The sequence below is a fragment of the Sphingobium sp. AS12 genome (assembly GCF_019097845.1).
Classification (GTDB): domain Bacteria; phylum Pseudomonadota; class Alphaproteobacteria; order Sphingomonadales; family Sphingomonadaceae; genus Sphingobium.
Genome location: NZ_JAHRGM010000035.1, coordinates 1 through 55,065 on the forward strand (window position 1 = coordinate 1; position 55,065 = coordinate 55,065).

At 62.9% G+C, this 55,065-nt stretch carries 57 protein-coding genes, 1 tRNA gene and 1 pseudogene (1 of these 59 only partly in view); 24 read left to right on the plus strand and 35 right to left on the minus strand.

What is annotated here, in order from left to right:
• Positions 1-342 precede the first annotated feature (342 nt).
• Positions 343-1,065 (minus strand): hypothetical protein, encoded by a 723-nt coding sequence (locus KRZ98_RS13190; RefSeq protein ID WP_217673958.1) that lies wholly within the window; start codon positions 1,063-1,065, stop codon positions 343-345.
• Positions 1,066-1,307: 242 nt separating this feature from the next.
• On the opposite strand from KRZ98_RS13190, the gene KRZ98_RS13195 reads away from it, so the two are divergent.
• The 9 genes from KRZ98_RS13195 to KRZ98_RS13235 all read left to right on the plus strand — a co-directional run bounded on the left by KRZ98_RS13195 (position 1,308) and on the right by KRZ98_RS13235 (position 11,658).
• Complete coding sequence (locus tag KRZ98_RS13195; protein ID WP_119743511.1) at positions 1,308-1,757, plus strand: DUF3576 domain-containing protein; 450 nt, start codon at positions 1,308-1,310, stop codon at positions 1,755-1,757.
• Positions 1,758-1,859: 102 nt separating this feature from the next.
• Positions 1,860-4,388 (plus strand): leucine--tRNA ligase, encoded by a 2,529-nt coding sequence (leuS, locus tag KRZ98_RS13200; RefSeq protein ID WP_217673959.1) that lies wholly within the window; start codon positions 1,860-1,862, stop codon positions 4,386-4,388.
• Between the two features lie 121 nt (positions 4,389-4,509).
• Positions 4,510-5,013 carry an LPS assembly lipoprotein LptE gene (gene lptE / locus KRZ98_RS13205; RefSeq protein WP_217673960.1) on the plus strand — a complete coding sequence of 168 codons (504 nt, stop codon included), beginning with the start codon at positions 4,510-4,512 and terminating at the stop codon, positions 5,011-5,013.
• Positions 5,010-6,035, plus strand: a complete 1,026-nt coding sequence (gene holA, locus KRZ98_RS13210; protein WP_119743514.1) for a DNA polymerase III subunit delta — start codon at positions 5,010-5,012, stop codon at positions 6,033-6,035. The genes lptE and holA overlap by 4 nt, the downstream gene beginning before the upstream one ends.
• Positions 6,036-6,082: 47 nt before the next feature.
• A complete protein-coding gene (locus tag KRZ98_RS13215; protein ID WP_217673961.1) occupies positions 6,083-7,171 on the plus strand; it encodes a type III polyketide synthase in 1,089 nt (362 codons plus the stop codon).
• A gap of 117 nt (positions 7,172-7,288) precedes the next feature.
• Positions 7,289-7,963: a methyltransferase domain-containing protein gene (locus KRZ98_RS13220; protein WP_217673962.1), complete on the plus strand. Its 675-nt coding sequence runs from the start codon at positions 7,289-7,291 to the stop codon at positions 7,961-7,963.
• The gene (locus KRZ98_RS13225) at positions 7,954-9,024 is read left to right on the plus strand and encodes an NAD(P)/FAD-dependent oxidoreductase (RefSeq protein ID WP_368389828.1); all 1,071 of its coding nucleotides are present in this window, start codon (positions 7,954-7,956) and stop codon (positions 9,022-9,024) included. The genes KRZ98_RS13220 and KRZ98_RS13225 overlap by 10 nt, the downstream gene beginning before the upstream one ends.
• A gap of 31 nt (positions 9,025-9,055) precedes the next feature.
• Positions 9,056-9,457, plus strand: a complete 402-nt coding sequence (msrB, locus tag KRZ98_RS13230; protein WP_119743518.1) for a peptide-methionine (R)-S-oxide reductase MsrB — start codon at positions 9,056-9,058, stop codon at positions 9,455-9,457.
• Between the two features lie 116 nt (positions 9,458-9,573).
• Positions 9,574-11,658, plus strand: coding sequence for a transglycosylase domain-containing protein (locus KRZ98_RS13235; RefSeq protein ID WP_217673964.1), 2,085 nt, complete (start codon positions 9,574-9,576; stop codon positions 11,656-11,658).
• A 185-nt stretch (positions 11,659-11,843) separates the two neighbouring features.
• On the opposite strand, the gene KRZ98_RS13240 is transcribed toward KRZ98_RS13235, so the two are convergent.
• Complete coding sequence (locus KRZ98_RS13240) at positions 11,844-12,830, minus strand: retroviral-like aspartic protease family protein (protein WP_217674383.1); 987 nt, start codon at positions 12,828-12,830, stop codon at positions 11,844-11,846.
• Positions 12,831-13,113: 283 nt separating this feature from the next.
• Here KRZ98_RS13240 and rho point away from each other — a divergent pair, with 283 nt between their 5' ends.
• Entirely contained in the window at positions 13,114-14,370 is a 1,257-nt protein-coding gene (rho, locus tag KRZ98_RS13245) for a transcription termination factor Rho (RefSeq protein WP_217673965.1), read from the plus strand.
• A 16-nt stretch (positions 14,371-14,386) separates the two neighbouring features.
• Entirely contained in the window at positions 14,387-15,109 is a 723-nt protein-coding gene (locus KRZ98_RS13250; protein WP_217673966.1) for a YjbE family putative metal transport protein, read from the plus strand.
• A gap of 258 nt (positions 15,110-15,367) precedes the next feature.
• Here KRZ98_RS13250 and KRZ98_RS13255 read toward each other — a convergent pair whose 3' ends face one another.
• Positions 15,368-16,336, minus strand: a complete 969-nt coding sequence (locus KRZ98_RS13255; RefSeq protein ID WP_217673967.1) for a quinone oxidoreductase — start codon at positions 16,334-16,336, stop codon at positions 15,368-15,370.
• Entirely contained in the window at positions 16,336-17,034 is a 699-nt protein-coding gene (locus KRZ98_RS13260; protein ID WP_217673968.1) for a dienelactone hydrolase family protein, read from the minus strand. The genes KRZ98_RS13255 and KRZ98_RS13260 overlap by 1 nt, the downstream gene beginning before the upstream one ends.
• 148 nt (positions 17,035-17,182) lie before the next feature.
• Here KRZ98_RS13260 and KRZ98_RS13265 point away from each other — a divergent pair, with 148 nt between their 5' ends.
• The 7 genes from KRZ98_RS13265 to pepN all read left to right on the plus strand — a co-directional run bounded on the left by KRZ98_RS13265 (position 17,183) and on the right by pepN (position 25,772).
• Entirely contained in the window at positions 17,183-17,431 is a 249-nt protein-coding gene (locus KRZ98_RS13265) for a DUF6489 family protein (protein WP_217673969.1), read from the plus strand.
• 16 nt (positions 17,432-17,447) lie between these two features.
• Positions 17,448-18,731 carry a tRNA uridine-5-carboxymethylaminomethyl(34) synthesis GTPase MnmE gene (gene mnmE / locus KRZ98_RS13270; protein WP_217673970.1) on the plus strand — a complete coding sequence of 428 codons (1,284 nt, stop codon included), beginning with the start codon at positions 17,448-17,450 and terminating at the stop codon, positions 18,729-18,731.
• Between the two features lie 61 nt (positions 18,732-18,792).
• Complete coding sequence (gene mnmG / locus KRZ98_RS13275; RefSeq protein WP_217673971.1) at positions 18,793-20,643, plus strand: tRNA uridine-5-carboxymethylaminomethyl(34) synthesis enzyme MnmG; 1,851 nt, start codon at positions 18,793-18,795, stop codon at positions 20,641-20,643.
• A complete protein-coding gene (rsmG, locus tag KRZ98_RS13280; RefSeq protein ID WP_217673972.1) occupies positions 20,640-21,284 on the plus strand; it encodes a 16S rRNA (guanine(527)-N(7))-methyltransferase RsmG in 645 nt (214 codons plus the stop codon). The genes mnmG and rsmG overlap by 4 nt, the downstream gene beginning before the upstream one ends.
• Positions 21,281-22,063, plus strand: a complete 783-nt coding sequence (locus KRZ98_RS13285; RefSeq protein ID WP_217673973.1) for a ParA family protein — start codon at positions 21,281-21,283, stop codon at positions 22,061-22,063. Before rsmG ends, KRZ98_RS13285 begins: the two co-directional genes overlap by 4 nt.
• Positions 22,060-22,983 (plus strand): ParB/RepB/Spo0J family partition protein, encoded by a 924-nt coding sequence (locus tag KRZ98_RS13290; protein WP_217673974.1) that lies wholly within the window; start codon positions 22,060-22,062, stop codon positions 22,981-22,983. The genes KRZ98_RS13285 and KRZ98_RS13290 overlap by 4 nt, the downstream gene beginning before the upstream one ends.
• Positions 22,984-23,174: 191 nt before the next feature.
• Positions 23,175-25,772, plus strand: coding sequence for an aminopeptidase N (pepN, locus tag KRZ98_RS13295; RefSeq protein ID WP_217673975.1), 2,598 nt, complete (start codon positions 23,175-23,177; stop codon positions 25,770-25,772).
• A gap of 11 nt (positions 25,773-25,783) precedes the next feature.
• On the opposite strand, the gene KRZ98_RS13300 is transcribed toward pepN, so the two are convergent.
• Positions 25,784-26,299 (minus strand): outer membrane protein assembly factor BamE, encoded by a 516-nt coding sequence (locus KRZ98_RS13300; protein ID WP_006966442.1) that lies wholly within the window; start codon positions 26,297-26,299, stop codon positions 25,784-25,786.
• A 164-nt stretch (positions 26,300-26,463) separates the two neighbouring features.
• Between KRZ98_RS13300 and KRZ98_RS13305 the strand changes: the two genes are divergently transcribed.
• Genes KRZ98_RS13305 through dinB form a run of 3 tightly spaced genes read left to right on the plus strand, consistent with a single transcriptional unit; the run spans position 26,464 to position 28,664 of the window.
• Complete coding sequence (locus KRZ98_RS13305; protein WP_217673976.1) at positions 26,464-26,991, plus strand: ubiquinol-cytochrome C chaperone family protein; 528 nt, start codon at positions 26,464-26,466, stop codon at positions 26,989-26,991.
• On the plus strand, positions 26,988-27,518 hold the full coding sequence (locus KRZ98_RS13310) for a DUF177 domain-containing protein (protein ID WP_217673977.1): 531 nt from the start codon (positions 26,988-26,990) through the stop codon (positions 27,516-27,518). Before KRZ98_RS13305 ends, KRZ98_RS13310 begins: the two co-directional genes overlap by 4 nt.
• A gap of 57 nt (positions 27,519-27,575) precedes the next feature.
• Positions 27,576-28,664, plus strand: coding sequence for a DNA polymerase IV (dinB, locus tag KRZ98_RS13315; protein ID WP_217673978.1), 1,089 nt, complete (start codon positions 27,576-27,578; stop codon positions 28,662-28,664).
• Positions 28,665-28,714: 50 nt separating this feature from the next.
• Here dinB and KRZ98_RS13320 read toward each other — a convergent pair whose 3' ends face one another.
• Positions 28,715-29,500 carry a DUF1134 domain-containing protein gene (locus KRZ98_RS13320; RefSeq protein WP_217673979.1) on the minus strand — a complete coding sequence of 262 codons (786 nt, stop codon included), beginning with the start codon at positions 29,498-29,500 and terminating at the stop codon, positions 28,715-28,717.
• A gap of 235 nt (positions 29,501-29,735) precedes the next feature.
• Between KRZ98_RS13320 and KRZ98_RS13325 the strand changes: the two genes are divergently transcribed.
• Both KRZ98_RS13325 and KRZ98_RS13330 read left to right on the plus strand, forming a co-directional pair.
• Positions 29,736-29,827 (plus strand) — tRNA-Ser (locus tag KRZ98_RS13325).
• 151 nt (positions 29,828-29,978) lie between these two features.
• Entirely contained in the window at positions 29,979-31,325 is a 1,347-nt protein-coding gene (locus tag KRZ98_RS13330) for an integrase arm-type DNA-binding domain-containing protein (protein ID WP_254798408.1), read from the plus strand.
• A 3-nt stretch (positions 31,326-31,328) separates the two neighbouring features.
• On the opposite strand, the gene KRZ98_RS13335 is transcribed toward KRZ98_RS13330, so the two are convergent.
• The 12 genes and pseudogenes from KRZ98_RS13335 to KRZ98_RS13385 form a co-directional block, all read right to left on the minus strand.
• Positions 31,329-31,514 (minus strand): AlpA family transcriptional regulator, encoded by a 186-nt coding sequence (locus KRZ98_RS13335; protein ID WP_217673981.1) that lies wholly within the window; start codon positions 31,512-31,514, stop codon positions 31,329-31,331.
• The gene (locus KRZ98_RS13340; protein ID WP_217673982.1) at positions 31,511-32,206 is read right to left on the minus strand and encodes a hypothetical protein; all 696 of its coding nucleotides are present in this window, start codon (positions 32,204-32,206) and stop codon (positions 31,511-31,513) included. The genes KRZ98_RS13335 and KRZ98_RS13340 overlap by 4 nt, the downstream gene beginning before the upstream one ends.
• Before the next feature lie 342 nt (positions 32,207-32,548).
• The gene (locus KRZ98_RS24130) at positions 32,549-32,800 is read right to left on the minus strand and encodes a DUF2312 domain-containing protein (RefSeq protein WP_368389833.1); all 252 of its coding nucleotides are present in this window, start codon (positions 32,798-32,800) and stop codon (positions 32,549-32,551) included.
• 87 nt (positions 32,801-32,887) lie between these two features.
• Positions 32,888-33,055 (minus strand): annotated as a pseudogene (locus tag KRZ98_RS24425) (DNA translocase FtsK); the annotation flags it as partial.
• Positions 33,056-33,296: 241 nt separating this feature from the next.
• On the minus strand, positions 33,297-33,761 hold the full coding sequence (locus KRZ98_RS13350) for a hypothetical protein (protein WP_217673983.1): 465 nt from the start codon (positions 33,759-33,761) through the stop codon (positions 33,297-33,299).
• 17 nt (positions 33,762-33,778) lie between these two features.
• Complete coding sequence (locus tag KRZ98_RS13355) at positions 33,779-36,505, minus strand: toprim domain-containing protein (RefSeq protein WP_217673984.1); 2,727 nt, start codon at positions 36,503-36,505, stop codon at positions 33,779-33,781.
• A gap of 103 nt (positions 36,506-36,608) precedes the next feature.
• The gene (locus tag KRZ98_RS24430; RefSeq protein WP_302849119.1) at positions 36,609-36,893 is read right to left on the minus strand and encodes an ogr/Delta-like zinc finger family protein; all 285 of its coding nucleotides are present in this window, start codon (positions 36,891-36,893) and stop codon (positions 36,609-36,611) included.
• A gap of 7 nt (positions 36,894-36,900) precedes the next feature.
• The gene (locus KRZ98_RS13365) at positions 36,901-37,395 is read right to left on the minus strand and encodes a hypothetical protein (RefSeq protein WP_217673986.1); all 495 of its coding nucleotides are present in this window, start codon (positions 37,393-37,395) and stop codon (positions 36,901-36,903) included.
• Positions 37,395-37,673, minus strand: a complete 279-nt coding sequence (locus tag KRZ98_RS13370) for a hypothetical protein (RefSeq protein ID WP_217673987.1) — start codon at positions 37,671-37,673, stop codon at positions 37,395-37,397. The genes KRZ98_RS13365 and KRZ98_RS13370 overlap by 1 nt, the downstream gene beginning before the upstream one ends.
• A complete protein-coding gene (locus KRZ98_RS13375) occupies positions 37,670-37,861 on the minus strand; it encodes a hypothetical protein (RefSeq protein WP_217673988.1) in 192 nt (63 codons plus the stop codon). The genes KRZ98_RS13370 and KRZ98_RS13375 overlap by 4 nt, the downstream gene beginning before the upstream one ends.
• 60 nt (positions 37,862-37,921) lie before the next feature.
• Positions 37,922-38,230 (minus strand): hypothetical protein, encoded by a 309-nt coding sequence (locus tag KRZ98_RS13380; RefSeq protein ID WP_217673989.1) that lies wholly within the window; start codon positions 38,228-38,230, stop codon positions 37,922-37,924.
• Positions 38,227-38,556, minus strand: coding sequence for a YdaS family helix-turn-helix protein (locus KRZ98_RS13385; protein ID WP_217673990.1), 330 nt, complete (start codon positions 38,554-38,556; stop codon positions 38,227-38,229). Before KRZ98_RS13385 ends, KRZ98_RS13380 begins: the two co-directional genes overlap by 4 nt.
• 83 nt (positions 38,557-38,639) lie before the next feature.
• On the opposite strand from KRZ98_RS13385, the gene KRZ98_RS13390 reads away from it, so the two are divergent.
• Entirely contained in the window at positions 38,640-39,302 is a 663-nt protein-coding gene (locus KRZ98_RS13390) for a LexA family transcriptional regulator (RefSeq protein ID WP_217673991.1), read from the plus strand.
• A 77-nt stretch (positions 39,303-39,379) separates the two neighbouring features.
• On the opposite strand, the gene KRZ98_RS13395 is transcribed toward KRZ98_RS13390, so the two are convergent.
• The 17 genes from KRZ98_RS13395 to KRZ98_RS13475 all read right to left on the minus strand — a co-directional run.
• A complete protein-coding gene (locus tag KRZ98_RS13395; protein ID WP_217673992.1) occupies positions 39,380-40,246 on the minus strand; it encodes a WcbI family polysaccharide biosynthesis putative acetyltransferase in 867 nt (288 codons plus the stop codon).
• The gene (locus KRZ98_RS13400; RefSeq protein ID WP_217673993.1) at positions 40,243-41,292 is read right to left on the minus strand and encodes a GSCFA domain-containing protein; all 1,050 of its coding nucleotides are present in this window, start codon (positions 41,290-41,292) and stop codon (positions 40,243-40,245) included. The genes KRZ98_RS13395 and KRZ98_RS13400 overlap by 4 nt, the downstream gene beginning before the upstream one ends.
• A gap of 67 nt (positions 41,293-41,359) precedes the next feature.
• Complete coding sequence (locus KRZ98_RS13405; RefSeq protein WP_217673994.1) at positions 41,360-42,370, minus strand: contractile injection system protein, VgrG/Pvc8 family; 1,011 nt, start codon at positions 42,368-42,370, stop codon at positions 41,360-41,362.
• Positions 42,367-42,771 (minus strand): phage tail protein, encoded by a 405-nt coding sequence (locus tag KRZ98_RS13410; protein WP_217673995.1) that lies wholly within the window; start codon positions 42,769-42,771, stop codon positions 42,367-42,369. Before KRZ98_RS13410 ends, KRZ98_RS13405 begins: the two co-directional genes overlap by 4 nt.
• 11 nt (positions 42,772-42,782) lie before the next feature.
• The gene (locus KRZ98_RS13415; RefSeq protein ID WP_217673996.1) at positions 42,783-45,599 is read right to left on the minus strand and encodes a phage tail tape measure protein; all 2,817 of its coding nucleotides are present in this window, start codon (positions 45,597-45,599) and stop codon (positions 42,783-42,785) included.
• Between the two features lie 6 nt (positions 45,600-45,605).
• Positions 45,606-45,734 (minus strand): GpE family phage tail protein, encoded by a 129-nt coding sequence (locus KRZ98_RS13420; RefSeq protein ID WP_217673997.1) that lies wholly within the window; start codon positions 45,732-45,734, stop codon positions 45,606-45,608.
• Between the two features lie 8 nt (positions 45,735-45,742).
• Complete coding sequence (locus KRZ98_RS13425; RefSeq protein ID WP_217673998.1) at positions 45,743-46,051, minus strand: phage tail assembly protein; 309 nt, start codon at positions 46,049-46,051, stop codon at positions 45,743-45,745.
• A gap of 80 nt (positions 46,052-46,131) precedes the next feature.
• The gene (locus tag KRZ98_RS13430; protein ID WP_217673999.1) at positions 46,132-46,644 is read right to left on the minus strand and encodes a phage major tail tube protein; all 513 of its coding nucleotides are present in this window, start codon (positions 46,642-46,644) and stop codon (positions 46,132-46,134) included.
• 53 nt (positions 46,645-46,697) lie between these two features.
• Entirely contained in the window at positions 46,698-47,867 is a 1,170-nt protein-coding gene (locus KRZ98_RS13435) for a phage tail sheath subtilisin-like domain-containing protein (RefSeq protein WP_217674000.1), read from the minus strand.
• Positions 47,868-47,883: 16 nt separating this feature from the next.
• The gene (locus KRZ98_RS13440; RefSeq protein WP_217674001.1) at positions 47,884-48,234 is read right to left on the minus strand and encodes a GPW/gp25 family protein; all 351 of its coding nucleotides are present in this window, start codon (positions 48,232-48,234) and stop codon (positions 47,884-47,886) included.
• Positions 48,234-48,809, minus strand: coding sequence for a phage baseplate assembly protein V (locus tag KRZ98_RS13445; RefSeq protein WP_217674002.1), 576 nt, complete (start codon positions 48,807-48,809; stop codon positions 48,234-48,236). Before KRZ98_RS13445 ends, KRZ98_RS13440 begins: the two co-directional genes overlap by 1 nt.
• An 83-nt stretch (positions 48,810-48,892) precedes the next feature.
• Complete coding sequence (locus tag KRZ98_RS13450; RefSeq protein ID WP_217674003.1) at positions 48,893-49,132, minus strand: hypothetical protein; 240 nt, start codon at positions 49,130-49,132, stop codon at positions 48,893-48,895.
• An 11-nt stretch (positions 49,133-49,143) separates the two neighbouring features.
• Entirely contained in the window at positions 49,144-49,533 is a 390-nt protein-coding gene (locus tag KRZ98_RS13455; RefSeq protein WP_217674004.1) for a tail fiber assembly protein, read from the minus strand.
• 3 nt (positions 49,534-49,536) lie between these two features.
• Entirely contained in the window at positions 49,537-52,104 is a 2,568-nt protein-coding gene (locus KRZ98_RS13460; RefSeq protein WP_217674005.1) for a phage tail protein, read from the minus strand.
• A 70-nt stretch (positions 52,105-52,174) separates the two neighbouring features.
• On the minus strand, positions 52,175-53,530 hold the full coding sequence (locus KRZ98_RS13465; RefSeq protein ID WP_217674006.1) for a hypothetical protein: 1,356 nt from the start codon (positions 53,528-53,530) through the stop codon (positions 52,175-52,177).
• Positions 53,527-54,177, minus strand: a complete 651-nt coding sequence (locus tag KRZ98_RS13470) for a phage tail protein I (protein ID WP_217674007.1) — start codon at positions 54,175-54,177, stop codon at positions 53,527-53,529. The genes KRZ98_RS13465 and KRZ98_RS13470 overlap by 4 nt, the downstream gene beginning before the upstream one ends.
• Positions 54,178-54,181: 4 nt before the next feature.
• Positions 54,182-55,065: the 3' portion of a baseplate J/gp47 family protein gene (locus tag KRZ98_RS13475; protein ID WP_217674008.1), read on the minus strand. 10 nt of this gene lie beyond the right edge of the window; the window shows 884 of its 894 coding nt (coding positions 11-894); its start codon lies off the right edge, out of view — the gene reads right to left on this strand; it ends in the stop codon at positions 54,182-54,184.

A 55,065-nucleotide genomic window follows, 5' to 3' on the forward strand; every position in this document is an offset into this window, starting at 1 on the left:
TCAACATCATGGGAAGCCGTAACCTGCTGAGCGCCATCGCCAGATAAGACAACGCCGTGCAAACTCGGCCGGGCCAATATCTATAGACTATGTCGACGAAGGCGTTTTCACACAGCCTGGGTCGTTACCTGCCGACAACCACGCTCGTCATCCTGACGACCCGAAGGGCAGCGTAGCTAATGTCAGGATCCATTGGCGCAACCTTCATGCATAATCGCAACGCTTGTGTGAATGGATCCCGGATCAAGCCTGTCCTGAGCCTGTCGAAGGGTCCGGGATGACGGCGGGAGGAAGTGCGCAGGCGATACGCCCGTCGCTCCCTCCACCCAGCCTTTCAGCCGATCAGAATTTGAACACAGTGCCCAGATAGACGGCCTGGCTGTCCTGGCGATCGTCGGTCATCGGGGTCAGGCGGCCTGCGACGCTGTTGTTGTAGCGCACGCCCGCGGTGACGTTCAGGTTGCGCGTCAGCGAATAGGAGCTGGCGAGGTCCAGCGAATAATCCTTGTCAGCCGCCGGGTTGCGCGTCGCGGCGATGGCGTCGCGCCGGGTTTCGATCAGCATCTTGGTGCTGAAGCGATCCTTCTTGCTGCTATCCAGCGAGAAATTCTTGGCATCGACCATGGTTTCGACCGGCACCGGATCGAGCGCCTTGCGGCCGACCGCTTCGGGCAGGGCGAACTTGCGCCAGCCATGCGCGCCGTTCAGGCTGAAGGCGACCGGGGCGATATTGACCGGGGTCAGGGTGCTGTTCACCGCAACCCGATCATTGCCGCCCGCGCGCACCATCACGGTGATCGCGCGCTGGCCGCTGAGCGAGCCGCTGGTGGGGGTGAAGCGGAAGCCCTGACGGCTGGCCGATGCTGCGATCTTCGCATAGGCGGCGGCAAGGCGCGGGTCTTTGGTCGTCGGCGTGAAGGAGGAGATGCTGCCCAGCGCGCCCAATGACACGGGCGATTGCGTGCGCACCAGATCGGTCGCTGCGCCGATAGCAGGAGACAGCATGAAGCCAGCCACGGCAACTGCCGCGCCCGCCAATGCCAAATGTCCCCTATTCACGCGCATGACTCGATTCTTTCCCCACCGACTTATAGTCCATAACGCTCTACACGCCCAAAGCCGCCACTGGCTAGTGCCGCGCCTTTTCTCGCGGCCCTTTTTGTCGGACTGTTGCAAGGAACACACAAACATATGTTTCGATCCTGCGCCGGATCGCGCGCGTACCCGCCCGCCGCCCCTTGCTCCTTGGCGCGGGACCACTATAGAAGGCGCGAGCTTTTTTCGTCTTTTCAGCTAGGACATGCCTGATGGCCAGCCGCCTTTTCCGTTCCGTTTCCGCCGCAATGCTGCTGACCGCCCTGTTGCCGCTGGCCGCCTGCGGTGGCGGGTCCAAGGACCGGCCCAAGGCGGATCTGGCCGCGTCGAAGGTCACTACGATCGGGGTCAACGCCTATCTGTGGCGTGCCAGCCTGGATACTTTGTCCTTCATGCCGATGGTGCAGACCGATTCCAATGGCGGCGTGATCGTCACCGACTGGTATGCCAACCCCAACAGCCCCAATGAGCGGATGAAGCTGACCGTGTCGATCCTGGATCAGGATCTGCGCGCCGACGCGCTGCGCGTCGCGGCCAGCCGTCAGGTGAGCCAGGGCGGCCAGTGGATCGACGCGCCGGTGCAGGCCGCGACCGTGCAGAAGCTGGAGGAGGTCATCCTGACCAAGGCCCGCGACCTGCGCCGCACCGCGATTGCGGGCTGATTTTTCTTCGCTTGGGTTTTGCGTGCGCGAAGCCCCGGTTTTTCGACGGTTCGGGGCTGGGCTTGCAAAGGCCCAGCCCCCTCGCATTTGGTAGGACAGGACATGCAAAGGCGCTTCAATCCGCTGGAGGCCGACGCCCGCTGGCAGGCGATCTGGGACGAGAAGCAGAGCTTTCGGGCGGACGATACTTCGCCCAAGCCGCGATCCTATGTGCTGGAGATGTTCCCCTATCCCTCCGGGCGCATCCATATCGGCCATGTCCGCAACTATTCGATGGGGGACGTGCTGGCGCGATTCCGCCGGATGACGGGCCATGAAGTGCTGCATCCGATGGGCTGGGACGCCTTCGGGATGCCGGCCGAAAATGCCGCGATGGAGAAAAAGGTTCATCCGGGCAAATGGACCTATGAGAATATCGCCAACATGAAGGCGCAGCTCAAGAAATTGGGCTTTGCGCTGGACTGGAGCCGGGAGTTGGCGACCTGCCACCCCGATTATTACGGCCATGAACAGGCGCTGTTCCTGGACATGCTGGACGCGGGGCTGGTCTATCGCAAGGAGTCGGCGGTCAATTGGGACCCGGTCGACATGACCGTGCTGGCGAACGAGCAGGTGATCGACGGCAAGGGCTGGCGGTCGGGCGCGACGGTCGAGAAGCGCAAACTGTCCCAGTGGTTCCTGAAAATCACCCAGTTTGCCGACGATCTGCTCGAAGGGCTGGCGAGTCTGGACCAGTGGCCCGACAAGGTGCGCACGATGCAGGAAAACTGGATCGGCAAGTCGGTCGGGCTGCAAATTCATTTCGAGCCGGTCGCGCCGTTTGATACAAGGATCGAAGTCTATTCGACCCGGCCCGACACGATTTTCGGGGCGAGCTTCGTCGCGATCGCGGCGGACCATCCGGTCGCGCAGCGGCTAGCGGCGGACAATCCGCAAGCCCAGGCCTTTATCGACCTGTGCAAGGCGGGCGGCACCACCGCGGCGGAGATGGAAACGGCCGAGAAGCTGGGCTTTGACACGGGCCTGACCGTCACCCATCCGTTCGATCCCGAATGGCAACTGCCGGTGTTCATCGCAAATTTCGTGCTGATGGACTATGGCACCGGCGCGGTGATGGGTGTCCCCGCGCACGACCAGCGCGACCTCGACTTCGCGCGCAAATATATGCTGCCGGTCGAGCGTGTCGTCGCAGCCGAGGGCGATGAGTCGGCACCGATCCATAATGAAGCCTATAGCGCGCCGGGCAAGCTGGTGAACTCCCGCTTCCTCGACGGCATGAGTGTGGACGAGGCGAAGGCCGAAGTGATCCGCCGCGCGCAAAGCGAAGGCTGGGGCGCGGGCAAGACCGTGTTCCGCCTGCGCGACTGGGGCGTGTCGCGCCAGCGTTATTGGGGGACGCCGATCCCGGTGATCCATTGCGATGCGTGCGGCGTGGTGCCGGTGCCAAAGGCGCAATTGCCCGTCGTGCTGCCCGACGATGTGACTTTCGACATTCCGGGCAATCCGCTCGATCGGCATCCGACCTGGAAGCATGTCGACTGCCCCGCGTGCGGCAAGGCGGCGGTGCGGGAAACCGACACGCTGGACACGTTCGCGGATTCAAGCTGGTATTTCATCCGCTTCGCCAGCCAGCCCAAGGACAAGCCTTTCGACCGCGAGACGGTGGAAAAATGGCTGCCGGTCGGCCAATATATTGGCGGGGTCGAACATGCGATCCTGCATCTTCTCTACGCGCGCTTCTGGACGCGCGCGCTTCAGCATATGGGGCAATTGGGCTTTGCCGAGCCGTTCACCGGCCTGTTCACGCAGGGGATGGTAACGCATGAGACCTATAGTCGCGAACAGGGCGATGGTCTGCCGCCGGTCTATTTCGCGCCGGGCGAGATTGAACGCGCGGCCGATGGCGCGACCCTGATCGCGGACAAGGCACCGGTCGAGGTTGGCCGGGTCGTCAAAATGTCCAAGTCCAAGAAGAATGTTGTCGATCCCGATGACATCATCGCCCAATATGGCGCGGACGCGGTGCGCTGGTTCATGCTGTCGGACAGCCCGCCCGAACGCGACCTGCCCTGGACCGAAAGCGGGATCGAGGGATCGTGGCGCTTCGTGAACCGCTTGTGGCGCCTGTTCGGGCAGATCGAGGCGGGGGCGGAAGGCACCGACAAGCCGCTCGACCGCAAGCTGCACCAGACGATCGACGGGATCGCCAAGGATATCGAGGCGCTGTCCTTCAACAAGGCGGTCGCCAAGATTTACGAATTGGCCAATGCGGTGGAGAAGGCCGCGCCTTCCGCGTCGCGCAATGCCGCCATTCGCGCGCTTGCGCTGCTGGTCGCGCCGATGACCCCGCATCTGGCGGAGGAAGCCTGGGCCGATATGGGCGAAACCGGCCTGATCGCGGATGCGGCCTGGCCCGCAGTCGACCCGGCACTGCTGGTGGATGATGAAGTGACGATCGCCTGCCAGGTGATGGGCAAGCTGCGCGACACCATCACCGTGCCCAAGGGGACGGATAAGCAAGAGTTGGAGCGTCTGGCGCTGGCCGCGCCGAACGTGGTCCGCATCCTCGACGGAGCGACGCCCAAGAAGATCATCGTCGTGCCGGATCGTCTGGTGAATCTGGTGATTTAGATGCAACATCCGTTCGCCCCGAGCGAAGTCGAAGGGCTTTGCTGAGCGGAAGCGAAGCAGCTTCGCTCCGCTCAGCAAAGGGCTTCGACAAGCTCAGCCCGAACGGATAAGGGTTCAGGTCATGAAGCGCATCATTCCCCTCCTCGCCGTCCCGCTCCTGCTCACCGCCTGTGGCCTGCGCCCGGTCTATGGCGGGGGCGCGAACGGGACGGTGGCGCAGGCGCTGGGCCATGTCGAGGTGCAGCCGATCGCGGGCAAGAATGGCTGGCTGATGCGCAATGCGCTCAACGACCGGCTGGCCGCGATGCAGCAGGGCGGGTCCGGGCCGCGCTACAAGCTGGTCGTCAAGCTGGACGACCAGATCAGCGGCTTTGGTCTGCGTTCCGACGCTGCCGTCACCCGCGAACGCCGCACATTACGCGCGCGCTATCAGCTGGTGGATGAGGCGACGGGCGCGCAATTGCTGGACGATAGCGCCGGGTCGGACGCGGGCATCGACGTTACCTCCAGCGAATTTGCCACGATCGCGGCGGAAGATACGGCGCTGGAACGCCTGTCGCAGACGGTGGCGGACCAGATCATCGCGCGGCTGGCCCTTTATGCCAGCCGGGACACCGCCCCTTGAAGGCCAATCGCGGCCAGATCGAAAAGGCGCTCGACGCGCCATCGGCGGCGCTGCGTTTCATCCTGCTCTATGGCCCGGACGAAGCGGCCAGCCAGGCGCTGGTCCGGCGGCTGGAGCGGGCGATGGGACCGGGGGCGGAGCGGGTGGACCTGGACGGATCGACCCTGCGCGATGATCCGGCCCGCCTGTCCGATGAAGCCGCATCCTTTTCCATGTTCGGCGACAAGCGCTGGATTCGCGTCCATGGCATGGGCGAGGAATCGCTGCCCGCGCTGACCGCGCTGCTGGAGGCCGAAGCAGCGGGCAATCCGGTTATCGCGGTGGCGGGCGCGCTGAAAGCCACGTCGAAGCTGCTTAAGCTGGCGCTGGATCACAAGGCGACGCTGGCCTTCGTCTCCTACCAGCCCGACGCGCGCGAATCGGAGCAGATCGCGATCGGCATCGCGCGCGAGGGCGGGCTGCGGCTGTCGACCGAACTGGCGCGGCGGATCGTCGATCTGGCCAATGGTGACCGGGCGCTGATGAGCGGCGAGGTCGAGAAGCTGATCCTCTATCTCGACGCCGCGCCGGACCGTCCGCGCGAAGCGACGGCCGAGGCGCTGGATGCGCTGTCGGCGGACAATCCCGATACGGAGGTTGCGCCGCTGGTCAATGCTGTGCTGGGGGGTGACCTGAAAGCCATGCACCGCGAATTGACCAGCCTGTCGGAGGTTGGCGCGAGTATGGCGTCGGTCATCCGCCCGCTGCTGACCCGCGCCATGCTGCTGGCCAATATCCGCGCCGATTTCGACAGTAGCGGTCGGTTGGAGGGCGCGGTCGAGGCCGCGGGCAAGGCGGTGTTCTGGAAGGAAAAGGGCGTGGTGACGCGGCAGGTGCGGCTGTGGGACGCGACCGGCATCGCCCGCGTCATACAGCGGCTGGCGCAGGCTGAGCGCGCCACACGATCGGGCAGGGGGACCGGCGACCTGCTGGTGCGGCACGAACTGCTAACGATCGCGCGGCAGGCGGCGCGGGAACGATAGGCGACGACAGGCGCTTTGACGGCTAAACAGGTCGCGACACGGATGGCATGACCGGCCACCGCGCCAGCGCGCAACAAAGGCAGCGCATCATTTCGTCCACCGCCACCATCCACGCCATCGGCACCGCTGTTCCCATGACTGATGTCCACCCGGCCTTTATCGACTGGGCGGGCGGACGCATCACCGACCGGCGAGAGCGGGCGCTGTTCACGCGCATGGCGCAGCGCAGCGGGATTGAGCATCGCTGGTCGGTGCTGGAATCGCCAACGGCGCAGGACGGTTTTTACGCCGCGCAATGGCCCACGACGGCGCAGCGCATGGCCATCTATGCCGACGAAGCGCCGCTATTGGCCGCGCGGGCGGTGGCGGGATTGGCGGATCAAGTTGCCATCGACGGCATTACCCATCTGGTGGTGGCCAGTTGCACGGGCTTTACTGCACCGGGAATCGACCAGCGGCTGATCACGCTGCTGGGACTGAACCCTTCGGTCGAGCGGCTTATGGTCGGCTATATGGGCTGCTATGCCGCGATCGTCGCGTTGCGCTCCGCCCGGCATATCGTGCGGTCGGAACCGGGCGCGCGGGTGCTGGTGGTGTGCGTGGAGCTGAGCAGCCTGCATTTGCAGGAGGATGCGCGGGTCGAGCCGCTGCTGGCGATGCTGCAATTTGGCGATGGCGCGGCGGCGGCCTTGGTGAGCGGCGGGCCGGGCGGCATAGCGCTGGGCCAGCCCTTTGCCATGACCGTGCCGGATACGGCGAGCCTCATTCGCTGGGATCTGGGCGATCATGGTTTTGCCATGCATTTGTCGGGCGAAGTGCCGGGCGCGATCGCGCAGGCGCTGGCGGGCACCGTGACGCTGCCGGTGCCTTCCGAAAGCGTCGATCTGTGGGCGGTCCATGCCGGGGGACGCTCCATCCTCGACGCGGTGGCGCGGGCGCTGGATCTCGCGCCGGATGCGCTGGACCATAGCCGGGCGGTGCTGCGTGCCTTTGGCAATATGTCGTCGGCGACCTTGATGTTCGTGCTGGCGCGGATATTGGCGGGGGAAGCGACCGGGCAGGGGATCGCGCTCGCCTTCGGGCCGGGGCTGGCGGCGGAGGGGCTGACCTTTCGTCGGGAAGATTGCATTGCGTAACGCGCTATTCTCTCTCCCGTTCGGGCTGAGCTTGTCGAAGCCTCGTCCTTCTTCTCAAGAAGTGCGGCCCTTCGACAGGCTCAGGGCGAACGGAGGTTGTGGTTGTAAGGTGGCACCATGAAGCGGTCGCTGGCCCAGGAACAGATGGACGCAGTCGATCTGCCTGCCGACATTTATGCGCGGGTGCTGGCCGATCTCGACCGGGTCAACCGGGTGACGCTGGCGGCGCGACCGACGCTTGGCTTTCTCGATCGCGCAGTGACCGGGCACTTTCGGCTGCTCGACGTTGGCTATGGCGATGGCGGGATGCTGCGGCAGGTCGCGCATTGGGCGAAACGGCGCGGCATGGCCTGCGAACTGGTGGGTATCGATCTCAATGCACGGAGCGAGGCCGTGGCGCAGGCGCGCACCGCCCCGGCCATGGCGATCGACTATCGCACCGGCGACTATGCGGCGCTGGCGCATGAACCATGGGACATCATTATTTCCAGTCTGGTGACGCACCATATGGATGAGGCGGAGCGGCTGGCGTTCCTGCGCTTCATGGAGGATCAGGCGCGCATGGGCTGGTTCGTCAACGACCTGCACCGCCATGGTTTCGCCTATCATGTCTATCCATTGCTGGCCCGGCTGCTGCGGGTCCATCCGATCGTGCGGCAGGACGGACAACTCTCGATCGCGCGCAGCTTCGTGGCGGACGAATGGCGGGCAATGCTGGCCGCGGCGCATATTAGCGACGCGCGGATTGAGCGCGTCTTTCCCTTCCGGCTGTGCGTATCACGGTGCCGATAATCATCGGCGCAGGCCCTGCCGGCGCGGCGGCAGCGATGCGGCTGGCGCGGGCAGGGGCGGCACCGCTGTTGATCGACCGGCAGCTTGTGCCGGGCGACGCGTTGTGCGGCGGGTTTCTCAGCTGGGCGACGGTCGCGCAGATCGACGCGCTGGGGATTGAGCCGGCAGCGCTGGGTGGCCACAGGATCGACACGCTGGCACTGTTTGCGGGTGGGCAGGAGATCATGCTGCCGCTTCCCGCGCCGGGCATGGGCCTGTCGCGCCACCGGCTCGATACGCTGTTGCGTGGCGCTGCGCAGGATGCAGGGGTGACGTTCCGGCTCGGCCATGCGGTGCGGACGCTGTCGCCAACCACCATCACCATGGATGACGGCGAAGCGATCGACTGGGACAGCCTGTTTCTGGCCACTGGCAAGCATGACCTGCGCGGCGCGGCGCGGCCCCATGGCGGCACGGACCCGGAACTGGGGTTGCGCCTGCGCCTGCCGCCCAGTGCGGCGCGGCATCGGCTGATTGGTGGCCGGATCGAACTCCACTGGGTCGATGGCGGCTATGTCGGCCTGCTGTTGCAGGAGGATGGCAGCGCCAATCTGTGCATGGCGGTGCGCAAGAGCGCCTTGGCAGCGGCGGGCGGGCGTCCGATGGCGCTGATTGCGCAACTGGCCGAACAGTCCCCGGCATTGGCCGACCGGCTGGGGGATGTGCCGGGTGATGCGCCTGTCGATGCGATTGGCGACGTCCCCTATGGCTGGCGCGCGACGACGGGTTGGCCCGGTCTGTACCGGCTGGGCGATCAGGCGGCGGTGATTCCGTCGCTGGCGGGGGAGGGCATCGGTATCGCGCTGGCCAGTGCAGAGGCGGCGGTGGCGCAGTGGCAGGGGGCGGGGCGCGATGGCGCGGCGCGATATCAGCGCGACTTTGCCCGGCGGGCGATGCTGCCGCTACGCGCGGCGGCGGGGTTTCGGGCGTTGGGAGCCAATCCGGGGCTGCTCCGGCTGCTGGCGGCGACGCCGGGTGCGGCGCGTCTCGCCATGCGCCTCACCCGCATCGCAGGCGCTTGATCGGCGCGCTGGCTGCGCCCATATTGCGGTCATGGACAAGCTCAACCTGACCGACGCCGAATGGCGCGACCGCCTTTCCCCCGAACGCTATCATGTACTGCGCGAAGGCGGGACGGAACGGGCCTTTACCGGCAAACTCAACAGCAACAAGGCCGACGGCGTCTATTATTGCGCGGGCTGCGGCGCGGAACTGTTCGACGCGGAAGAAAAATATGACAGCGGGTCGGGCTGGCCCAGCTTTACAGCGCCCGTTGACATCGATGCGGTCGAGGAAATCCGCGACGCCAGCCATGGCATGATCCGCACCGAAGTACGCTGCGCCACCTGCGAAGGGCATCTGGGCCATGTGTTCCCCGATGGTCCGGGCGTCAACGGCCTGCGCTATTGCATGAACAGCGCCTCGCTCGACTTCAAGCCGCGCGAGGAAGAATAACCGTTCATGCCATGTAAAGCGGTGATCGTCATGGAGACGGTCACGGCAATTTTCCGGGCAGGGCGCATGAAACACGCTGGCCGGGGCCGGGATTAGCGGGTATCCGGGGCGCACAGATGGCAGGATCAGGCAAGAGCAAGGGCACGCCGGGCAAGGCGAAGCGATGGCTGGTTCGCGGCCTGAAGATCAGCGTCGCGGCCGGGGTCGCCGGGCTGCTGGCGGTGGTGATCGCCGTCGTCATCGCGATGCAGTCGCTGCCCGACTATGACAGCCTCAAATCCTCCCCCAATGGCCAGATGATCCGCGTCCACGCCGCCGATGGCAGCGTCATCGTGTCGCTGGGGCCAAGCTTCGGGCGCTGGATGGATTATGACCAGATCCCCAAGGTCATGGTCGACGCGATGATCTCGACCGAGGACAAGCGTTTCTACCTCCATCCCGGCGTCGACCCGATCGGCATGGCGCGCGCGGCCTGGGTCGCGGTGGAAAATCGCGGCAAGGGTCGCCGCTGGCAGGGTGCGTCCACCATCACCCAGCAGGTGACGCGCAACATCTTCCTCAACAACAGCTATAGCTGGGGCCGCAAGGTGCGGGAAATGGTACTGGCGATGGCGCTGGAGCGCAAATTCTCCAAGCGCCAGATCCTCGAACTCTACCTCAACAAAGTCTATTTCGGCGGCGGCGCCTATGGCATCGACGCCGCCAGCCGCAAATTTTTCGGCCACCCCGCCACCACACTGGACCTGCCCGAAGCCGCGATCATCGCAGGCCTGGTGAAAGCGCCGTCGAGCTACTCGCCCACCGCCGACGCCGACGCCGCGATTGGCCGTGCGGGCGTGGTGCTGGACCTGATGCGCGACAATGGCGTGATCAGCGCGTCGGAGCGGGCGGCGGCCGACATAGACGGGGTCAAGCTGGCCCCCGAACCGCCGCAGAACAGCGTGCGCTACTTCACCGACTGGGCGCTGCCCCAGCTCGACGTGCTGATGGATGAGCCGAACGAGCCGCTGGAAGTCTATACCACCATCGACCTCAATATGCAGAAGGCGGCGACCGCAGCGATCCAGGCCAATGTGCCTGCGGGGACGCAGGGCGCTTTGGTCAGCCTCGACCGGGACGGCGCTGTGCGGGCGATGGTCGGTGGCCTTGATTATGTGACGTCCAACTATAATCGCGCGACCACGGCGACCCGCCAGCCCGGATCGGCGTGGAAAATCTTTGTCTATATGGCCGCGCTGGAGGCGGGCTATACCCCCGACACCGGCGTCAGTGACGAGCCGGTCGATATTAACGGGTGGAAGCCGCGCAACAGTTCGGGGCGTTTTTCCGGCGACATCGATATTCGCACCGCCTTTGCCTATTCGATCAACACGGTCGCGGCGAAGCTTGGCGTGGAGGTCGGCTTTCCGACCGTCGCCGACATGGCGCGGCGCTTTGGCGTGACCACGCCGATCAACACCCACCCCTCCATGGTACTGGGCACGTCGGACGTGCGCCTGATCGACATGACCCGCGCCTTCGCCTCGATCGCGCGGAAGGGGATTGCGGTGACGCCCTATGGCATCACCAAGGTGACGACTGCGGACGGGCGGCTGCTGTACGAACATCAGGACGATACCAGCCGCGTGCTGGTAGCCCCCTGGGTCGCGGCGGGGATGACAGACCTGATGCAGACCGCCGTATCCACCGGCACCGGCAAGGCGGCGCAGATCGGCCGACCGGTAGCGGGCAAGACCGGCACGACCAGCAGCAACAAGGATGGCTGGTTTCTGGGCTTTTCCAGCGGCGTCACCACCGGCGTATGGATGGGCCGCGACGACGCGCGCGCAGTCGGCGTGTTGCAGGGTGGCCGCGCGCCAGCCCGCGCCTTTGCCGATTATATGAAGGTGGCAGTCGCCAAACGCCCGGTCGAACCGTTCGAGACTGAGGTGACTCTGCCCGAATGGCAATTGGAGCCGGACGCCGAAGCCTATTATGGCAGTCCGGATAATGGCGCGGATGAGGGCATGATGGTGGACGAGAATGGCCTGCCGATCGAGCGCGCCCGCCCGGCCGCCCCGGACCCACGCGATGATCAGGATCTGGAGGTCGATCCCCAGGATCGGCTGTCGTCGCAGCGGATCGACCAGCAATGGATCGACAATGTGCTGGGCCGCGACCGGCAGCGCCAGCCGCCGGCTCGGCCAGCGCCTAGTCCGTAAGGCGTGGTGATCTGTAAAATTACCGTTCGTGCTGAGTAGGGATTGAGCCTGTCGAAGTCCCGTATCGAAGCATCGCGCCCATACGCTTCCTTCGATACGCCATTTGACCTACGGTCGTCTGCGACTCCGACTTCGCTCAATGGCTACTCAGGACGAACGGAGGTTACTTGGTCATAGCGCCCTGATTATTGAACGGGCAGCTTATCCGGCGGCACCACCGCCGCCAGCTGTGCCGGGCTGATCGCACTGGCATCGGGCAGCAGGAAGTCGACCTTGCCCCGGCCAAAGTCGATCGCCACCTTGTCGAAGATACGCAGCGCGCTGATCCCCAGTAGCAGCGCGGGCTTGTCCTTCATCCCCAGTTCGGCAAAGGGGCTTGCTTCGGCGAACAGCACTGGCACCTGGGTCAGGTTGACCCGCCCCATCCGCACCGATTTGATCCGCGCGACTTGGCCCGTCAGCTGCCCGCCGGTCACGCTGGTCAGGACCGCTTCCGCCATGTCCGGCGCGCGTTTTTTGGCGATCAGCCGGTCGCGGAGCGCCAGATTGCCGATACTGAAATGGCTGCCTGTGTCCAGCATGACCGCGACCTTCATGCCGTTCACCTCGGAATCGAGCAGGATCAGCTGGCCGCGCCGTCGCCGCGCCTCCACGACGATTGCATCGGGGTCGATCGCCACGCGGCGGCGCGATCCGCTGGCGCTGATCTCCATCCGTCCGGTGCGGAAATTGAGCAGCAGCCTCTTGGCGTGCAGGCTGTCCAGCCCCAGCAGGCCGGGCGCGCCCAGATGCTCACCCTCCAGCACCGGTGCCTCGATATCGTCGATCGTCCCGCCACCAAAGCCCAGCTTGGGCACAGCGACAGTCCCGGCCTCCGACCGGCCGGTCATGCTCAGGATCGTCACATTGGCGCGGGGCGACAGCGCCAGCTGCTCGGCCAGATCGCGAGCGATGACCGTGCGTTGCGATCCGGTGTCGATGATGAAGTTCCACGGTCCCTTGCCATCGATATGGATGGGGATCGTCACCCGCTCGTCGGGCGAGGGGCCGGTGCGGACGATGGCGGGCGGAATGGCTGGATCGAGCGCGGACATATCCTGCGCGGCCAGCGGCAGCCCCACCGCCGCGAGACCGACGGCCAGCGCCGTCAGCCTGATGGCCCCTGACCCCATGAGCCGGTGCCGTCCCATTGCCGCATCCTTTCCCTATTTTATGGCACTACTATAGCATGAAGCCGGGTGGTCGCACCAGTGCCACCCCTTAACCCGAATCGACGCTGCGCCGCCATTTTCCCTCGTCTTGCGCATAGTCCTGCCTTGACTTGGACCGGCCCGCTTCGCTAAATGCGCCCACTATCGACCCTGCCTGTCCTAGGCAGGCGTCTGGCGGCGTCCTGCTCGCCTGTGTCCCGCCGTTTCCGGCGCTATTCTCCTCTCGTCATCGGACCGACTCGCAATGCATCTCAAGGACCTCAAGAAAACCGCGCCCGCCGACCTCGTGCAGCTTGCAGAGGAACTGGGCGTCGAGGGCGCGTCGACCCTGCGCAAACAGGATCTGATGTTCGCGATCCTGAAAGCCGAGGCTGAGAATGGTGAGCAGATCATGGGCGAGGGCACGATCGAGGTGCTGCCCGACGGGTTCGGCTTTCTGCGCAGCCCGGAAGCCAATTTCCTGGCCGGTCCCGACGACATCTATGTTTCGCCCAATCAGGTGCGCCGCTTTGGCCTGCGCACCGGCGATACGGTGGACGGCGAGATCCGCGCGCCCAAGGATGGCGAGCGCTACTTCGCCCTCGTCAAGCTCAACACCGTCAATTTCGACGATCCCGATGTGGTCCGCCATCGCGTCAATTTCGACAATCTGACGCCGCTCTATCCCGAATCGAAGCTGACGCTCGACCCCTATGATCCGACCCAGAAGGACAAGTCGGCGCGCGTCATCGACATCGTCTCGCCGCAGGGCAAGGGCCAGCGCACGCTGATCGTCGCGCCGCCCCGCGTCGGCAAGACGGTGATGCTCCAGAACATCGCCAAGGCCATCACCGACAATCATCCCGAAGTGTTCCTGATCGTCCTGCTGATCGACGAACGCCCCGAAGAAGTCACCGACATGCAGCGCAGCGTGAAGGGGGAGGTCGTCTCCTCCACCTTCGACGAACCGGCCACCCGCCACGTCCAGGTTGCCGAAATGGTGATCGAAAAGGCCAAGCGCCTGGTGGAACATAAGAAGGATGTGGTGATCCTGCTCGATTCGATCACCCGTCTGGGCCGCGCCTACAACACCGTCGTCCCTTCGTCGGGCAAGGTGCTGACCGGCGGTGTGGACGCCAATGCGCTCCAGCGGCCCAAGCGCTTCTTCGGCGCGGCGCGTAATATCGAGGAGGGCGGTTCGCTCTCGATCATCGCCACCGCCCTGATCGACACGGGCAGCCGCATGGACGAAGTCATTTTCGAAGAATTCAAGGGCACCGGCAACTCGGAAATCGTGCTGGACCGCAAGGTCGCGGACAAGCGCATCTTCCCGGCGCTGGACGTCGGCAAGTCCGGTACCCGCAAGGAAGAATTGCTGGTCGACAAGGCCAAGCTCAGCAAGATGTGGGTGCTGCGCCGCATCCTGATGCAGATGGGCACGATCGACGCGATGGAGTTCCTGCTGGACAAGATGAAGGACAGCAAGACGAACGAAGATTTCTTCGATTCGATGAACCAGTAAGCGGGGCTGCGACACGATGTTTGACCTTTTCACGACCGCCGCCGCTGCCGCTCAGGGGCTGGGTTCGCCCGCCGATATCTGGGGGCATATCGTCAATGATTTCAGCAATATAACTTCGCCCAGCGCGCTGGCCGCCTTTGGCCAGGTGCTGATGATCGACATTTTGCTGGCGGGCGACAATGCCATCGTCGTCGGTGCTCTGGCCGCTGGCCTGCCCGCCGCCCAGCGCAAGAAGGTGATCCTGATCGGGATCATCGCCGCGCTGGTGCTGCGCATCGGCTTCGCGCTGGTGGTCAGCCAGCTGATGCAGATTGTCGGCCTGATCCTGGCCGGTGGCCTGCTGCTGCTGTGGGTCAGCTTCAAAATGTGGCGGGAACTTCACCCCAAGCGGGGCGGGGATACGCCGGGCGACACCAGCGACGACGATATATCGGGCCTGCGCCCCGCCAAGAGCTTTGCGGCTGCCGCCTGGGCCGTGGCCGTTGCCGACGTCAGCATGAGCCTGGACAATGTGCTGGCGGTCGCTGGCGCGGCCAAGGATCATCCGGGCATCCTGATCATCGGGCTGATCCTGTCGGTCGCCCTGATGGGCATCGCGGCCAACATCATCGCCAAATATATCGAACGCTTCCGCTGGATCGCCTATCTGGGCCTCGCAGTCATCGTCTATGTCGCGGTCAAGATGATCTATGACGGCTTTGTCGATCATCAGGTGGGCATATTGACGCTGTTCGGCTGAAGGCCCGACGCAGCGACGAGACAAAAGGGGGCGGAACCACGCAGGTTCCGCCCCGTTTTTGTGGCGGTTACTACCCAATGAAGCCATCGCATGTGTACGATCCCCACCTTACTCGTCACCCTGAACTTGTTTCAGGGTCCATTTCTCGCCCCAAGCGGCAGTTTTGGGGCACGATGGATGCTGAAATAAATTCAGCATGACGAAGTAAAATGAGGCCCGTGTTATACGCGATAGCGGTGCTTCCCCACCGGGGGAGCATTACACCACCAACACCGTCGCCCCAGTCGTCTCCCTCGCCTCCAGCGCGCGATGCGCCTCCGCTGCTTCGCTGAGCGCGAAACGCTGGCCGATCACCGCCTTCACTACGCCGCGCTGCATCCGGTCGAACAGCCGTTCGGCGGTATGGGCCAACTCCTGCGGCGTCGCGATATAGTCGAACAGGGTAGGGCGGGTGACATAGAGCGATCCGCCGCGGCTGAGGTCCAGCAGGCTGACCGGCGGTACCGCGCCGGACGCATTGCCATAGCTGACCATCAGCCCGCGCCGTTTCAGGCTGGCGAGCGAGGCCGCCCAGCTATCCTTGCCCACGCCATCATAGACGACATCGACGCCCTTTTCCCCGGTCAGGTCGCGCACGGTTGTGGCCAGGCCATCGAAGGGTCCGTGCAGGCTATGGTCGGCATCGACCAGCGCCGCTTTTTCCGCCGATCCGCAATGGGCGATGACGATGACACCCTTGTCGCGCAGCCACGGCACCAGCACCGATCCGACCCCGCCTGCCGCCGCATGAACCAGCGCCACCTGACCGGCGGCAAGCTGGATCGTATCTTCGGCCAGATAGCAGGCGGTCATGCCCTTGAGCATCATCGCCGCGGCATCCTCATTGGATACGCCATCGGGGATTTTGACCGCTTTATCGGCAGCGATGATGCGGTGGCTGGCATAGGCGCCCAGCCCGCTGGCGCTACCGACCCGGTCGCCAACGGCAAAGCCGGTGACGCCAGCGCCCACCGCCACGACCTGCCCAGCACCCTCCGACCCCAAAGGGACGGGCAGGGGCGCGGGATAGAGGCCGGTGCGGTAATAGGTGTCGATGAAATTGAGGCCGACCGCGTCCTGCGCGACCAGCAATTCGCCCTCACCCGGTGCGCCGGGATCGAAATCCTCGCGCGCGATCACCTCCGGCCCGCCATGGCTGCGGGCGACCATGCGCCACGCGCCGCTCATCAGGCGAGATGCTCGGCGAAGAAATCCGCCGTCCGCTTGTCCGCCAGTTGCGCGGCATCCTCATCCCGGCGATTGCCCATTTCGGCGGCAAAGCCATGATCCAGCCCGTCATAGTCATGCAGCGTCAGGTGGCGATTATCGTCCAGCCCGGCGTGCATCGCGGCCTGCGCCTCCGCTGGCACGAAGCCATCATTGGTCGGGATATGCAGCAGGGTGGGCTTGCCGATCGCATGTTGCTCGCCCAGCAGCCCGTCTATGCCCACGCCATAATAAGCGACGAACGCATCGCCATCCGTCCGGCACGCCGCCATGAACGCCAGCCGCCCGCCCAGGCAATAGCCCACCAGCCCGACCTTGCCGCCGCCCGCAGCCGCGCGCGCCGCGCGGATCGTCGCTTCGATGTCGCGGATCGCCTGATCCTGATTGAGCTTCTGCATATGGCCCAACGCCGCCTGGAAATCTTCCGGTACGTCCGCGTCCAGTTCGACATGCGGCTTTTCGCGCCAGAACAGGTCGGGCGCATAGGCGACATAGCCAGCCTGCGCCCAACTGTCGCATTTGCGGCGGATGCCTTCATTCACGCCGAAAATTTCCTGGATGACGATGATCGCGGCAGTGGCGTCCTCTGCCGGCTTGGCCACATAAGCGTCGAATGCGCCGTCGCCTTCCAGCGTCGGGACGGAAATAAAGCCTGCCATGGGGAATCCCTTCCAACTATTGTGTAGCCCATATTGGCCTGTTCGCAGGGCAGCGCAACGGGCGCGTCACCCAAAAAATTTGCCATGACCGCCCCATTTGCGGCATGACGGGCGCAACGGAATTTTCCGCGCTGGAAGGGCTTGGAACATGAAGGTGACCGTCGATGTCGATTGCAGCCCGGCCGAAGCCCGCGCCTTTCTGGGCCTGCCCGATGTGACCCCGATTCACGACAAATATATCAAGACGATGCTGGAGGGATTTGAAGGCGTCGGCAATATCGAACAGATGGAAACCCTGTTCAAAAGCTTCTCCCCCATGGGCGATGCCGGGGTGCGGCTGTTCCAGCAGATGATGAATATCGGCCTGTCGGGCATGTCGGGCACCGAGAAGAAATAAGGCCGCGCCACCAACCGTGACCGATACGATTTTCGCCCTGTCGAGCGGTGCGCCGCCCGCAGGGATTGCGGTGATCCGCGTCAGTGGTCCCGCCGCCCGCGCCGCGCTGGAGACACTCGCCCGCCGCGTGCCACCGCCGCGCACCGCCAGCCTGGCGTTGCTGGTCGATCCGCAGGATGATGCGCCGCTCGACCGGGCTTTGACGCTGTGGCTGCCCGGCCCGGCGACCGTGACCGGCGAGGATCTGGTGGAACTGCACTGCCATGGCGGGCGCGCTGTAGTGGCGGCAGTGGAAGCGGCGCTGGGCGCGATGCCGGGACTGCGCCGAGCCGAGGCGGGCGAATTTACCCGCCGCGCCTTCGCCAATGGCCGGATGGACCTGAACGCAGTCGAAGGGCTGGCCGATCTCCTCGCCGCCGAAACCCAGCAGCAACGCCGCGCCGCGCTGATGATGGCGGAGGGGCATTTTTCCCGCCGGATCGAGGGATGGCGCGCGACCCTGCTCGACCTGTCGGCGATGGCCGAAGCGGCGCTCGATTTCTCCGACGAGGATGACGTCCCCGATGCCGCCATCGAAGCGCGGATCGGCGAAGGGATTGCGGCACTGGCGCGTGACGTGACTGCCGTGCTGGCCGCGCCATCGGCCGAGCGGCTGCGCGATGGGGTGCGGGTGGTGCTGGCCGGGCCGCCCAATGCGGGCAAATCGACCTTGCTCAACGCGCTGGTCGGGCGCGATGCCGCGATCGTCTCCGACATTGCCGGGACCACCCGCGACCGGATCGAGGTGCCAGCGGCGATCGGCGGCGTCGCTTTCCTGTTCACCGACACGGCGGGGCTACGCGACAAGACAGGCGACGCAATCGAAGCGATCGGTATAGACCGGGCGCGGTCGGCATTGGCGGCTGCGGACATCATATTGTGGCTGGGTGATGCAACGGACGCGCCGCGCGAGAATGCATTGCTAATCGCGGCGCAATGCGACCGGGACGGAGAGGGGGATCGTGCCGGCCTCCGCCTGTCCGCCCGCACCGGCGAAGGGATGGACGCGCTGGTCGCGCTGCTGCTCGACCGTGCGGCAAAGCTGTTGCCGGGCGAGGGCGACTATGCGCTGCACGCCCGACAGCGACAGCGAGTACGACATATTGCGGCCTTTCTCGCTTCCGCCGCCAGTGCGCGCGATCTTCTGATCTTGGCCGAGGAATTGCGGCAGGCGCGGCGGGAGATTGATGCGCTGACCGGTCAGGCCGGGACGGAGGATATGCTCGACCGGCTGTTTGCGGGCTTCTGCATCGGCAAATGAGCCGCCTGTTCCACGTGGAACGCTTTTGCCCCGACCGCGCCTTTCTGATAAGGGCGGTTCCATGCGAACAAGCTATGATGTGATCGTGGTCGGTGGCGGCCATGCCGGGTGTGAGGCGGCGGCTGCGGCTGCACGTAAAGGTGCAACCGTGGCGCTGCTCACATTCGAGAAGGCGACCGTGGGCGCCATGTCCTGCAACCCCGCGATCGGCGGGCTGGGCAAGGGCCATCTGGTGCGCGAGGTCGATGCGCTGGACGGACTGATCGCCCGCGCTGCCGACGCCGCTGCCATCCATTATCGGATGCTCAACAGCAGCAAGGGCGCAGCGGTGCAGGGACCGCGCGTCCAGGCCGACCGCAAACGCTATCGCGCCGCTATCCATCAGATGCTCGACGCACAGTCGGGCCTGACCATCGTCGAGGGTGAAGCCGACGCGCTGCTGCTCGACGGCGATGCCGTTGCCGGGCTGGCGCTGGCCGATGGCCGCGTCCTGCACGCGCCCTCGGTCGTGCTGGCGACCGGCACCTTTCTGGGCGGCAAGCTGTTTCGGGGTGACGAGCGCGAAACGGGCGGTCGGGTCGGTGAGCGCGCCGCGACCACATTGGGGCTCCAGCTTCGCGCCATCGGCCTGCCGATCGGGCGGCTCAAGACCGGCACGCCCCCGCGCATCGACGGGCGCACGATCGACTGGGCGCTGCTGGAGGCGCAGCCTTCCGACAGTGCGCACTGGACCATGTCGCCGCTATCGGACGGGCGCGTGCTGCCCCAACTCGCCTGCGCCATCACCCGCACCAACGAACGCACCCACCAGATCATCCGTGACGGGCTGGGCCGGTCGCCCTTGTTCAGCGGCGCGATCGAGGGGCGGGGGCCACGCTACTGCCCGTCGATCGAGGACAAGATTCAGCGCTTCGGCGACCGCGACGGCCATCAGATTTTTCTGGAGCCGGAGGGGCTGGACGATCCGCTCGTTTATCCCAACGGTATCAGCACGTCGCTGCCCACCGACGTGCAGGTGGCCATGGTCCGATCTATGCGCGGGTTGGAGCGGGCGGAGATCGTCGTGCCGGGCTATGCCGTCGAATATGATCATGTCGATCCGCGCGCGCTCGATTCCACGCTGGAGGTGCGCGCCATTCCTGGCCTCTTCTGCGCCGGGCAGATTAACGGCACCACCGGCTATGAGGAAGCTGCCGCACAGGGACTGGTCGCCGGGGCCAATGCCGCCGCGCGGGCGCGGGGGGAGGGGGCTTTGGTCCTCGACCGGGCCAGCAGCTATATCGGCGTGATGATCGACGATCTGGTATTGCAGGGCGTGACCGAACCCTATCGGATGCTGACCGCCCGCGCCGAATATCGGCTGCGGTTGCGCGCCGATAATGCGGAGACGCGGCTGGGCGCGATTGGCCTTTCGCACGGGCTGATTGGCCCGGATCGCGCCACACGTCTGGCGGATCGCGCGGCGCAACGTGCTGCCGTGGAGGCTGAACTGGCCCGTCCCATGACTGCCACCGAAATGGCGCGCGCTGGCGCAACCGTGCGGCAGGATGGCGCGCGGCGCAGCCTGTTTGAATGGGCGCGCTTCCCCGAAGTCGATCAATCACTATTGCTGTCCCTTGCTCCCGGCCTGCGCGATGCACCCGACGACCTGCGCGCCGAGATATTCGAGGACGCGCATTACGCCCCCTATCTCGAACGGCAGGATGCGGAAATTGCCGACATGCGCCGCAACGAGCGGGTCATGATCCCGGCCGATTTCGACTTCGCCCTGATCGGTGGCCTGTCCACCGAAATGATCGAGCGGCTCGACGTGGCCCGGCCAGATACGCTGGCGGCGGCCAGCCGGATCAGGGGGATCACCCCCGCCGCGTTGGCCGCGATCCTCGTCCATGTGCGCCGGGTGGCTGCGTGACGGAAGAGGAAGCGCGGGCATGGCTCGATACGCAGTTCGATGTTTCACGTGAAACATGGGACCGGCTGGAACGCTATGTCGCGATCTTGCTGGCGGCGATGGACGAGCAAAATCTGATCGCGGAATCGACCCGTCCCCATATCTGGGCGCGGCATATCGTCGATTCCGCGCAACTGCTGCGCCATGCTGAAAATGCGGGCGAGGGGGAGTGGTATGACCTTGGCTCTGGCGCAGGCTTGCCCGGCATCGTCGTCGCCTGCCTCTCCACCCGCCCGGTCACGATGGTGGAATCGCGGCGCAAGCGGATCGAATTTCTCGACGCAGTGATTGACCAGCTCGACCTCAAGCGCGCGCGCGTGTTCGGCGGGCGTGTCGAGGCTGTCCCGCCCACAGCCGCAGCGGTCATCAGCGCCCGCGCCTACGCGCCGTTGCCCAAACTTCTGTCGTCCGCCGCGCATCTGGCGAATGAAAAAACGCTCTGGGTGTTGCCGAAGGGACGAAATGCGCAAAATGAACTGGAGGCGGTGCGCCCATCGTGGCAAGGTGTCTTTCACATGGAAGCCAGCGTAACGGATGCCGATAGCGCCATCCTGATCGCGCACGCCGTCAAACCCGTCGCCAGGAGGAAAGGCCGCGCATGATCTGCATCGCCATCGCCAATCAGAAGGGCGGCGTGGGCAAGACCACCACCGCAATCAATCTGGCCACAGGATTGGCGGCTACGGGATTGCGGGTGTTGCTGGTCGATCTCGATCCGCAGGGCAATGCCTCGACCGGGCTGGGGGTGATGCAGGCGGATCGCGCGCAGTCCAGCTATGATCTGCTGGTCGGCAATTGCGCGCTGGAGGATGCCATCGTCGCCACCCGCGTGCCAAAGCTCGATCTCGTCCCCGCGACGCAGGATCTGTCAGGCTGCGAAATCGAACTGATCGAATATGAAGAGCGCACCCATCGGCTGGAGCGCGTCTTGGCCGAAGCGCCTGCGGGCCGCTGGGACATTTGCCTGATCGATTGCCCGCCCTCGCTGGGTCTGTTGACGATCAACGCGATGGTGGCGGCGCAATCCTTGCTCGTGCCGTTGCAGTGCGAATTTTTCGCGCTCGAAGGGCTTTCGCAGCTGCTCCAGACGGTCGAGCGTATCCGCGGCCGCTTCAATCCGGGTCTGTCGATCATGGGCGTAGCGCTGACCATGTATGACCGGCGCAACCGGCTGACCGATCAGGTGGCCGACGATGTGCGCGCCTGCCTGGGCGATCTGGTGTTCACCACGGTCATTCCGCGCAATGTGCGCCTGTCCGAAGCGCCCAGCCATGGCGTCCCGGCGTTAATCTATGACTTCCGCTGTTCGGGATCGGAAGCCTATATGCGACTGGCGCGCGAACTGATCGCGCGTCTGCCCCGACAGGAGGTAGCGGCTTGAGCGACGACACCAGCGAAAAGCCCAAGGTGGTCAAGCGCCCGCACGGGCTGGGCCGTGGCCTGTCCGCCCTGCTCGGCGACGTCGCGCGTGAGGAACCGGTGGCCGCGGCTGCCCCCTCGCCATCGGGCAAGGCGATCCAGAGCATAGAGGTCGCGCTGATCCAGCCGCACCCCGAACAGCCGCGCCGCCATTTCGATGAAGGCGCGTTGCAGGAACTGGCCGAAAGCATCGCCAAGCGCGGCGTGATCCAGCCGATCATCGTCCGGCCCCATGGCGGCGGTTTCCAGATCGTCGCGGGCGAACGCCGCTGGCGCGCGGCGCAGCGCGCCCATCTCCACCGCATCCCCGCCATCGTCCGCGATTTTGACGAGGCGGAAACGCTGGAAATCGCGCTCATCGAGAATATCCAGCGCGAAGATCTCAACCCGATCGAAGAGGCTGAAGCCTATCGCAAGCTGATCGCCGAATTTCATCACAGCCAGGAAGCGCTGGGACGACTGGTCGGCAAATCGCGCAGCCATGTCGCCAATCTGATGCGCCTGCTCGATCTACCTGCCATGGTGCAGCAGCAGGTGGTCGAACAGAAGATCAGCATGGGCCATGCCCGCGCGCTGATCGGCGCGCCCGATTGCGAGGCGCTGGCGCGGCAGGTCGAACAAAAGGGGCTTTCCGTCCGCGACACCGAACAGCTGGTGCGCCGGGTCAAGAAGGGCGAGGATGCGCCCGTCGCGCGACGCGGTGGCGGTTCGCGCGACAAGGATGCGGACATCGCCGCGCTGGAACAGCATCTGGCCGATATATTGGGGCTGAAGGTCGATATCGACCATATGAGTGGCGCGGGCGGCTCGCTGTCGCTGCGCTACTCGACGCTCGACCAGCTCGACATGCTGTGCCAGCGCCTGTCGGGCGAACGCATCTAACCAGCCTCCGTTCGTTTCGAGCGAAGTCGAGAAACGGTTGCGCTAAGGTTTCTCGACTTCGCTCGAAACGAACGGATGATGGGTTATCGCGCTTTTGCGCTGTGAATCACCATAGTTGATATGGGCGAAGTTTGACGAGTTAGACTCAAAGCAGTCTGGTCTTTTGCCGACCCGCTCCCTAGGTTGCGGGCATGGCCGACATGCAAAGCTCCACCGCCGCCCCCGCGATCATCCGCCGCTCCGACTATAGTCCGCCCGACTGGCTCGTCCCCACCATCGCGCTGGATTTCGATCTCGATCCCTTGCTGACCAGCGTTCGCGCGACGCTGTCGGTGACGCGCAATGGCGACCATGATCAACCGTTGCGGCTGGATGGCGACGGGCTGGTGCCGCTGGAGGTGAGGGTCGATGGCGCGGTGCTAGCCGCAGACGACTGGCATCTGGAGGCCGGGTCGCTGATCATTGCCCTGTCCGGCACCGCGCACAGCGTCGAAACGCTGGTCGAGCTGATGCCGGAGAATAACAGCAAGCTGATGGGCCTCTACGCCAGCGGTGGCTTACTCTGCACCCAGTGCGAGGCGGAAGGCTTCCGCCGCATCACTTTCTTCCCCGATCGACCCGATGTCCTGTCGCGCTACAGCGTCCGGCTGACCGCCGACAAGGCGCGCTTCCCCATCCTGCTCGCCAATGGCGATCCGGTCGAACAGGGCGATGCTGACAATGGCCGTCACTGGGCGCTCTGGAACGATCCCTTCCCCAAGCCCTGCTATCTGTTCGCGCTGGTCGCGGGCGATCTGGCCTGCAATGCCGACCGCTTCGTGACGATGAGCGGGCGCGAGGTGCAACTGGGCATATGGGTGCGCGAGGCCGACCTGCCCCGCACCGCCCACGCCATGCAGGCGCTCAAGGATAGCATGGCCTGGGACGAGCGCGTCTATGGCCGCGAATATGATCTGGACGTGTTCAACATCGTCGCCGTCGCCGATTTCAATTTCGGCGCGATGGAGAATAAAGGCCTCAACATCTTCAATTCGCGCTATATTTTGGCCGACCCCGAAACTGCGACCGACATCGACTATGACGGCGTCGAGGGCGTGGTGGCGCATGAATATTTCCACAACTGGTCGGGCAATCGCGTCACCTGTCGCGACTGGTTCCAGCTGTCGTTGAAGGAAGGCTTCACCGTCTTTCGCGACCAGAATTTTTCCGCCGACATGGGCAGCCACGCGGTCAAGCGGATCGAGGATGTCCGCATCCTGCGCGCGGCCCAGTTTCAGGAGGATAGCGGCCCGCTTGCGCACCCGATCCGGCCTGAATCCTATATGGAAATCAGTAACTTCTACACCGCCACTATCTACAATAAGGGCGCGGAGATCATCCGCATGATGGCGCTGATGCTGGGGGCTGAACGCTTCCGCGCGGGGAGCGATCTCTATTTCGACCGGCATGATGGGCAGGCCGCGACCTGCGAGGATTTCGTCGCCGCGATGGAAGAGGGCGGGGACATCGACCTGACCCAGTTCCGCCGCTGGTATGAACAGGCGGGTACGCCGCATGTGCGCGCGCTGCTGCGCCATGATCCTGTGACACAGGCGGTCGAGCTTGATCTGCAACAGAGCATCCCGCCAACCCCCGGTCAGCCTGATAAGCAGCCGATGGCGATCCCGCTGCGGGTCGCTCTGTTCGATCCGGCAACTGGCACGCATCAGGGCGACCAACTGCTGATGCTGACGGAGGCGCAACAGAGCTTCCGCTTCGAGGGCTTTGCCGCCCCGCCGATCCTGTCGATCAACCGCGGCTTTTCCGCGCCGGTGATCGTCGAAACCAACCGCAGCCAGGGTGATCTCGCCTTCCTGTCGGCGCGCGATGATGATCCGTTCGCTCGCTATGAGGCGATGCAGCAGTTGATGGTCAATGTGCTGATCGGGGCGATCGCCGGGCAGCCGGTCGATGACGCCGCCGTCATCGCGGCCGTGCGCAACACCATCACCGATCCGCTGCTCGACCCGGCCTTCATCGCCGAAACCATCCGCCTGCCCAGCGAAGCCTATCTGGGTGACCAGATGGCGGTGGTGGACCCGGATGCGATTCACGCCGCGCGGGAAGCGCTGCAACAGCGGATCGGCGCGGAACTGGAGCCGCTATGGCGCGACATTCACAGCCGCACCAAGGCGAACGGCTTTTCGCTGTCGCCCGCGGCCAAGGGCGCGCGTCAGCTGCGCAACGCCGCGCTCCATTATCTGGTGGCGTCGGGCGCTGACGATGGTCCTGCTATCGCCTTCGCCCAATTCCATGAGGCGGATAATATGACCGAGCGGCAGGCGGCGGTTGCCACGCTGGCCAATGGCACCAGCCCGGAGCGCGATGCGGCGATCGATATATTCTACAACCGCTATGGCCATGACGCGCTGACGCTCGACAAATGGTTTCAGACCCAGGCGTTCGCGCTGCATCCCGATACGGTCGATCAGGTGGAGGAATTGGGACGGCACAAGGCGTTCACTTTGTCCAACCCCAACCGGGTGCGGTCGCTCTATGGCGCGTTCGCAGGCAATCAGTGGGCCTTCCACCACCGGTCGGGCAAGGGCTATCAGCTGGTGGCGGACTGCATCATCGCGCTCGATTCGCGCAACCCGCAGACCGCCGCACGGCTGGTGCCGCCACTGGGCCGCTGGAAGCGCTTTGACGCTGATCGCGCCGCGCTGATGCGGGCGCAATTGCAGCGCATATTGGCGCAGCCGGGTCTGTCGAAGGATGTCACCGAACAGGCCAGCAAAAGCCTGGAGTGAGGGGCAGCCAGTTAGCTACCGTTCGGGCCGCCGCCCGGACCGCTGCCGCCGGCATTGCCGCCCATGCCACCGGCACCGACCGCGCCGATATTGCCGAATATCTCGTCAAACAGGCTGCGATTGCGCCCCAGCGTCGGGGTCTTGTCGCCCATGGGCGAGATGTTGGCGACCTGCTCAAGTCCCGCGCGATCCACCGCCACGACATTGCCCGCCGCGTCGAAGCGGACGCGCAGCACGGTCTGGTCGGCGGGCTTTGGGTTGGAGAAGGCCAGTGAGCGCATGTCGCGCGACACATAATACCAGTCCTGCTCACCGAATTGCGAAGTGAAGCTGGGGCGGCCCAGCGTCCCTTCAACCGATGCGCGATTGTCGATGCCCGGCTGGACCGAATCGACCAGCAGCTTATCGACCTGATAGCCCTGATGGGTGCGGATGCGGGTGCAGCCCGATGCCCCCAGCACCAGCGCGCCGAGGCCCAGAGCCAACAGGAAACGCCCGCGTGTGGAATGACGGCTGAACTGACGCATGGACTTCTCCTGGCGGAACGCATCCGCGAACCCAATAAACATGACGCCGCCATTGCATTGGGCAGCGGCTCGATCAATATGGAAATGCGTCGCTCCCGGCAAGGGGCGACACTTGGCAGGACGGCGCTCCGTCCAACGATCCGTCTTGAAAAAGCATAGTCCTCATGTCCACAGCTTCCCCTTCCTTCCTCCAGCGCCTGTTTGGCCGTGCCGATCCCAAGGCCGGGCTGATGCCGCTCTACCATGCCGTGGTCGCGGAGGGTCGCCAGCCGCACTGGTATATGGACGGCGCAGTGCCGGATACGCTGGACGGGCGATTCGACATGATCGTGGCGGTGCTGGCTCAGGTGCTGATGCGGCTGGAGCAGCAGGGGGCAACCCAGGAAAGCGTCTGGCTGACCGAATTGTTCGTCGACGATATGGATGGCCAGTTGCGGCAGGAAGGGATTGGCGACGTCGTGGTCGGCAAGCATATCGGCCGGATGATGAGTGCGCTGGGAGGCCGGATCAGCGCCTATCGCGCGGCGCTGGCTGGTGAGGCAGACATGGCGGAAGCCCTGCGCCGTAACCTCTATCGCGGTGCGCCGGTGAGCGACGCCGCGCTCGCCCATGTCGAGGGCGCACTGCGGGAGCGCTGGACGCGGCTCGGTTGCCTGACCCGCGATGCGATGCTGGCGGGGGATCTGGGATGAGCGCACTGCCGACGCCTGAATTTTCGCGGCCTATCAGGCTGGACCAGATTGGCCATATCAGCGGCACCACGACCATCATCGCCGATGCGGCCGAGCGCGAGGCGCTGATGCGCCGCTTCGCGCTGCTGGCTCTCGACGCGCTGGAGGCGGATTATGCAATCAGTGAGGAGAATGGCAGCATCTTCGCGCGTGGCCGGGTGCGCGCCAGCCTGACCCAGGCCTGCGTCGCGACCGGCCTGCCGGTGCCTGAAACGATCGACAGCGATTTCCTGCTTCGCTTCATCGCCGAGGATGGCGATGTTGTTGAAGGCGCAGAAATGGAGCTGAACGCGGAGGATTGCGACACGATCGGTTATAGCGGCAACAGCATCGACATGGGGGAGGCGGTGGCCGAAACCGTGGCGCTGGCGATGACGCCCTATCCCCGCGCGCCCGATGCCGATGCCGTTTTACGTGAAGCAGGCGTGCTGCGGGAGGATCAGGCTGGTCCTTTCGCCGCCCTTCTGGCGCTCAAGGGCAAGGAATAAACGTCGCGGCGGTAATGCTGTTTCCCTTTCGTTCCTGTCATGGCATAAGATCGTGCCATGGACGCCCCGCCGCCATCGCTGCGCAAGATCATCCATATCGACATGGACGCCTTTTATGCATCGGTGGAACAGCGTGACGATCCCACGCTGCGGGGCCAACCGATCGCGGTTGGCGGTGGCGGGCCGCGCGGGGTGGTGGCGACCGCCAGCTATGAGGCGCGGGCGTTCGGCGTGAAGTCCGCCATGCCCGGCGCACGGGCGCGACGGCTCTGCCCAAGCCTCATCTTCGTGCCGCCGCGATTCGACGCCTATCGTTCAGTGTCCGGGCAGATCCGGGCGATCTTCGCGCGCTTTACCGACTTGGTCCAGCCGCTCTCGCTGGATGAAGCCTATTTGGACGTCACGGTGAACAAGCCGGGCATAGCCTCAGCAACGCAGGTCGCAGCGGAGATTCGCGCGCTGATTCGCGCCGAAACCGGCCTAACAGCGTCGGCGGGCGTCTCCTATAACAAGCTGATCGCCAAGCTGGCTTCGGACCAGAACAAGCCCGACGGCATATGTGTCGTGCGGCCCAGCGAAGGCCCGGCGTTCATCGCGGCGATGCCGGTGCGGCGCATCCATGGCGTGGGACCGGTGACGGCGGCGCGGATGCACGCGCTGGGGATAGAGACAGGCGCTGATCTGCGCGCACGCGACCTGGCCTTCCTCCAGGCGCATTTCGGCAGCGCGGCGGACTATTATTATCGCGCTGCACGCGGGCAGGACGACCGGCCCGTGCGCGAGCGCGAACAACGCAAGTCGGTGAGCGTCGAGGATACATTTTTCGACGACCTGACCGACCGGGAAAGACTGGTCGCGGAGATCGACCGGATCGCGACCAGCCTGTGGGGCCGGATCGAGAAGGCACAGGCCTGGGGCCGGACGGTGACGCTGAAGATCAAGTTCGCCGATTTCCGCATCATCACCCGGTCGCGCAGCTTTGCCACCCCGGTGCGGTCGCCCGACCTGCTGGCACAGGCGGCGCGGGAACTGTTGCTGGCCCAGCTCCCCCTGCGCATGGGCGCGCGGTTGCTGGGGCTGGGGGTGCATAACCTGGAAGCGACGGAGGAAGCTGAGCAGGGCGATCAGCTGGCGCTGGGGTTATAGTCTTTGGGACTACGTGCTCCCGCCTGCGCGGGAGCACGGCAGCAATGGCCTTAGAACGGCAGCCATTTCCGTTTTTCGCTGAACTTCATATAGCCGGCATTGACGCCCAGCCGATAGCCTACGCCCAGGCGGATCGGGATCAGTACGACATTGCCCCAGCGCAGATAGCTGGCGGTGAAACCACCGACCAGATAGGCAGTGCCTTCGGCGGCCGGGAAGCGGTGATAAAGATCCTGCGTGTCGTAGAGATTATATACAAGGACGAAGGTGTTGGCTGCGTTGCCGCCGACATCGAAGCCAATCGACGGCCCGGTCCAATAGACTTCGCGCTTGCCCTCCACCTTATGATTGAGCGTGCCGGAACCGTAGCGCAGGCCGACGACAAAGGCGCCCGATGCCTCACGACCGGCGATATAGGCGTTGGGGCGTCCCTGATCCTTCAGCACTTTTTCGATCAGGCCTGCCAGCCCTTCCGCACCTTTGCCGAATACACCTTCCGCTGCGCCGATCAGATCGTCCTGCTGATAGGAATCGCCCGGCGCGATGGCGGCGGGGGGCGATGCGGCGGTGACGGGCGCGCCGGTCGCGGTCGTACCGGACGTGACGGCGCTGTCGGCCGGAGTGTCGCTATAGACGCTGGGATCGACGCCGGGTTCTGTGGGTGTACTGCGCGCGGGCGGGGGCGGGGCGAGATCGGCATCGATTGCGGTGTTGGGATCGATCGTGCGCACCTGCGCCGACGCCGCCACAGGGGTCAGCGCCAGCCCCGCCAGTGCCGCCACCAGCGCGGCTGCCCGCGCCAGGCGGACGCTTGTCCGTCCCTTAATCCCGATCATGCCCGATGCTCCCCGCAAATTGCCATCTTAACCATCCCCCAGACTATCGGCTATCAACCTGAAACGACAATGAACGAACGCCCACCTGAGTCGATTCCGGGCCGGAACGATTTACGAGCATGGCAAAAGGGCAAAAAAATCCCCGAACAGGACCGTTGCCATGCGCCAAAGCCGTCGCTATAGGACACGTCGCCTAGCCGCAGCCCCGCCACAAGCGGGCGTTCAGGCCATGTTTGGAGACGTGGGTGAGTGGCTGAAACCAACGGTTTGCTAAACCGTCGTAGGGATAACTCCTTACCGAGGGTTCGAATCCCTCCGTCTCCGCCAACACTATTTCCTGACAGCGCCTCATAAGCCCTAAAGGCTCGGTTTTCCGGGCTTTTTGTCGTCTACATTGTCCACTCCGGTCCTTGTTTGTTCTCATGCAGCCTGTCTGGCATATGGTCTGTTCCATGGTATGCGATTCGGGGAATATGGTATGGCGGTGCTGACAGACGCCAAGGCGCGCAATGCGCGGGCGACAGGCAAGCCTTACAAACTGTCCGATGGCGGCCAGCTGTACCTGCATGTGTCGGCCGCCGGGGGCCGTAGCTGGCGCATGAATTATCAGTTTGGTCGCAATGCTCAAGGCAAGCCTGCGCAGAAAACGCTGACAATCGGCAGCTATCCTGCAATCTCATTAAAGGATGCGCGAGACGCTCGCGATCTAGCAAAGACGATTTTAGCGAAAGGGATGGAGCCAAGGCCTGATGATTTATTTCAACGCGCCGCGCCGGTTGCGGACACGCGTCCGACCTTTGCCGACATCGGCGGTGAATGGCACGATCTGCAAAAGGGCCGATGGTCCAAGGTTCACGCGCAGGACGTGCTGGATAATTTGAAGAATGAGGTTTTCCCGTCCATCGGGCATGTGCCTATCATGGACATTACGGCTCCGACTGTCTTGAAACTACTGCAAGCGATAGCGGGACGTGGCGCGGTGGAAACAGCGCATCGGACACGACAGCGCATAAGCGCCATATTCGTTTACGCCCTTGCCACCGGGCGCGGCGTCAGCGACCCGGCGGCCAGTCTGTCGATCGCGTTGCCGAAGAAACCGAAAGCCAAGCCCCAGCCTGCCATCACGAAGCTGCACGATCTGCGGCAGTTGCTGATCTGTTGCGAGGCCGAACGGTGCCGCGCGCCTACCAAATTGGCGTTGCGACTGATCGCATTGACAGCGGTGCGGCCGAACGAACTTCATGCCGCGCGATGGTCGGAGTTTGAGGGGTTGGATGGTCCCGAACCACTGTGGCGGATCCCTGCGCACCGTATGAAAGGGGATAAGGACCGGAAAGGCGAAATTGAGGGCGATCATCTGGTTCCCCTCGCCCCGCAGGCTGTAGCGATCATTCGCACCATGGTGCCGCTCACCGGCGACCTCGCGCTAGTTTTCCCGTCTGACCGTCACCCGCATAAGCCGATGAGTGAAAACACGTTGCGCGCCCTGCTGATCCGCGCCGGATATTATCAGCGGCACGTGCCCCATGGGTTCCGGTCCGCCTTCTCCACGATCATGAATGAGAGGGTGGAGCGGCAATGGCGAGGGAGCGGGCATAGCGGCGCGTCGCCTGATCGCGCGATCATCGACCTGATGCTTGCCCATATCCCGCAAGGCACCTCCGAATCGGAGGGAGCCTATAACCGCGCTGCCTATATGGCGCGACGACGCGAACTGGCAGTCGAGTGGGCCGATATTCTCCTGGCTGATATGTGGCCACCGCAGATCCACATCGGTGAGCCTATCCGTTGGGCATCGACCGGACCGGGGCGGCCCGGTCGATAGGCCTCAATCTATTTTGGCGATCCAAGCGTCAACCTCACTCTCAACCCAGCGCGAGCAACGTGCGCCCAACTTCCGAGGAGCCGGGAATTCGTCGCGGCCGATAAGGGCGTAGATGTAAGAGCGGGAAAGCGCAGTTCGGGAGATGACGTCGCTGATTCGCAAAAATCGTTCTTGAGGTTGCGCGATCATGCCGCCAGTTTCCTCTCCGCTTTGACCGTGATCTTCTCGCGTGGGGGGATCCAGAATGTTGGCGCAAAAGGACGCCCCTGAAAATCCGTCATGGGTGCGCGGCGCTTATCCCATACCACCCAGATATAATCGATCTTGCCATGATCAAATGCGTTGTCGCCCAGCTGCTCGATAATGTTGCCGGGCGGCATGGACGGCCGTTCGCACAGTATCCACACGCCGATCGGCGTCTCGTCCGTGAAAAGCCGGTACCGGCCTTCGCTTGCGAGCCATTTCAGGGGCAGTAGAGCGCAGACCTTATGCGTGGCGATCGATAGGGCGCGACGGATGCATTTTTCCGCCAGGCCACGCACTAGGCGGCCATTCTGGAATGAAAATGGCGGGTTGAAGATGATCGACAGCCCGTTCGATGCTTCCAGCATATGACGCTGGTCGCCCAGCAGATCATGTTCTCCCATGAACAGGCTATGTCCGCCTGCCCGATCGAAAAGATCAGTGCCATAGGCGAAAAATCCGCGTTCCGTCAGTGCTTCGGGAATATGCAGCTGACCGCAGCATGGGTCCAGATAGGTGACGTCCGTCTCCAGTGCGATCATGTCGAGCAGGCGATGCGTCACCCATTTTTCCTCGACATACCAATCCCAAGGATGGCGGGTGCCGCCCTTTGGGGGCGCTGAAAGTTCAACGGTCATGGCTGAACCTCCTTCCGCCCTTTGTCCGTGATTTGCCACCAATAGACGTTACCGCCGCCGATCGGCGTCACGCCCTCGACCAAGCCCCAACGCGAAAGGCGGCGGAGCATAGTGCGGGCCACGAAAGTAAGACGGTAGCCGCAAGCTTTAGCGACCCAATGCGTTGCGGCGCGGCCAGACGACGTCTGGGCGAGAAATGCCAGGGCCGTGTGATCAGTCAGGGATATGCTGGCGGGTTTCACCGGCGGTCTCCTGTGGTGTTGGCCAGCCCCCATGCGATCACAAATGGGATCGCTAGGATGGCAGCGATGATTAGAAGGGTACGCGTCAGAGCAGTAATCATCATTCGATCCCCAGCGCGTTTTTGTAGGTTTCGAGGATGCCTTCCTGTTCAAGGCGCGCTTCGCGGGACATGGCGCGGATCTTGATGACCGCCTTCATCCCCTTCGTGTCGTAGCCCGTCGCTTTAGCTTCCAGATAGACATCTTTGATGTCATCACCGATGCCCTTCTTCTCCTCCTCCAAGCGCTCGATACGCTCGATAAGCAGTCTTAGCTGATCAGCGGCGGTGGTGGTCTTCTCCGATGGCGCGATCGATGCGGGGGGCGTGGAGTTTTCCACTGGCGCGCCTTCATCCTCGAAATCATCCTCGTCATCGTCTTGAACCAAAGCTTCCGATGTCACGAGCACCGCCCGCGCGCCGACATGGTTCGGCGCGGAGACTACACCAGCGGCCTCCAAGCGCTCGATCAACCGGGCAGCGCTGTTATATCCGATCCGCATCTGACGCTGCAGCCAAGACGTCGAGGCCTTTTGGTTCCCGACAACAAGGGCGAAGGCGCGGCGGTAATCCGCCGTAGGGTCCGTGAGTTCTTCCGTTACGTCGGCGGTAAGAATATTGGTCATAGGTCGGGCCTTTCAGCGATTAGCGATGATGATGATGATGGCGAGTGCTGCGCTATTCAGAGCGCCAGCGAGGGCGGCCGTGACGGCGCAGCTGATGGCGAAATCCACGAAGGGACGTGGGCGGCACCGGTGTGTCGTGCAGGGCTCACAGCGGCAGCCGAGCGCATGGATGCGCGCATTGGGATCATGCCGCACGGCGATCAGCCTTTGCAGTGGCCCTGCCCGCCTCCCACGCGATTTCCTGTTCGCAACGGGTGCAGATGCCGCTGTCGTCGGCCGCCCATGTCGTATCACCACCATTATGATCATACTGGTTGGCATGCTCGTCCCATGCGCAGCGGGTGCAGAGCCGGGGGTGCTGATGCGGCGGAAGGTTGGCCAGCTGATGGTAGACGTCGATGGAGAAGAAGTACGGTTTGCCCGCTGTGATGTAGAGGCGCTGATGACGGACGTTCTCCGCTTCCAGATTGCGGAAGTGGCGCTCGACGTCGTGCTGATGTTCGGGACGGGTCCAGAAGGGCTTGGCGACCTGGGCGATTGTGAGGCCAGCGGCGCGGCGGCGCAGCTGGACATAGTGCCAAGGCATCATGACGTGGCGGGGCGATCCCTGATCACCCAGCATCGTCAAAAGAGAGGGAACGCTACGCATGGTGTTTCCTTTCATGGTCAGGCGTGTTTCGCGGCGGCGCGCGAAGTGTCTTGGAAGATCCAGCAGCGGACAGAGCCGGTGCCGTCATTGCGGGAATTGATGATGGCGCTCTGCTCTACGAAGCGGCGCTGCTTCGACGTCTTGAGAGCGCGGATCAGTTCGGAATGGCTGGGCAGTTCCAGGCGTTTTTCGGCACACCGGGCCTCCATTTCGTTGAGGCGGACGGCGATCATGCCGTCTTCCCAGCGACGATGATGGTTGATGTGGCCGCCATTGGCGGTCTGCACCTCATTCTCTTCGAGATAATCGAAGCGAGTCCAGAACAGAGTAACGATCGGGTCTTCGCTATTCACGGCCAACTGACGATCGGTGGCCATCTGGACGATGAATTTCGCGGTTTCGGCCTGTTGACTGTCATCAAGCGGAACGATGGCGCGGATTGCATCTAAAAAGGCGAGCAGCTGGCCGTGCGTCTTGGCGAGGCGGTTGGTGCGGATGGCCGGCATCGCCAGCAATTCCTGCTCATATTGAGCGAATGCCTGACGGAAGCGGGCCATAACGTCACTTTCGCGGCGCGCGGCATGGACGATGAAGCCAGAGATTTTCTCGACCGGCCATTGTTCCAGGCGCTCGGCCGACACCTTAGAATCGGGGGTGAAGTTGGACATATCGAAGCCGAGCGACATGATACGTTCCAGCACCGCCCGGCTCGCATTCACCGGCTCATTCTGCTCGATGACGATCGCTCCCCGGAAAGGCGGTTCGAACGTCTCCATGCCGCCATTCTTCACACCGCGTGACCGGACGGTTCGACCATTGTAGGCGGTCTTCAATTCCTCCCATTCGAATTTACGAGCGTGGCTGGCTTCCTCGCGCCGATCACCCTCGATTAAAACAACGGGTAGGTTGCCGACCTTGCCGAGGTTGCGCGCCATTGCAGCCGGTGTCGCTTTGGCAGGGTCGAACCCTTCATAATTCTCGCGGCCCATCAGCTTCCATAGAAACTCGATTAGGGTCGTTTTGCCGGTACCGGGCAGGCCGTGCATTTCGAGGAAGGGGAAGCTTTTCATTTCGCCGCGGATCTGCTCGGCAAAGAGCGAAGCGAAATAGAAGGTGAGGCAAACGACGCCCTTCGCACCGTATGCCGTCCAAAGATCCTTGAGCCAGCTGGTGTCCAGCTGGTCCGCGTCATAGTCGATATCGAGCAGCCGTTCGGATGTGCCGAGTTTCAGCGCCTGCTTGCCGATCTGAAAAAACTCGTTGTCATTGGGCTTATAGACCCGCCCGTTCGCTACAGCGATGTCGCCGAACACATAGGCCTGCGCGTCGCGGCAGTAGCCTGTGAAGCCCAGCGGTCGAACGTCGGGCAGATCAGGCGTCTGGTGCTGCAATATGCGGGTCAGCTGAAAGGCGCTGCCGGTCCAGACGCCGCCAAATGCGAACAGGCGATCTTCGAAATTTGAAGCTTTGCGCAGCTGAGGCGCGGTAAAATCACCCTTTATCGGGGCGCGCTTGCCAGGGAATGTGATGTTGAGGAAGAATTTAGTCTCGTCCGTGGCATCATCCCTCTGCCGGTAGAGGACGCGGAAGGCGCAGTTCGCAATTTCCTCTATCATCAGCGCTTCGCGCGATGCGGCCAAGCGGATGGCCTGTTCCTCTTCGCGGTCGATGTCCTCCAGCTTGCGCGTCTTGGCCTGCCGGTATTCCTCGATCTTCTCCTGCACGGTGCTGGCGTCGATCGAACACCAGTAGGTGCGGCTGTTATAGGTGAAGTTGAAGCTGTTCCACCGGTGCCGGTCCCATAGCAGATAGGCTTTGTCCTGGGCGGAAGGTGCTAGCAGCACATCGCCATACCAGAGATAGTCTTTGCGGTGGGTGTCCGTTAGGCGATCGAGGCCCAGCAGGTCATTCCAGTCGAGCGCCTTGCCGAAATCATCGTCCCCCATGGGCTGGGCGGCACCTGCCTCCCACCCGGCCTTGCGTGCCGTGGCGACATGATCACGACAGGCTTTGGTGCCCGCCCCGCCCGCGTCATATGCGAAGATCAGCTTCGGCCGCTTAAACGGAGTGTCAGTGGTCGCACAGGCGCTAGCGACCTGTTTCAGGAACTCTTCGGGATAATTGTTGCATGTCATGGTCGACGCGGCGCGCTGGCCCGCCTGCTCCAGTGCCCAGGCATTAAAGATGCCTTCGGCGAACCAGATTGTATCTGCCCTCGCCATGTTCTCGATAGTGACATCAGGGCGCTGCCATGCCTGCCCCTTGTAGGACTTGCCGTATGCGAAATTCGCTTTCTTATCGAAGCGACCGGGCTGGTCGATCAGCCGTTCCCACCAGCTGCCGCCGGGCAACGGAAAGCGGACGGTCGCAGATCCGATGTTGCGCTTCTGATCCTGAAACCATTCCTGCGAATATGCGCCACGCATCCCCATTAGATTGAGTTTGCGCGCGTCCATCAGATAAGCATCGGCGGCGGCGGTCGGGTTTTCACGGGTCTTTTGGAACCGGTTGGACCATGTGTCGAACAGGTCGGGATAGCGATCCCGCACCGTCTCTTCATAGCCGCACCGCTCCTGACGGTTGCACTTAAGAACCCAGGGGCTTTCGGCGTTGGTATAGACCTGCTTTTCGCCGCAGTCAGGGCATTTTCCGCCGCGCAGCCAGTCGCCGCGATCCGTCTTCCACTGGAAATCGGATTTCAGCTTCGGGAGCAATTCCTTGCGGATATCATCACGCATCGACATGTGAGCACCGGAACTTTCTCAGGCAATAAGAGGGCGTTCCCGGCGACGGGGTGCGCCGGGTGAATTAGGTAGGAATGGCAGCGCGCTAGGCGCGCGCGCCGATTTACTGGGTCACGGCGGCGTCCGCTGGCGGCGGTGGCGCACCGTCATCGTTGGCAGCCCGGTCATTGGCGGCGGGCAACCATGTAGTCATCGGCAGCCGGTGCTTGGCCAACGGGAAGATGGTTGGCCGCACGGTGCGGACCGCCGTCATTTCAACCACAAATTCGTGGCCGCAGGCGTCAGGATTCCTGCATTTGTAATAGAGTTCGCGAAACAGCAGACTGTGTTTGCCAACTGCCTTTGAGTAGGCTTTGCCCCCGCATGCCGGACACGACACATGCGGCATTCTAATCTCACCCACGATCAAGTTCCCCCGATATCCGCACGGCCGAATTGCCGGGCAGGAATGACTTGAGACGGGACAGCAGGCGGTTGACAGCGCCGCTCGCCTCCTCAGTCTCTTTTATGGCGTGATGGATCTGTGTCGGGGACGCACCGTGCTGCATCGCGTGAATGCTACTGCTGATCGCGTCGGCCGTTTCCAGCGATGCCTGGGCGATGTCGTCGGCCAGCGCGGCGCGACAGGCCAGCGTGTTCGCCAGTGCGACGTCCAGCTGACGAGCATAGCTTTCGAGGATCGGCGCGGAGCCGCCGCCAGCCTCAATGAACGCCCGATCCAGCGCAATGGCCTGATCGAGCGTCGGCGCAGGGGCCTTGTCGCTCTCGCTCCAATAACGGACCGCGCGCTTTGACCGGTGCGTGATCTTTGCCGCATGATCCCAGCCAATGACGCCGACAACCGTCGTGATCGCAAGGGAAAAGGTAAGGGGTGCGCGGACCTTTGTCATTACGAGCCCCTCTGGGTGTAATCGACGGACACGCCGCAATGCTTGGCGATGATCCCGCCGATACGATAGCGATTATCTTCGAGGCTGGAGCCATTAGCGATGCTGCCATGTGGCGCGAACTGTTCGATTGCGTTTAGAATGTCGACCATCGCCTGCGCAGACTCGGGGCAACCGAATGATGCGAAATACTCGCCGTTTTTATAGACGTAGCCCGCTGTGATCCCACGATGCATCACGAACATTGGGTTAAGCTGCCGTCTAGACTTGGCGCGGCTCATGCCCCTGCCCTGCCGGTAGCGCACATGGTGAAGATCAGCGTGAGGGTGCTGCAGACGAAGAGCAGGCACTGGAACGCGGTGTAGGGGATCGCGATGCCGGTAGTCGTGATTTCGGGGCGGCTCACAGGTTCGGCCTGCTGGTGGTGCTTGCGGCGGGGCGCCGTCTTGATGATCGTAGGCATATCCAATCTTGGTCCTTTCAAGGTCGGCGCGATCGGGCGGGAGGTAGAGGCCCGCCCGATCATTTCTCAGTTAACGATAAGGGGCGCGACACGGTCGATCGGTCGCGGAAACGCTAAGCGTCCAGCGGTGATGGCACACCGGCCTGCCTTGGTGAGCTCGACGGGCTGGCCCTTCCGGACATTGCCCAAGCGATATTGTGCGGTGATCGCGCGAAACAGATCGCGGCGATGGCAGCGCAGCTGCATTTCGAGGTCGGATACGCTCATCGGACGATCGGAGTCGAACAGCGCATTGAGCAAGCCAATCTGCAGCTGCACATCCAGCATGAAAGATTTGCCGTTCTGACGGGCGGGCATGACTGCGGCGTCCGTCATGCAACGTCCTTTCGTTGCAATTGCGCAATCCGATCGCAAGCGACGGTTGCCGTTCGCACCGGTAAAATGCCTCCACATTCTTCGCCGGGGTCGATGTCCTGTGCGGTTTCGGAAAGGGGATAGATGTCGGGTCGAAGAAGGTGGCGCGACACGCCAGTTGCCGCCTCGAGCTTCAATACAAATAGCGGCGGAACCTTCTTGGCGGATTGCAGCCACTTCCAGACTGCTGGCTGCGTAACCTCGCAAATTCGAGCCGTAGCAGACTGTCCACCTGCAATTTCTATAGCCAGCTTCATCGCTTCGAATGGGGTTGGTTTGTCGTCCATCGCTACTACCTATTACCAGATTAATAGGCAGTCAAGTAGCAGACTATGGTTTCGGTCTATAAATTTGGTAATAGGGTGGCTGTATGGTCATCGCTGAACGGCTCCGCCAACGAATGCAGAAGCTGGGCATTTCTCAGAGTGAGTTGGCGCGTCGGTTGGGTGTTACCCAAGGCACAATTGCTCACCTTGTTAATGGACGTACAAACAACTCTGTCCATCTTCCGGCAATTGCGGCCGAACTGGAGACGACGGTCGCCTATCTCAGCGGCGACACTGATAGTCCGTTAGAAGGCGCTCGCATTCCAATGTCGAAGCAAGACATGGCCGAGCAGATGGGCCTCATTGAGATCGAAGAAGTGGATCTGGGGATCGGAATGGGTCTAGCTTATTCGGATGAAATCCCTGTTCAGACTGTCTCGCAGTGGATGCCGGAATCTTGGGTGCGCCAGTTTACAAATGCTCCAGCAAAATTTCTAACGATCGCCCGACCGCGCGGAGATTCGATGTACCCGACCATCAATGATCGGGACATCGTCATCATTGATCGATCGCGCCGCTCCATAGATGAGCAAGAGGGTATCTGGGCGCTATTCTATGGCGGTCTTGGCACGGTTAAGCGCGTGCGCGCCATGCCTGACGGCAGCTATAAGTTGATGGCTGACAACCAACATGTGAGCGATGAAACGGCAGTAGATGGCGAAATGTCTGTTTTCGGTCGCGTCGTCGGGGTAATCCGGCGGACATAAGCGACCTATAACGGAAAGGATGCCGCTGATTGGTCCGAGACTATGAGAAGCGGCTCAACGCCTCGTAGGCCATGATCCTAAACCTTGGCGGCATAAACGTAATGTTCGGTCAAAAATTGCTTTGCGGCTTCAACGCCGTGGCCATCGATAGTAACGCCACGATGATCTTCATACGCCTGGTAACTATTTGTTACAAAATCCCGCAGCGGAACTTCCTTACCTTCGATCATAAAATTGGGCGAGCTATTCACATCTTTAAGTAGGCCATCATAGACCGGCCAGATTACGGCCTCCGACAATTCGTCTTCGACATCAATATCGACCTCAGTAGGCTGAATGCCAATGTGCCTGAGAGCCTGCCGTGCTGTATCTATCAAAATATCTACAGCAGGATGATTGACCGTGTGCATAAATGACCGGTTAAGACTCAGGAACTCGGAAAAATTATAACCTAGAGCCGACCACTCCGAACCCTGCTTGGCAACAGCAGCGTCGTAAAAAGCTTGAAGATTAAGGGACTTGAAAGTGAAGCGGTTAAAAAGCGATGGGACGTAATGCTCTGGAATGCCGAGCGACCAAGCCGCAAAAACAATCGCAGAATGATAAGGTCCGGCAGGACCTGTTAACTGCGTCCCATTTGCGGTCAAATAAACGCAATCGGGGTGAAATCCGGTGAAGGCAATGTAGGGAAACCTGACGACGTGTTTGCAACGAGGTAACAGCGCCGCTTCGGAAAAAAGCCCACTTTTAGGCAGGTAATTTATGAGGCACGCTACGTCACTCAGAGCAACTTCCGACGCCCATGACTCGATGTCATCCCGAACTGGACACGCTCTTTGAATTCTATTCATATGATAAAGTTCAAATTCGTGATTTGGTGCTAATGCCACCATCGCTCGGTGGATAGTGCGAGCCTGACAGTTCCCTACGATCGCAATTTTCACAGACTTGCCTCTATAGCTTCTTCGTCACAAACAATGTGATCTAGGTTTGCCAATACAACTTCTGCATTCTGCTTTTTAGCCAAAGGCGGTGACCCCTTGATATCATGAGGCCGATTTTCCGAAAGATAATGCCGGGAAAATATGCCCATAACTTGCGCGACCCCATCGGGGAGCACAGATCGTAAATCTGTATCGAAATATCCATACCCCGCATGATGCCCGGTTATGATTTCGTATGAAGGGAAGTAAGCTACGTCTCTTATTTCTTTGCTAATCGTTTCAGCAACAACGCGCAAAGCTGATTTGGAATATATGGTAGCAGGAAGCACATGCTGTTTTTCATACGTGGCTATCAACGGTACGGGCGACACGGTCAAAATGACGCGCATCTCAGGATTTATGACGCGCATATTGCTGATGAGTGAGCGCATATCTTCAATCATTGAGAACACATCAGCATTGTGAAATTCATAGTCCGCCGGATCAGCCGGCGTGCCGGCCACGCCCGGTGCGAGAGGTACAACTGCACCATCATGCTTTGACCGCCAAGACTCCGTAAGACCGAGAGTGAATATGAAAACATCCGCTTGTTCAAACATAGCGCGGGTCGCTGCCAGCGACTTGACGCGATCAGCTCGCAATGCCTCAATTGATGTAAATCCGTCCTTTTCGATTTGCGGCCGAAACGGATCTACCCAAGCGCCATTTGATCCATTCCAAGCGTCATCAGTCGGATGAAAAAGGCCGTAGGCTCGTTGAAACAACTGGAGCATCTGGCGTGTGGTATACACGTTACCAAACCGTGCAGGGAACAGCCCATAGTTTTCTTCGATAGCGCCAGGCTCAGTGACAAGGTAGCCGAAACCGTTTTTTGAGAGTGTGCGAGCAATATGTTGAGCAAAACAGCTTCCAGCCGTCGCGATCTTGTCAAATTTGTCGATAGTGAACGGCACAGAGCTGACAGGATCGACTTCGACAGGCTGCATTTTTGCTACAGAGCGGGACCAAAAGTTTTCGTTTGGCAGATTTCTATAAGGGTTTGTCATTGAACTATTTCCCACAACCTACTGCAGCGAAAAAGCGTAACATAAGCCACACTCTGCTGACAATTAATTACGTGGCAGCCGTCTCCATCTTGAGCGCGCCCTGATACCCGCCGCTTTTGTCCAGGCGATGCGTGACTTCGCTGATGAGCCACGTCGTGGCGTCGATCTGGTCCTTATAGCCGGTCACCGTCACGCGGGCTTCGGGCATCGCATCGGGACGCCCCAACGGTAGTGACAGATCGAGCGTGGCAGGCGCGCGCTTCAACCGGTCGCGCTCCGCTGCAGCGGCCCGGCGGGCTGACGCTTCGTCGGGATAGACCTTCCGCAACTTCTTCGCGCCGTCCTGATCGCCGATCGTGAAGGCCTGGCGCTTGGCGGATTTCTTGTCGTGCCAACTTGCCGTCACACCGGCCTGACCGTCGCGCTTCTGCCGCTGCCAGTTGTGCGTTCCGCCCTGATCGCGGCGGATGGTCAGCGTCGGCAGTGCCTTCCCGGTCGACGTCTGCCCAGCGCCCTTGGCCGCAAAGATCAGGTTTTTGTCCTTAATCGTGGCGACGGCATCATTTTCGCGTCCCAGGCGGCGCAGGAAGGCGATATCGCTTTCGCGGCTCTGTGTGACCGACTTGAGCGCGATCGACGCCAGAGCGGGGGCTATGCGCGCCGTGAGACCATTGCGCTCTGCTACATCGCGTAGCACTGCGCCCAGCGTGGTGGCCTTCCAGCTTTTGTCGCGGCGATTCCTGATCGCGCTGGTGAAGTCTGCTGCACGAGCGCGGATCGTGATCTGGTCGGGCGGACCGCTATGCGTGACGTCGTCCACCTTGAAGCTGCCCTTGTCGACCAGCCCGACCGTCACATCGCGGCCCTGCTTCCACCCAAGCTGCAGTTTCAGCACCGCGCCCTCCGGCGGGATGGCCAGACCGCCATCATGATCGGTCAGCACGATGTCCAATTGGTCGGCTTCATCGCCCCGCTTTTCCGATAGGGAGAGCGACACAAGGCGGGGGCGCAGGCGGTCGGACAGGTCTTCCCCGTCGAGCGTCACTCGCCAGTCGGCGATATTGTTGCGGGCGGTCATGCGGCTGCGTCCGCTTGGGCATCATCATCGACGCGCAGGAGGTCGATGCCGAAGTCGATGCGGCGCGGCGTGCCGTCGGCGAACATGTCGGCATGGCGTTCATCGATCCGTTCCAGCACGAAATTGCCGAACACGGTGCCATTGCCCGCGACAAGGGGCAGCGCTTCGCCCTCGTCGGCCATAGCGCGCAGATCGTCCAGAGACACGCGGCCGTCGCTGATTTCGGCATAGACCGCGCCCGACAGGCTGATCGTTTCCGCGCCGGGGCCGACATATTGGGTCGCGTCGCGCGCGCCAACGCGGGGCGCGCGGGCGTGCTGCCAGTCGGTTTTCCGTTGCAGTTCGTCAAAAGCGAGCGAGGGAAGTTCGAAGACGAACATGCCCAGGGCCATCAAATACATGTGCCGCCTCCTTAATCTTCGTCGTGGAAGCCGCGTCCGCGCTTCTCGCGTTCGATCTTTTCCAGCGCTTGGCGTAGCTTGTCCTCTAGATCCTGCGGGTCACCGCTGACGCCATTGAAATGGAAAACATAGGTGTCGCCGTTACGCGCCGTCGTCACAGGGCTGCGTTCAACCGGGCGCGCCGCCGGGGCAGGCGCGGACACCACGGCAGCGCTGGCGGCACCTGTCGTCAAAGCACGGCTGATGGCAGCGGCGCTGTCGAGAATGCGCGGGATGATCGATAGGCGATCCTCGTTGCCTGCCTGCAGGGCCGGTGTTGCGATTGGCGGCACAGCGTCGATCGTGGGGTGCACGATCGGCCATTCGATCGGCCGTGGCGGCTCGATCCGGGGCGCTTCGATCGGGTTGACGATTGGAGCCTGTAACTGGACGGAAGGCAAGACTGGCGCGACGATCGGCCAAGCGACAGGTTTGATCGGTTCGACAGCCTGCGGCCGTGGCCGCTCGCTATCAGGCGGCGCGGGCTGCGCGGAAAGTTGCGGCAGGATGGGGGCTGCGACGGTCGCAGCAGCCATGGCATTGGTCATACGGTCCGCCACCCGCATAACTTGGCGCACCGGTCCACCCGCGTTGTCGGAAAGGCCCTGATCGAGACCCTGCATCACGAAGCCGCCAAGACCAGCAAAGACGCGAGAGGGAGAGTGGATGCCCAGCTTTTCTTTAAACCAGCTCGTCACCTTGCCCGCCGTGTTCGTGACCGTGGATTTCAGCGCGCCCAACATCGAAAGGACGCCGTTGATAAACCCTTGGATCAGATCACGGCCAAAGCGGCTGAAATCGAGGCCGGTAAAATAGGCGAGAACCGGCGCGAAGGCTGCAATGAACAAGCCGATCGGAGAGAATTTGAGAAACATGGACAGCAGCGCGTCGAGCGCACCGCTCGCGAAAGATTTGATGCCTTCCCAAAGCTGACCAAACCAAGCGGTAATGGCGCCCCAATTGTCGTAGATGAGATAGGCGGCGGCGGCGACCGCAGCGATGATCGCGACAATGGCCACCATCCATCCCAGCAGGGCACCCACAGAGATTGTGAGGATGCCCGCCAAGGGCGCGGCGGCGGCGGTGACGGCGGCAAAGCCCAAAGCGACCATGCCAAGGACGATCAATAGGGCTGACCCTACGCCCATGAAGATCATGATGCCCTTCGCCAGCGCCGGATTAGCCTGCGCCCAACCGCGCATGGCGCTGGCGGCAGCGCGCACCTTTTCGGAGACGGCGACGACGGTCGGGAGCAAGGCTTTGCCCATGGTGATGTTGAGGTTGGAAAGCGCATTACCGGCCAGCCCCGTCGCGCCTTCCGACGTGGCGATCCGGTTCAAAAATTCCGCATGCATGGATCCGGCGGTCTGACCCGCGTCCGCGACCAGGTCGAGGCGTTTCTTCAGCCCGTCGAGGTTGGTCAGCATCGGCGCGATGGCGGACACGCTTTCGGAACCGAACAGCTGGGTCAGGATCCCCGACTGTTTGTCTGCATCCAGCTTGCCGATCCGCTCCATGACATCAACGATCGCGCCGGTCGCATCCTTCTGCATGCGCTTGGCGACGTCCGTCGCCGACAGGCCCAAAGAGTCGAAGGCCGCGACCTGCGATTTGGTGGCCGCTTCCCCCTTGGTCAGCGCCAGCATCGTGTTCTTGATGCCGGTCGCCGCGACTTCGCTGGGCACGCCGATACTGTCGAGGGTCGAACCAAGCGCCGCGATCTGGGGCGCGGCAAGCCCCGCGACCTTGCCCAGGGGGCCGATCCGCGTGATGATGTCCGTGACATTCGCTGCCTTGCCACCGAAAGTATTGGTCAGTGCGTTGACGCGGTCGCCCAGGGCGCGCACGCCCGCCTGTGGCAGTTCGAACGCCGTGCGCCATTTGGCCATGGTCTCGCCCGCAATGTCGGCGGTCATATCGAAGGCCACGCCCATTTCGGCGGCGTCGTTGGTAAATTCCAGCAGCTGTTGCCGTTGATTCTTCATCGGCTTGCCCAGCTTATCCATGCCCACGCCCGCCGCACCGGCGGCTGCCGCGATATTGGCGAGTTCGCTGGCCGTCATGGGAATGCGTTCGGATAGATCAAGGAAATCGGTGCCCAGCTGCTCCAGCTGCGGCCCGGCCATGTCCGTCACCTTCCTGACGTCGGCCATCGCGCTTTCGAGCGTCATTGCCTGTTTGACGGCGGCGACCACGGGCGCACCGGCGGCGGTGCCTGCAGCGACCATGCCGATGCCTGCGGAGGTGGCCTTCGCGCTGATGTCGTTCAGCTTGCGACTGTTGGCGGTGGCCTTATCGACCTTGGCAAGGGCATCGGTCTGTTGGTTCAGAGCGCGGTTGGCATCTCGCACCTTGTCCGCGAGGCGATCTTCATGGCTCGCAAGGTCCGTGACATCGACGCCTGCGGCCGACAGCTTGGCCGACAGCTGCTGCAATTCCGCGCCGCCCGCGTCGATCTGGTGGGCAAGCTGGCCGGTTTGGCGCTCTACCTTCTCCATTTCAGCGCGCAGCTTCTTCGTGGGCTTTTCGGTCGCCTCCATCTGCGCGCGCAAGGCGGTCAGGCGTTCCTGCGCCGCCTTATGCGCGGCGATGTCCGCGCCATAGCGCGTCTCCTTTGCCTTGTAGCGATCCATTTCGCTCTGCAGGGCATTGAGGCTTTTGAGTTCATCTTGCGTCTTGGCCAGATCGCGGCGCGCAGCGGACGACGCGCCGGTGATATTCTTGAGCGGCGACGTCACCTTGTCGAGCGCTTCAAGGATGATCTGGAGACGAAGATTTCGGTCCGCCATATGCGCCTATCGCTTTTTCTTGTCGGGTGGGTTGGCGCGGCGCGCGGCCTGCGCGCGCCAGTTCATCAGTTCGGACAGGGCCATCCCGTCCATCGCCTGCGGCGGCCAATGGAAGATGATGGCGATGTCCGCCATCGCGTCATCTACTGCAGCTGGGCATCCGCCTGCTTCGACTTCTGCAGCAAAAAACTGCCGATTTCCGCGCCACAGGCCAGCTGGTCGCACAGGTCCATGTTCGCCGCGTCGGCTTCAGTGATGGTAGGTATGCAGATGCGGGGCAGCAGCTTGATGAGCGCATCGACCTTCAACTGGCCGACATCGACCAGGGACAGGCCGCGCAGTTCGCCTGCCTTGGGCTTGCGCAGCTGGATGAAGGCGATCGTCTTGTCGCCTTTGACGATGGGCGAATCGAGCGTGACGGTGCGCAGGTCGGGGCTATTGGTGTCGGACATGGGTCTCTCCAGATGTCAGGGGGAAGAAAGGTGGCCCGGCGCGTGGCCGGGCCGTCAGTTCAGGATCAGGCCAAAAGGGATCACGAAAGCCCCATCAGGGCGCGGCGTTCTGCCAACAGATCGACGCCGTTCACGATCTCGATCATGTTGAGCGGGTCGATCTTGATTTCGGTGCGGCCGTTCCAGATCAGTTCGTAATAGGCCAGCGCCATGGTGACGCTGAATTCCGTCACCTCGCCGGTCTCCTGATCGCCCATTTCGATTTCGCTATGTCGGCCGCGCACGATCACTTCGATATGATCGACCGCCGCCGTGCTGTCGGTCTGATAGTTGCCGGCAAAGCGGATATAGACGCCGTCGACCGTCGGCGTGCCCCACTGGCGCAGCACGTCGCGCATCGGCGCGCCGCAGGTGAAGGACATTTCCATGGCTTCCATCCCCATGTCCATCGACACGGTGCCGGACATGCCGCCGCCGCGCCATTCCTCCATCTTGCGGGTCAGGGTGGGGAGCGTGACGGTCTTGCTCTCGCCAAGATAAGCCAGACCTTCGTTGAACAGCATCATGTCTTTAAGCGTGCGGGGCATGCCCATGGGCTAACTCCTTGTAGGTGAGGTTCAGGGAAAGGGGGTGTTGGCCGGGGCGATCAGCCCGATGCTGCAAGGCTGGAGAAATCGGCCAGATAGCTGTCGGTGATCCGCTGATTGAAGCCGAGGTCTTCGAGCGGCGGCGGCACGGTATATTCATAGTCGATGCGCAGCTTGCCCGCCTGCAGGCTGGCGACGCTGTTGTTGGCGTCCTTGTAATAGGCGTCGAAGCCGAGCAGCACGCCGCTTGCCACCAGCTGGCGGCCAAAGCCGTTGACGGTGCCCACGATATCCTTCGCCAGCGCCGGGGTCAGCGGCTTGTCCAGCGCCCACAGCATCCCGTTGACGACGGTATCGGCGAGCAGCTGCGCCACGCGCACCGTGCTTTCGAAAGCGAACAGTTCGTCTTCGGACGTGGTGCGGTTGCCCCAGAAGCGATAGCCCGCGTCGGTACGGACAAGAGCCGTGACCTGCGCCTGGTTAAGGATGCCCGCCTCGCTTGCCTGATCCTCGATATCCCAATGGATATCCTGCGTCAGACCGACGACGCCGTTTACGGGCACGTTGGACAGGGTCTTATGCGGGCCGACGGCTTCATCGATATAGGCGCGCAGACCCATGGCGCGGGCGGCGGCGTAGCTGGTGGCATTGGCCTGCGCCGTCGTATCGAAGGCAAGGAAATCAGGGCAGAGCAGCATCAGTTCGCGCGCGCCGAAATTGGCGCGGTAGGTGACGGCGGCCGAGACATTATCGCCCAGCGCGCGGGCATAGGCGAAGCCGCGCAGCTTTTGCGCCACGACGACAAGCGCGGCGGTGACCGCCTGCGTTTCAAGGCCGGGCGCGCCGATGATCTTGGGCTTCACCCCATGCTGCGCCTGGGCGGCCAGCAGCGCCTGCAGACCGGTCTTCTTCCCGTTGGGCAGCGTGGTGCCGATGACATTGGCGGCGGTTTCCGCGTCGGTATCGCCTTCTTCCACCCGAACCACCACGACGATCGGGCGGGCCTGATCGGCGATGGCGCGCAGAGACTTGGCGAGCGTGCCATCGACACCGGCGGACCCGATGGCGGCTTCGACGTCCGTCAGCACGACGGGTGTATCGAGCGGGAAGACTCCAGCGATGGCGTCGGCGGCGGTGGCAACGAGGCCAATGATGGCCGTCGATACGGCGGTAAGCGTGCGCGCGCCGTTGCTGATTTCGAGAAGGGTGATGCCGTGCTTGAAAGCCATGAGCGGATCCTTGGGCTTAGAGGGTGAGCGGGATGGTGAGGCGGGTGCGGCTGTTGGCGGTCGGCGCATCGGTGCGATCCGCATCGATCGTGAGGATGGCAGCGCCGGGCGCAGATCCGGCAGCCAGCGACACGCGGCGCAGGCGCAGCCGCCGTTCCCAGCGGGAAAGCGCCACAGCGGTGGCGGCATAGAGGCGCAGGATATTCGCCCCGGTCATGGGCTGGTCGATGAGGTCAGGCAGCAGCGAGCCATAATCGCGGCGGCCGACGCGGGTGCCGATCATGGTCGACAGGATATCCTGCACCGATTGGCGGATATGATCGATGCCATCGAGCGCCGTGCCGGTGGTGCGGGACATGCCGGTCATCAGGCGGGCGCTCCGGTCTGGGCCGTGCCAGCCTGGACGCCGCCATGCTTGTGGCCTTTGAGGCTCTTGCCGCCGCCCACAACATCAATGTCGGCGGTCGCGGTGCCGCTGATCTGGACGTCGTCATTGACGGTCAGCGGCCCGTTGATGGTGACGGGGCCGTTGATCGTCGCGCCGCCGGGTGCATCGACCACTGCCGTGCCGCCATCCGGGAGCGAAACCGTCAGCGCATGAGCCGCATGATCGTAGATGATCCGCGCGCCGTCGATAAATTCAATATGGGTGACGTCGGCGCTGGAGGCCGGGGCCGGGAAGGCATCGCAAAAGATCGCGGGCAGAACGACACCGTTCTGCAGGTCGCCTTCGGGACAGAAGACGAGGCATTGTTCGCCCATGACGGGCGGTGACCAGATGCGCACAGTGCCAGCGCGGGGCGTGATCCAATGGAGCGGGCCGGTTTCGATGTCGCCCAGCTGCACGGTGCAAGTTGCGTCGGCATGATCGACCGATGCGACCGACCCGATCTGGATCGTCTCGCCGGTCATATATTCGTTGTCGGATGCACGTTGCGCCATGGGCGGACCATGACGCGGGTTTGAAAGCGTTTCGCGCCCGCGCATTTGGACAGGCGCTAGTCCAAATGCGCGGGCGTTTTGGCTTAGGCTTCGACAGCGCCTTCCACCGGTGCGACGGCGATGACACCCAGGCTGATCTTGGCGGCAACGCCATTGGCCACTTCTGCGACCCGCACGGCGGTGGCGGCCTTATCATAAGCGCCGCTATCCTTGAGGACTGCATTCACGTCGCGCTTATGGACGATGTCGCCGCTGGTGAAGGTAACAGGGACGCTCTTGGTTTCGGCATTATACGTGCCGATCTTGGTGGTCAGTTCAGACATGGGAAGATCCTTCAGGCAGAGGGTAGAACGGGCCATTCGATCGCATGAAGATCGGTGGCGGTTTCCGGGAGGTCGCGGAGCGCCTGGCGATAGAGCCGCCATGCTTCGCGCCGATCGTTGGTGAGCGGGGCATCAGGCATCTGAGTGAAGTCACTGGCCGCCAGCAAATGATCGCGGTGGCGGCGCAGATCCGACAGCAACTGCATATCCGAGGGCGCGGGCGGCGGCATCGCGACCGGGCGGCCATCGGCATCCGCGACGATCGCCAGACCGGCAGACTGTTCGGCCATCAACCGGGCATGGCGATCCGCGTCGATGGCGCAGGCATCGGACGGAATGTCCTGGCCGTGTATCGCTTCGGTGTAGAAGCCGCCGGTGGAGGGTGAATAGAAATAGGACAAGGCTTATCTCCCAAGGGCGAACCAGAAGGCGGCGGTGCCAGCGCTGGATGGATTGAGCGAAGAGGATGCATGGCCGACCGTCATGCTTATGCGGGTCAGGTTGCCGGTCGCGGCCCAGGCCGAAGGCACCGCGCCCGATTGATTGCTGGCATAGGCCGCCATGCATTCGGTAGGGAAGGCGATGGGGAAGGTCACATTGTTGACGCCGCCCGATGGCGCAACGACATTGCCCCATTGCAAAATCAGGCCGCCGGGCAGCTTCTGATATCCGTTGCCCGTCAGCAGCGCGCCGAAATCAAGCAGACGGGCGAAGGCGGATGCCTCCTGACCATCCAGCAGATCTGCGTCGATACCGCTGCCGCTGCCATCGACGGTCAGCAGTTTCGCCCGGACGTCGGCAGCGGAATAGGCGGTTATATTGAGCGGCGTGTAGCCCAGGCGCGCGGTTATGTCGGCATAATAGCTGCCCTGCTGGCCATCAAGCAGATCCGCGTCCAGGCCGCTGCCAGAGCCGTCGTTCCCCGCGTCCCAGACCAGATGACCCTGCCGGGTCATGATGCGCTGGACATTGAACGGGTCGGTCTGGCTGGGGATGCTGAATATCGGCTGCTGGCCACTGCCATCGTCGCGATAGAGGACGAGATTGCCATCGCTCTGCATGGCAAGGCGGCCCACGCCTACGCCGCCAGAATTAAGCGACAGGGAGGGACTGCCGACCTGGGCGATTTCCAGCGAACCCGACATGGTATCGCCCGTTTTGTTGACGGGCGTGAAGCCAAGGCGCGCAATGATGTTGCTGTAATAGCTGCCATCCTGCCCATCGAGCAGATCGGCGTCGAGGCCGCTTCCGCTGCCATCGACTGTCAGCAGCTTCGTGCGTACATCGGCGGCAGTGTAGGCGGTGACATTGAGCGGGGTGTAACCCAGGCGGGCGACAATGTTGCTGTAATAGCCGCCGTCCTGCCCATCGAGCAGATCGGCGTCGAGGCCAGAGCCGCTACCGTCCACGGTCAGCAGCTTCGCCCGCACGTCGGCGGCGGTATAGGCGGCGTTGTCGAGCGGGGTGTAGCCCAGGCGGGCGACGACGTTGCTGTAATAGCTGCCGTCCTGTCCATCGAGCAGATCAGCGTCGAGGCCGCTGCCGGACCCATCATTGCCCGCATCCCATACCAGATGCCCCTGCCGCGTCATGACCCGCTGCACATTGAACGGGTCTGTCTGGCTAGGGATGCTGAAAATCGGGCGCTGGCCGCTGCCATCGTCACGATACAGGACGAGGTTGCCATCGCTCTGCATCGCCAGACGCCCGACCGCCACGCCGCCGGAATTCAGGGCCAGATAAGGGCTGCCGACATGACTGATTTCCAGCGAACCAGACATGGTGTCGCCTGCCTTGTTCACCGGCGTGAAGCCAAGGCGGCCACGAATGTCGGCATAGTAGCTGCCGTCCTGCCCATCGAGCAGATCGGCGTCCACACCGGACCCGCTGCCATCAACGGTCAGTAGCTTTGCTCGCACGTCGGCGGCTGTGTAGGCGGTCATATTAAGCGGCGTGTAACCCAGGCGGGCCACGATATTGGTGTAGTAGCTGCCATGCTGGCCATCCAGCAAATCGGCATCCAGACCCGAGCCAGCGCCGTCATTGCCAGCATCCCACACCAGAAAGCCCTGCCGCGTCATGACCCGCTGCACATTGAACGGGTCGGTCTGGCTGGGGATGCTGAATATCGGCTTCTGACCAGCGCCGTCGTCGCGGTACAGGACGAGATTGCCATCACTCTGCATCGCCAGACGACCGACGCCCACCCCACCCGAGTTGAGCGACAGCGACGCGCTGCCCAAATAGGAAATTTCAAGCGGCCCCGACATGGTGTCGCCCGCTTTGTTGACGGGTGTGAAGCCAAGGCGTGCGCGCACGTCGGCGTAGTAGCTGCCCTGCTGACCATCGAGCAAATCCGCGTCGAGGCCGGAACCCGCCCCATCATTATCCTTGTGCCAGATCGCCGCATTGTTGACGCCGAAGCGTGAATCGAGCCACGCGAACACGGCTTCCTTCAATTCACGGGTCGCGGGCACGCGAAAATTGTCTATGCCCGCGATGGCTTCGGCCCGCGTCGCCAGTTCGACTACGCCCTGCCGTTCGGTGGTAGCCGGCGGATTGGTGAAATTGGTCGCGCCAAAGGTGATGCTGCTGGCGTTAACGTCCATGAAGCTGGCGTCGAGGGCAAGCAGCAGGATCGCCTGCGCCGATTTTTCCATGATTGGGCTGGCCTGCCCGTACAGCGCGAACAGCGTGCCATCTGACAGATAGAGGCCGAACGATCGCAGCGCGTAGACGGCGGTGGTTTCGTCGCGAATGACCAGATGAATCGTATCGTCGCCGACATACTCTCCCGCGATCGTCGCGATTTTTTTGATTTCGCCAGGAAGCGCCGTTGCAGTGACCGTGGGCGCGACCGCCGTACTGGAAACGCCGCAATGACTGATACGAACGGGAGCGGTGCCGTTGCCTTCCGCGTTGATAAGTGCCGCGCGACCCGCGTTGGTGATGGTGAGGATGATGTCGCTCATTGTCGAAGCTACCGTGCTGGAGGGATCTGGGCTGGAGGGCTCTGGGCTGGAGGGCTCTGGGCTGGAGGGATCAGGCGCAGAAGAAGGCGAAGCCGACCGTGCGGGCGGCACCGGATCGGTTTTCGAGATAGATCGAGCCGCCAGCGGCAGTGATCGTCATCCGGTTGTCGAGACCGGTCGTGCCGGTCGGTGTGGTGGCGGGCATCAGATCGACAAGCGACCCTTTGTAACCGAGATTGAGTGCGCCATCGGAGGCCCGGAAATAGGCCTCCCCAAACAGGTTTTGCGCATTCACGACCCAGAATTTGATGATGCCCGAATTTGTAGGGGGCGTGATTTTCAGCACGCCATCGTCCGCTATGCCGACGCCCGCTTCGTTCGATCGGAAGTTTTTCGAATAGACGGTGCCATCCTTGCGGATCGACGCGATCTTCGCACCGCCATATTCATTTTCCATGACCCGCAGCACGTCGCCGGACCCGCCCGCGTGAAGATCGACGGCGGCGATCGTCGGCTTGATCGCCTGTTCGCCATAGCCCATCGCAAAGGCGGTTTGAGGCGTGTCCCCGCCGACGCTGAACGCCTGTGCCAGGAAAGCGCCGCGGATTCCGGCACCAGTCTGGCCGACAAAGGCGTAGTCGATGGACGAGCCATAATAGGCGCTGCTATTCTGCGTCCATTGGGCGCTGCCGTTGCCGCCAAAGGTCGTGGGAACGACCCCGACACGTCGGATGCCGACCATGAACCCCGTCAGGATGCCTGCATGGCCATCCTTGCCAACACCATAGAGGCGGCCGACGCGCAGCTTCGCCGCGCCGCCCTGGCCGGTCACCGTTCCCCGGATCCCCCGGCAGGCGGCGTTGGGATCATCGGCCTCCGAAACCATCTCGAACTTGTAGCCGATGCTCTCATTGTCGAGGCCGCTGCCGTCCTTGCCGACATGCCCTTCCACGAACAGGATCGAATCCTGTTGGTTCTGTCCTCGCGGATCCATCCTGTCGGCGCGCAGATGCATGAAGGCATCGCCATAGCGGCCCGATCGCGCGGCACCGCCAGCAGCGTCGCCCCATTCGCGATGCTGACCGCAACGCAAGACCATGCCCGGCATGCCTGACGGCAGCACCGCCCCATCTGCGCGCCAGGTGATCTGTTTGCGCTGCTGGCGTCCGGTGCCAATATCGATCAGCGGGATGGTGAGCGTGGCCGGATCGAGCGCAGACCAGTCGCCTACGGGCACGATGATGGTCCCGCCCGCATTAGGCATGGCGTCGATCGCCGCTTGAAACTTCGTCGTGAGGACAGCGGCATTATCATTTGCCGCAGGGGCAATATTGACGATGCTCTGCGTCAGCCGGAAAAAGTCTTTGCCCTGAAATCCGCCAGCGGCGAGGTCTTCAGACGAGATGATCCGTGCAGGCACTGTCATTTTGCGGCTCCGTAAATGTAGACGCCGCCGACGCCGCGCAGATAGCTGCCATCAGCGCCCATGAGCAGCTGATAGCCTTCCGGCGGCATGGGGGGCGGTTCGTTGACTTGAAGCGCGTTGAGGCGCGCATAGGCGACGGGCCGGGCAGCGGCGATCACGCCGACATCGGCTCTGGCGGTCAGTCCCTGGGTGAAGGTAAAATGCGAGCGAACCGGCTTTGCGCGAATGACTTCGGCAATGACCTGATCGACAAAGGCGGCGGACGACGGGACGCCGTTCTGATTGAGATTGAGCGACAGGGTGAAGGTGTGCGGCTCCCCCTTCGGTTCGGTCTGCCACCATTCACGGATAGCGACGGAGCCGCCGAAGCTGGCGACGACGTCGCGCACGGACGCCGCCGTGCCTTTACGCCGGGCAATGGGGATTGCCTGACGGACGCGCGCGCGCTTGATGGTTTCCGGCCAGTCGGATGACCAGTTGTCGAGGCTCAACTCCCACGCCAGCCATGGCAGGATCGAAACCGACAGGTTCGCGGGCTGACGATAGGTGCGGATCTGCACCGGCATATCCGTGCGCGCAGCCGCGATCTGTTCGAGCGCCTTTTCCAGCGCCGTCGATCCGGGTGGCAGGATGGTCGGCCGAGTCATGGCCTCACTCGCCAACGCCAGCATAAGTGATGGCCTGCCCGGTGCAGTAAGGCGCTTGGGTCCGCGCAACGACGATGTCAGCCGCCGGGCTGGTCAGGGTGACATTCTGGACGCCCTCGACATGCAGCGCGGCAAAGATGCCGGACCGGGTGATGTCGCGCCCGATGCGATGGCTGTCTGCGATATAGGCGGCCAACTTCGCCTGCGCGGCGGCGATCACCACGCCACCGTCAGGCCCGCTGAACGTCGTTAGAGTAGCGACGATCGTATAGTTGACGATCTGCGCCGATTGAACGGTGACATAGTCGGTCAGCGGGCGGCGGGTTTCATCGGTCAGATAGGCGGCGACCGTATCGACCAGAGCCTGTGACGCGGCCCCGGCTCCGTTGCGCGAAAGCACGGATACCAGGACATGGCCCGGCTCCGGACTGGTCGCGCTGGCGTCCAGCACATCGGGATGCGCGGACAGGGCATGATAGATGTAGGCGCCCTCCGGCCCCGCTACCGAATAGCCTTCGGGGGACAGCACAATACGGCGGCGAAAATCCGTGTCGCTTTCCATGATGGCGGCGATGTTCAGCACCGTGTCCGGTGGCGTCAGGGTGAGGCGCGCCACGCCCAACAGCGCGCCCAGATTGTCGAGGTCCGCCCCGACCGCATAGGCGACCATCACGCCGCGCAGCGCGTCGTTGATGCGCTGACGCAGGATCAGTTCGCGATAGGCGAAAACCTGCAGCAGCTTCGTGGCCGGATCGCTCTCACGCGCGACGAAATCCGGCACCAATCCAATAAATTCGGCAAGGGCGGCGGCATAGATCGTCTCGAAATCCAGCGCCTCGATAATGGTGGGCGCAGGGAGGCGGGACAGATCAACAGCGGTGAAGGTAG

What these genes read in the sequence shown, in the direction of transcription:
- KRZ98_RS13255 (WP_217673967.1), bottom strand. Translation starts at nt 16,336, where the DNA reads ATGAGCGGCGCGTGGCGCATGGTCGCCCGCAGCCATGGCGGGCCGGAG.
- KRZ98_RS13405 (WP_217673994.1), bottom strand. Translation starts at nt 42,370, where the DNA reads ATGACCGCCCGCAACAATATCGCCGACTGGCGAGTGACGCTCGACGGG.
- KRZ98_RS13390 (WP_217673991.1), top strand. Translation starts at nt 38,640, where the DNA reads ATGGTCATCGCTGAACGGCTCCGCCAACGAATGCAGAAGCTGGGCATT.
- KRZ98_RS13335 (WP_217673981.1), bottom strand. Translation starts at nt 31,514, where the DNA reads ATGATCGCGCAACCTCAAGAACGATTTTTGCGAATCAGCGACGTCATC.
- KRZ98_RS13385 (WP_217673990.1), bottom strand. Translation starts at nt 38,556, where the DNA reads ATGGACGACAAACCAACCCCATTCGAAGCGATGAAGCTGGCTATAGAA.
- KRZ98_RS13355 (WP_217673984.1), bottom strand. Translation starts at nt 36,505, where the DNA reads ATGTCGATGCGTGATGATATCCGCAAGGAATTGCTCCCGAAGCTGAAA.
- KRZ98_RS13460 (WP_217674005.1), bottom strand. Translation starts at nt 52,104, where the DNA reads ATGAGCGACATCATCCTCACCATCACCAACGCGGGTCGCGCGGCACTT.
- KRZ98_RS13435 (WP_217674000.1), bottom strand. Translation starts at nt 47,867, where the DNA reads ATGGCTTTCAAGCACGGCATCACCCTTCTCGAAATCAGCAACGGCGCG.
- KRZ98_RS13470 (WP_217674007.1), bottom strand. Translation starts at nt 54,177, where the DNA reads ATGACTCGGCCGACCATCCTGCCACCCGGATCGACGGCGCTGGAAAAG.
- KRZ98_RS13195 (WP_119743511.1), top strand. Translation starts at nt 1,308, where the DNA reads ATGGCCAGCCGCCTTTTCCGTTCCGTTTCCGCCGCAATGCTGCTGACC.
- KRZ98_RS13420 (WP_217673997.1), bottom strand. Translation starts at nt 45,734, where the DNA reads ATGGCGGACATCGCCATCATCTTCCATTGGCCGCCGCAGGCGATGGAC.
- KRZ98_RS13370 (WP_217673987.1), bottom strand. Translation starts at nt 37,673, where the DNA reads ATGAGCCGCGCCAAGTCTAGACGGCAGCTTAACCCAATGTTCGTGATG.
- msrB (WP_119743518.1), top strand. Translation starts at nt 9,056, where the DNA reads ATGGACAAGCTCAACCTGACCGACGCCGAATGGCGCGACCGCCTTTCC.
- KRZ98_RS13310 (WP_217673977.1), top strand. Translation starts at nt 26,988, where the DNA reads ATGAGCGCACTGCCGACGCCTGAATTTTCGCGGCCTATCAGGCTGGAC.
- KRZ98_RS13330 (WP_254798408.1), top strand. Translation starts at nt 29,979, where the DNA reads ATGGCGGTGCTGACAGACGCCAAGGCGCGCAATGCGCGGGCGACAGGC.
- KRZ98_RS13215 (WP_217673961.1), top strand. Translation starts at nt 6,083, where the DNA reads ATGACCGGCCACCGCGCCAGCGCGCAACAAAGGCAGCGCATCATTTCG.
- KRZ98_RS13240 (WP_217674383.1), bottom strand. Translation starts at nt 12,830, where the DNA reads ATGGGGTCAGGGGCCATCAGGCTGACGGCGCTGGCCGTCGGTCTCGCG.
- KRZ98_RS13250 (WP_217673966.1), top strand. Translation starts at nt 14,387, where the DNA reads ATGTTTGACCTTTTCACGACCGCCGCCGCTGCCGCTCAGGGGCTGGGT.
- KRZ98_RS24430 (WP_302849119.1), bottom strand. Translation starts at nt 36,893, where the DNA reads ATGCCGCATGTGTCGTGTCCGGCATGCGGGGGCAAAGCCTACTCAAAG.
- KRZ98_RS13260 (WP_217673968.1), bottom strand. Translation starts at nt 17,034, where the DNA reads ATGGCAGGCTTTATTTCCGTCCCGACGCTGGAAGGCGACGGCGCATTC.
- KRZ98_RS13450 (WP_217674003.1), bottom strand. Translation starts at nt 49,132, where the DNA reads ATGTCTGAACTGACCACCAAGATCGGCACGTATAATGCCGAAACCAAG.
- KRZ98_RS13410 (WP_217673995.1), bottom strand. Translation starts at nt 42,771, where the DNA reads ATGTATTTGATGGCCCTGGGCATGTTCGTCTTCGAACTTCCCTCGCTC.
- leuS (WP_217673959.1), top strand. Translation starts at nt 1,860, where the DNA reads ATGCAAAGGCGCTTCAATCCGCTGGAGGCCGACGCCCGCTGGCAGGCG.
- KRZ98_RS13320 (WP_217673979.1), bottom strand. Translation starts at nt 29,500, where the DNA reads ATGATCGGGATTAAGGGACGGACAAGCGTCCGCCTGGCGCGGGCAGCC.
- pepN (WP_217673975.1), top strand. Translation starts at nt 23,175, where the DNA reads ATGGCCGACATGCAAAGCTCCACCGCCGCCCCCGCGATCATCCGCCGC.
- KRZ98_RS13300 (WP_006966442.1), bottom strand. Translation starts at nt 26,299, where the DNA reads ATGCGTCAGTTCAGCCGTCATTCCACACGCGGGCGTTTCCTGTTGGCT.
- lptE (WP_217673960.1), top strand. Translation starts at nt 4,510, where the DNA reads ATGAAGCGCATCATTCCCCTCCTCGCCGTCCCGCTCCTGCTCACCGCC.
- KRZ98_RS13380 (WP_217673989.1), bottom strand. Translation starts at nt 38,230, where the DNA reads ATGACGGACGCCGCAGTCATGCCCGCCCGTCAGAACGGCAAATCTTTC.
- KRZ98_RS13400 (WP_217673993.1), bottom strand. Translation starts at nt 41,292, where the DNA reads ATGACAAACCCTTATAGAAATCTGCCAAACGAAAACTTTTGGTCCCGC.
- KRZ98_RS13425 (WP_217673998.1), bottom strand. Translation starts at nt 46,051, where the DNA reads ATGTCCGACACCAATAGCCCCGACCTGCGCACCGTCACGCTCGATTCG.
- KRZ98_RS13190 (WP_217673958.1), bottom strand. Translation starts at nt 1,065, where the DNA reads ATGCGCGTGAATAGGGGACATTTGGCATTGGCGGGCGCGGCAGTTGCC.
- KRZ98_RS13235 (WP_217673964.1), top strand. Translation starts at nt 9,574, where the DNA reads ATGGCAGGATCAGGCAAGAGCAAGGGCACGCCGGGCAAGGCGAAGCGA.
- KRZ98_RS13465 (WP_217674006.1), bottom strand. Translation starts at nt 53,530, where the DNA reads ATGACAGTGCCTGCACGGATCATCTCGTCTGAAGACCTCGCCGCTGGC.
- mnmG (WP_217673971.1), top strand. Translation starts at nt 18,793, where the DNA reads ATGCGAACAAGCTATGATGTGATCGTGGTCGGTGGCGGCCATGCCGGG.
- KRZ98_RS13285 (WP_217673973.1), top strand. Translation starts at nt 21,281, where the DNA reads ATGATCTGCATCGCCATCGCCAATCAGAAGGGCGGCGTGGGCAAGACC.
- KRZ98_RS13305 (WP_217673976.1), top strand. Translation starts at nt 26,464, where the DNA reads ATGTCCACAGCTTCCCCTTCCTTCCTCCAGCGCCTGTTTGGCCGTGCC.
- KRZ98_RS13445 (WP_217674002.1), bottom strand. Translation starts at nt 48,809, where the DNA reads ATGGCGCAACGTGCATCCGACAACGAATATATGACCGGCGAGACGATC.
- dinB (WP_217673978.1), top strand. Translation starts at nt 27,576, where the DNA reads ATGGACGCCCCGCCGCCATCGCTGCGCAAGATCATCCATATCGACATG.
- KRZ98_RS13430 (WP_217673999.1), bottom strand. Translation starts at nt 46,644, where the DNA reads ATGGGCATGCCCCGCACGCTTAAAGACATGATGCTGTTCAACGAAGGT.
- KRZ98_RS13415 (WP_217673996.1), bottom strand. Translation starts at nt 45,599, where the DNA reads ATGGCGGACCGAAATCTTCGTCTCCAGATCATCCTTGAAGCGCTCGAC.
- KRZ98_RS13220 (WP_217673962.1), top strand. Translation starts at nt 7,289, where the DNA reads ATGAAGCGGTCGCTGGCCCAGGAACAGATGGACGCAGTCGATCTGCCT.
- rho (WP_217673965.1), top strand. Translation starts at nt 13,114, where the DNA reads ATGCATCTCAAGGACCTCAAGAAAACCGCGCCCGCCGACCTCGTGCAG.
- KRZ98_RS13350 (WP_217673983.1), bottom strand. Translation starts at nt 33,761, where the DNA reads ATGCGTAGCGTTCCCTCTCTTTTGACGATGCTGGGTGATCAGGGATCG.
- KRZ98_RS13440 (WP_217674001.1), bottom strand. Translation starts at nt 48,234, where the DNA reads ATGACCGGCATGTCCCGCACCACCGGCACGGCGCTCGATGGCATCGAT.
- KRZ98_RS13265 (WP_217673969.1), top strand. Translation starts at nt 17,183, where the DNA reads ATGAAGGTGACCGTCGATGTCGATTGCAGCCCGGCCGAAGCCCGCGCC.
- KRZ98_RS13365 (WP_217673986.1), bottom strand. Translation starts at nt 37,395, where the DNA reads ATGACAAAGGTCCGCGCACCCCTTACCTTTTCCCTTGCGATCACGACG.
- KRZ98_RS13340 (WP_217673982.1), bottom strand. Translation starts at nt 32,206, where the DNA reads ATGACCGTTGAACTTTCAGCGCCCCCAAAGGGCGGCACCCGCCATCCT.